Raw genomic sequence first — 57,367 nt, 5'->3', positions numbered from 1 at the left:
AGCATATCCGCCGCCCACGAGACCCCAAGACCCACTACTAATATGCCTCCGGCGGCCAATCCCCGGATCCCGCTCCGACTCCACCGCCGCTTCGTCCCCGTCACCCCTGCATTGCTCTCCACGTTGCGTCTCCCTTGAAGTTCACTCATGGCGTTCGTCCTTCGACGGTGCAGGGACCCGGACTGGTTGGCACAATCCCTCGCGCCCATTCGGGTCCAACAACACACAAGGCCATCCCGCCGGACACTCAGCCGTCTGGGTACAAGTTCGCGTGCAGAAATAGCCTTCACCCAGTCCAGCGCCGGGCGCGTGCACGCACCGGCTGCTTTCACAGGCAGTGTCTCCACCCTCGACGCAGGACTCTCCTACTGTCAGCTTTGGAGCCCCCCTATCGACAGCCTTTGGACGCCACTCCGTCACGACCTTGACTCCGGGTGTAGCCTGTGGCTCAGGCGCGGAAGGAGGCTCACCTTGTGGCGTACAGGCCAGGCCCCACCCCAAAAGACACACCACTATCCACTGGACTCTCATTGCGCGTACGTCTCCCCAGAGCACACACGCAGCAAGCGCGAGTGCCGATTGGCTCAGCTCAATAGAAAGGAACCACCTACGACGAGGTGATCCCCCTTCACGGTCGTTGAAACACGACACCCTGCGGGCAAACTCCAGACAGGAGGAGTCAGGGCCTCGGGGTGGACTCGGTTGAAGGGGAGCGACTGCGACGACGGGCCATCATCATTACCAAATCCTCAAGACTTTGCAACCCCCGCGCGACGCGCGATTGACACCCTGAATTGATTAACGAGAAATACAGGAACACCAACGCCCATGCTCCCCGTGCGGGTCGGTACAGCCCCTCCCTGATACACCGATCTCCGGAGGCGCATTGTCACGCACGTACTCCCCCTCCTCGGAAGCACAGAGCCCCTTCAGGCCACCCAACAAGCACGAAGCCCGGTGACAAGACAGACATGAACCTGACGGAGGATCTCGACTCAGTACTCAGCCATCGCAGAGAGAGGATTCTGGAGCCATCGAGCCATTTGGCTCGCGCGATGCTCGCGTCCATCCAGCAGCGACTTCAGGGCTGCATCTGTACAATGGCATCTGAAGGAACCATCCACGAAGGCTTGGCTCTTGTAGTTGAGGCCAGATGCGCCGACCATCCCAATACATCAACTCCGAGAAGCGCAGGGGGACGCGCATTGGCATCGCACAAAGCGAAGCTGCTGGACGAACAGCAGTGCAAGCATCAGGGCAATAAACACAAGGATAACTCCGCGGAAGTGGCTTCCCTCTCAGAGAACATGATCAGGAACGACCTCACGCGCTCGATCTTGTAGAGGCGGGGGGCCCGTCTGGCCCCCCGCGCGAGGCGCACGGCCATTCCGGACCAAGGCCACCGCGAATCCCCAGCCCGCGATGACTCGCAGCCCCCGGATTCCCAGGGGCTGCAAGCCCTGACATCCCGCCCTGCCCTACCGGCGCACTGGAGGAACGCCGTTCTCGCCGTACAGGTAGGCCTGCAGCGGCTTCACCGCGAGGTCCGAGCGCTTCAGCGACTCCAGCGCCCCCACCGCCATGCGCGCCGCCTGCACCGTCGTGTAGTACGGCACCGAGTGCATCAACGACTCACGGCGGATGGAGAAGCTGTCCGAGATCTCCTGCTTGCCAAAGGTGGTGTTGATGACCAGCACGATCTCCCCGTCGACAATCTTGTCGACGATGTTCGGCCGGCCCTCCTTCACCTTCTGCACCCGCTGCGACTCGATGCCCTTCGTCTGCAGGTAGTCGTGCGTCCCCGCCGTCGCCGTCAGGCTGAAGCCCAGCGACCGCAGCCGCCGCGCCAGGTCCACCACCGCCGGCTTGTCCTCGTCCTTCACGGAGATGAACACCCGCCCCGCCTTGGGCAGCTTCACCCCGGCCGCCAGCTGGCTCTTCGCGAACGCGGACGCGTAGTCCTCCGCGATGCCCATCACCTCGCCCGTCGACTTCATCTCCGGGCCCAGGATCACGTCCACCCCGGCGAAGCGCGCGAACGGGAAGACGCTCTCCTTCACCGCCACGTGCTTGAACTCCGGCTCCTCCGTGCGGCCCAGCTCCTTCAGCGTCTTGCCCACCATGCAGAGCGCCGCGATCTTCGCCATCGGCATGCCCGTCGCCTTGGAGATGAACGGCACCGTGCGGCTCGCGCGCGGGTTCACTTCCAGGATGTAGATGTTCTTCCCCTGGATGGCGAACTGCACGTTCATCAGCCCCACCACGCCCAGCTCGCGCGCCATGGAGATGGCCTGGTCCTTCATCCGCTCCACCAGGTCCGGCGAGAGCGAGTGCGGCGGCAGCGTCGCCGCCGCGTCACCCGAGTGCACCCCCGCCTCCTGGATGTGCTCCAGCACGCCGCCAATCAGCACCTGCCCCGTGCGGTCCGCGACCAGGTCCAGGTCCACCTCGATGGCGTCCTTCAGGAAGCGGTCGATGAGCACCGGGTGCTCCGGCGACGCGCTCACCGCCTCGCGCATGTACCGCTCCAGGCTCGCCGCGTCGTAGACCGTCTCCATCGCCCGGCCGCCCAACACGTACGAGGGCCGCACCATCACCGGGTAGCCAATCCGCTCGGCCACCTTGAAGGCCTCCGCGTGGCTGCGCGCCACCCCGTTCTCCGGCTGCCGCAGGCCCAGCTTCTCGATCAGCTTCGAGAACTTCTCGCGGTCCTCCGCCCGGTCGATGGCCTCCGGCGACGTGCCCAGGATGGGCAGGCCCGCGAGCTCCAACGGCACGCTCAGGCGCAGCGGCGTCTGGCCGCCGAACTGCACGATGGCGCCCACCGGCTTCTCGCGCTGGGAGACCTCCAGCACGTCTTCAATCGTCAGCGGCTCGAAGTAGAGGCGGTCGGACGTGTCGTAGTCCGTGGACACCGTCTCCGGGTTGCAGTTGACCATCACCGTCTCGTACCCGGCCTCGCGCAGCGCGAAGGCCGCGTGCACGCACGCGTAGTCGAACTCGATGCCCTGGCCGATGCGGATGGGGCCGCTGCCCAGGATGAGCACCTTCTGCCGGTCCGTGGGGGGCGCCTCGTCCTCTTCCTCGTACGTGGAGTACAGGTAGGGCGTGTACGCCTCGAACTCCGCGGCGCAGGTGTCCACCCGCTTGAACACGGGCCGGATGCCGCGCGCGTGCCGGTGCGCGCGCACCTCCGCCTCCGGGTAGCCCATCAGGTTGCCCAGATACTTGTCGGAGAAGCCGTGCGCCTTCGCCTGCCGGAGGACGTCATCCGGCAGGTGATCCAACCGGCCGATGTCCGCCAGCGACTGCGCCTCGTGCACCAGCGCCTCGATGTGCCGCAGGAACCACGGGTCGATGGCGGACAGCTGGTGGACCTGCTCCACCGTCATCCCCTCGCGGAACGCCTGCGCCACGAACCACGGGCGCTCCGGACGGGGAACGCGCAGGCCCTCGCGCAGCACCTTCTCCCGCTCTTCCTTCTCCTGCGGCAGCTCCGGCGACTCCAGGCCCACCCGCCCCAGCTCCATGGAGCGCAGCGCCTTCATGTACGCCTCGGGGAAGGTGCGGCCAATCGCCATCACCTCGCCCACCGAACGCATGCTCGTCGTCAGCGTGCGGTCTGCCTTCGGGAACTTCTCGAAGTTGAAGCGCGGCACCTTCACCACCACGTAGTCCAGCGTCGGCTCGAAGGAGGCCGGCGTGTCGCGGGTGATGTCGTTGCGCAGCTCGTCCAGCGTGTAGCCCAGCGCCAGCTTCGCGGCGACCTTCGCGATGGGGTAGCCCGTCGCCTTGGACGCCAGCGCGCTGGAGCGAGACACGCGCGGGTTCATTTCGATGACGACCATCCGCCCGTCGCGCGGGTGGATGCCGAACTGGATGTTCGAGCCGCCCGTGTCGACGCCAATCTCGCGGATGATGGCCAGCGACGCCTGGCGCATGCGCTGATACTCGCGGTCCGTCAGGGTCTGCGCGGGCGCCACGGTGATGGAGTCACCGGTGTGCACGCCCATCGGATCCAGGTTCTCGATGGAGCAGATGATGATGACGTTGTCCGCGGAGTCGCGGACCACCTCCAGTTCGTACTCCTTCCACCCGAGGACGCTCTCCTCCACGAGGATGGTGGAGGTGGGGCTCGCCTTCAGGCCGGAGCGGCAGATGGCCTCGAACTCCTCGCGGTTGTACGCGATGCCACCGCCCGTTCCACCCAGCGTGAAGGAGGGACGGATGATGGCCGGGAAGCCGATCTCCTCCACCAGCGCCATCGCGTCCGTGAGCGTCGTCGCGTAGCCGCTCTTGGGCAGCGCGACGCCAATCTTCTGCATGGCCGCCTTGAAGAGCTGACGGTCCTCCGCCTTGTTGATGGCCTCCAGCGACGCGCCGATGAGCCGCACCCCGTACTTCTCCAGGATGCCCCGCTCGGCGAGCGCCTTCGCCAGGTTGAGCGCCGTCTGCCCGCCCATCGTCGGCAGCAGGGAGTCAGGGCGCTCGGCGGCGAGGATCTTCTCCGCCGCCTCCACGGTGATGGGTTCAATGTAGGTACGGTGGGCGAACTCAGGGTCCGTCATCACCGTGGCGGGGTTGCTGTTGAGCAGCACCACCTCCACGCCCTCGTCCCGAAGCGCCTTGATCGCCTGGGTGCCTGAGTAGTCGAACTCGACGGCCTGCCCGATGACAATCGGGCCCGAGCCAATCACGAGAACCTTCCGGATATCGGTACGCTTGGGCATCGGGCGCCCCCCATACCAACGTCCGCCGCCACATGCACGCGGTGCGTTGTGGCATCCGAGTATCCTGTCCGGCGCCCGCTCGGTCGGGGACCCGCTCCGGGTCCTCTGCTACGCTCTCGCGCTTCCTTCCGGAGGTTCCATGCGTCGCTGGCCCCTGGCCCTGCTCGTCCTCTTCTCCGCGCCCGCCCTCGCCCAGGACACCGCTCCGGCCACTCCGCCCGCCCCTGAAGCGCCTGCCCCAACCCCCGCGGCCGCACCTCCTCCGGCGGCCATCCAGGCCCCCGCGGAGAAACCCGCCGGCGAGCCCGCGCCAGCGCCCGCCGCGCCGCCTCCTCCCCAGCGCAAGGCGCCAACAGCCGCCGCCACGCCTCCAGCCGCCGCCACGCCTCCAGCCGCCGCCCCCACGCCGCCGCCAGCCACCGCGGTCACGCCCCCGGCGCCCGCTCCCGCCACGACCCGGGCCCCGGCCCTGCCCCCCACGCCGTCCAGCGCGGGCGCCCAGCTGGCCCCGGGCCGCGAGGGCTCACGGCCCACGGAGGAGGATCTGTCCCCCGAGGGAATGGCGCGGGCGATCATCCAGCAGGAGGCGCGCTTCCTCTTCCAGAGCCTGCTGACGGGCGACGTGCGCAACGCCTCGGCGGAGCTGGCGTACCCGTTCCAGCTCGAGGACAAGCGCTACAACACGCCCGAGGAGCTGGTGCAGGTCTGGGTCAAGCAGCTGCGCGCGCGGCGCACGGACCTCATCACGCTCTACGACATCGAAGTGCTGCCCATCGCGGAGATGGAGAAGAAGTACGGCAAGCCGCCCGCGCGCCTGGGGTTGGACCCGCGCGCGCTCAAGGACACCTGGGCCGCCGTGGGCAACCTGTCCGGCCACGCGGCCATCTTCCTCTTCCGCGGCAGCCAGGACCTGAGCTGGCGCGCCTTCGCCTACACCGACTGATGCCGGACGAGACGGGCGGATGGGCATCCCCGCCCATCCCCCCTACGCGCACCGCGGATCAGCTCAGCGCCGCGACGAACTCACGCAGCCGCTTGAGGCCCTTCTGGAGCACCTCCCGCGAGGTGACGAAGCTCATGCGGATGTAGCCCGGGGCCCCGAACGGATCACCCGGCACCGCCGCCACGAGGAAGTCGTTGAGCAGGACCTCGGAGAGCTGGAGCGCGCTGGTGAGCGGCGTGCCCTTGTACGAGCGGCCCAGGAGCGCGCGCACGTCCGCCATCGCGTAGAAGGCCCCCTCCGGCATTCGGCAGCGGATGCCGTCGATGGCGTTGAGCCCCGCGACGAACAGGTCCCTGCGCTCGCGGTACTCGTTCACCATCGCGGTGATGGTATCGGGCGGGCCGTTGAGCGCCGCCAGCGCCGCCTTCTGGGTGATGGAGGACGCGTTGGAGGTGGACTGGTCCTGCACCAGCTGCATGCCGGAGATGAGCGCCTTGGGCCCCGCCGCGTAGCCCAACCGCCAGCCCGTCATCGCGTAGGACTTGGACAGGCCGTTGGACACGACGAGCCGGGGCACCAGGTCCGGCGCCACGTTGCCGATGTTGAGGAACGCCTCCCCCGTGTAGAGGAGCTTCTCGTACATGTCGTCGGTGATGAGGAGGCAGTCGTGGCCGCGCACCGCGTCCGCGATGCCCTCCAGCGTGGCGCGCGAGTACACCGCGCCCGTGGGGTTGGCCGGGCTGTTGAGCACGATGGCGCGCGTGCGGGGGGTGAGCGCGCGGCGGATGGCCGCGGGGTCCGGCGCGTAGCCGTCCTCCTCGCGCGTGGGGACGATGACCGGCGTGCCGCCCGCCAGGTGCACCATGTCCGGGTAGCTCACCCAGTACGGCGCGAAGACGAGGACCTCGTCGCCTTCATCCAGCAGCGCCTGGAAGCAGTTGTAGAGCGACTGCTTGCCACCCGCCGTCACCACCACCTGATCCGGCGCGTACTTCAGCCCGTTGTCCTTCTCCAGCTTGCGGCAGATGGCCTCACGCAGCTCCGGCATGCCCGCGGTGGCCGTGTACTTGGTGAAGCCCGAGCGGAGCGCTTCGATGGCCGCCTGCTTCACGAACTCCGGCGTGTCGAAGTCCGGCTCGCCGGCGGCGAGCACCACCACGTCCTCCCCCTTCGCGGCGAGCGCCTTGGCGCGCGCGTTGAGGGCCAGGGTGGCGGAAGGCTTGATGGCTTGCAGCCGGCGGGCGAGTTTCATGCCTTGATGCGTAGCGCGGAAGTCCCGGAGCGGACAAGCCCTTCGGCCGCGCTGCGTTGCCCGCCTGCCTTAGGGCTTGGGACCGAACTTCTTCTTCAGGCCCGCGTAGACGTTCGGGGGGACGAGCCCCTCCACGTTCCCTCCGAAGGTCGCGACCTCCCGGACCAGCTGCGAGGAGATGTAGAAGTAGTCCTCCCCCGTCATCATGAAGACCGTGTCGATGTCCGGCGCCAGCTTGCGGTTCATGTTCGCCAGCTGGAACTCGTATTCGAAGTCCGACACCGCGCGCAGCCCCCGGATGACGACGCTCACGTTGCGCTGGTGCACGTAGTCCACGAGCAGGCCGTGGAAGGAATCCACCTCCACCCGGGGATCCTTCACCGCGTCGCGGATGAGCTCGATGCGCTCCTCCTGGCTGAAGAGGGGCGTCTTCTTCGGGTTCACCGCGATGGCGACGATGAGCCGGTCGAACATCTTCAGGCTGCGCTGGATGAGGCTCAGGTGCCCGTTGGTGAGCGGATCAAACGAACCAGGATAGATGGCAACCGGCATGGGTGTCGGGGAGTCTCGGCCGGCCCACGGGGCGGGTCAAGGGCACGTCACGGCGCCCGGTAGAAGCTCACCAGGGTATCGCCGAACCGGCGCTGGTCCTCCCGGCCGAGCCCCGCATGGGCGTCCGGGGCCGCTTCCCGCTTGTCGTGCTCCACCACCACCGTGCCCCCCGGCGCCACGACGCCCGCGGCCACCACCGCCTCCAGCACCGTCTCCACCACGCGCGCCGCGTAGGGCGGATCCGCGAAGACGAGCTCGAAGCGCTCCCCCTGCTTGCCCAGCGCCTCCACCGCGCGGGCCACGGGCTGCGCCAGGATGGACACCTGGGCCGCGAAGCCCAGCGCGTCGGTGTTCTTGCGGCACAGGGCCAGCGCCTCGCGGTCCTGATCCACCAGCACCAGCCTGCCCGCGCCTCGCGACAGGGCCTCCAGCCCCAGCGCGCCGGTGCCCGCGTACAGGTCCAGCACCGCCTGGCCGTCCAGGAACTGGCCCAGCATGTTGAAGATGGTTTCACGGACCCGGTCCGCCGTGGGGCGGATGTGTCCGGACGACGGCTTGGGCCCTGTCAGGGCCCGGCCCTTCGCGCTGCCTGCAACGATGCGCATGGGCGCCCTTCTAGCCCAGGTCCCCGCCCGCCTTCGCGAGGAACGCCATCGCCACCCCAGCCGACCGGTGCGCCCCCAGCGCCGACAGCACCTCCGTGGCCTCCGTGAAGGACAGCGCCTCCAGCGTCTCGCGCGAGGCGGGCGTCAGGGGCGGCAGGCCCTCCTCCAGCACCGACAGGAGCTCCCCGGCCGGCATGCCCGCCGCCTGGGCCCGCGCCACCACCTGCTCGCGAACCTCCGGCGCGAAGGCGCGCAGGGCCAGGGGCCCGAACGGGCCTCCCCGGTCCACCTTGCGCACGCCCACGGCCACGTAGCTGGAGACCCCGCGCGAGGGCCCCGCCGACACGTCTCCCACCGCCACCGCCACGCCCTTCTCCGCGGCCACCTCCACCACCCGCCGCAGCAGCGCCACGTCCACCTCGCCCTCCCCCAGCTGGGCCTCCGACACGCGCAGGAAGCGCGGCGGCACCCGCCACTGGGCGAGCCCCTCCAGCAGCGTGCCGCACGCGTCCAGGAGCCCGCCCGCGGACACCTGGGGCGGGGAGACCTCCAGTGAGAGCTCGCGCTCCTTCAGCGGGCCCACCAGCGCGTTCACCGCCTCCACCGCCTCGTAGGAGGTGAGGCGCGACAGGTCCAGGGACACCAGCGCGAAGCCCGCGTCCACCACCCGGAAGAGCCCGTCCTGGAGCGCGTCCAGCACATCCGCGTCCGTGGAGTTCACCCGCACGGGGCCGGCCTGGAGGAACAGGGGCCGGGTGTGCTCCGCCTCCCGGGCGGCGGCGTGCACCGCCTGCACGAAGCGCTCGGGAGCGCCCCGGTCCGCCAGCGGGTGCGGACACGCCAGCCCCAGCACCGCGTCCTCCGCCCGCGCCGCGCCCAGCAGGCCGGGCAGCGCGCCCTTGGCCAGCACGGGCAGGCACGCGAGCGCCGTGGGCGTGGACTCCAGCGCCCGCAGCAACTCGCGCGGATCCAGGAAGGGCACCCGGGAGCCCGGGCCCACCCGGGCCACCACGTTGCCCGGCCGCAGCGACAACACCTTGTCCAGCACGCTCATAGGAGCCGCCGAGGATCCCCGCCCCGCGCGCCTTTCGCAAGCAGCGTCAGTGCACCTCGCCCAGGTGGGCGTAGGACTCGCTCTCGATCTGGATGGTGGTGTGGTCGATGCCGAAGCGGTCGAAGAGGTCGTGCTTCACGGCCGACAGGATGTCGTCGTTGTTGCAGACCATGGGGTCCGCCACCACCAGGTGCGCCGACAGCGCGTACATCCCGCTGGAGATGGTCCACACGTGCAGGTCATGCACCGCCTGGACCCCCGGCACCTTCCCCATGAGCGTGCGCACCTGCTCCAGGTCCACGTGCGCGGGCACCGCCTCCAGCAGCACGTCCACCGCGTCCTTCACCAGGCGGATCGCGCCCACGACGATGATGACGGAGATGAGCACGGAGATGATGGGGTCCACCACGTACCAGCCCGTCCACCACATCACGCCCGCGCCCACCAGCACGCCCACCGACGACAGGGTGTCCCCCAGCACGTGCAGGAACGCGCCGCGCACGTTCATGGAGTGCGTCTGGTGCAGGAAGGCCAGCGCCGCCAGGTTCGCGACCAGGCCGACGCCCGCCACCAGCGCCATGGGCCCCAGCTCCACCGGCGCCGGCGTGCGCACGCGCTGCCAGGCCTCCATCAGGATGAAGGCGGTGATGAGCAGCAGCAGCACCCCGTTGAGCAGCGCGCTCAGGATCTCCATCCGGTAGTAGCCGTACGTCTTCTTCAGGTCCGCGGGCCGCCCGGCGAACCACAGCGCCAGCAGGCTCAGGATCATCGCGGACACGTCCGTCAGCATGTGCCCGGCGTCGGAGAGCAGCGCCAGCGAGTTGGTGAGGAAGCCTCCCACCGCCTCCGCCACCATGATGGTGGCCGTCAGCCCCAGCGCGAACAGCAGCCGCCGCCGGTCCTTGCGCCGCTCCTCCGCCAGCCCCCCCTTCCGGGGCCCGTGCGAATGGCCGTGCCCATGCGAGTGCCCATGGTGGGAATGGTCATGACCGTCCGAGGCGTCGTGCCCTGCCCTGCTGTGTGTATGTGGGGGTGCGCTCACAGGGAACCAGGGTATGCGAACAGCGCCGTCATTCGGACAAGAGCCGCTGGATTGATTTCAGACAACCCCGTAGATCCATTGTCCTGTTCCAGAACAGGGCGAGGACCGCGGGGATGGACTTCGAGAAGCATCAGAATCTGCACACCATTGTCATGTTGAGGGATGTCATCCGCAAGTGGTGGCAGGTGGAGCTGTCGTTCGCGGATCGCAACGGGCTGGTGCACGACTGGCAGCGCGGGGACTTCATCCCGCCGCCCAACGACTTCTGCCGCCACTCGCTGGGGGCTCGGGAGGGGATGGGGCGGTGTGCCCAGTCGGTGCGGGTGCTGCACGAGAAGTTCAAGGCGGCCAAGAACCTGCGCCGCTCGCTCTTCCACGACTGCCACCTGCGCCTGTCCATCGTGGGAGCGCCGCTCTACATCCGCAACGACTACGAGGGCTTCCTCTTCGTGGAGGGCTTCGCCCGGCAGCCGCTCACGCCCGGGGACGGACAGGTGCTGCTGTCGAAGATGCGCGACATCGCGCCGGGGGCGCTGCCGGACCTGGAGGGCGCGGCGGAGCGCGTGCCGGTGCTGGACGGCTCGGAGCTGAGCAAGCTGTCGGACCTCCTGGAGTTCGCGGTGACGGAGATCGCCAACCAGGAGGTGGAGCTCACGCGCAAGGAGGAGACCATCCAGTCCATGGCCTCCGAGCTGTCCAACCGCTACCGCTTCGAGAAGATCATCGGGCGCTCCGGGGCGATGAACGAGGTGTTCCGCCTGATGGAGAAGGTGGCCCACTCCGACTCCACCGTCCTCATCAACGGCGAGTCCGGCACGGGCAAGGAGCTGGTGGCGCGCGCCATCCACCACAACGGCCCGCGCAAGGACAAGCCGTTCGTCGTGCAGAACTGCTCCGCCTTCAACGACAACCTGCTGGAGAGCGCCCTCTTCGGCCACACCCGGGGCTCCTTCACCGGCGCGCTCAAGGACAAGAAGGGCCTCTTCGAGGTCGCGGACCAGGGCACCTTCTTCCTCGACGAGGTGGGCGACATGTCCCCGGCCCTCCAGGTCAAGCTGCTGCGCGTGCTCCAGGAGGGCACCTTCCTGCCCGTGGGCGGCACCCAGTCCCGCGAGGTCGACGTGCGCGTCATCGCCGCCACCCACAAGGACCTGGGCGAACTGGTGAAGCGCGGCGAGTTCCGGGAGGACCTCTTCTACCGCATCAACGTCATCCGCCTGCAGCTGCCCCCGCTGCGCGAGCGCAAGGACGACCTGCCCGTCCTCATCGACCACTTCCTGCGCAAGCACCACCGCGAGGGCCAGCGCGCGCGGGGCCTCGCCCCGGAGGCCCTGGGCATCCTGGGCGCGTACGCGTGGCCCGGGAACATCCGCGAGCTGGAGAACGAGATCGAGCGGCTGCTGGTGCTGGGGGGCGAGCTGGAGGTCATCCCCGCGGAGCTGCTCTCCAGCCGCATCCGCGACACCGTCGTCCCCGGCGGCGGGCCCTTCATCGCCCCGCGCGCGCACGGCAAGCTGCACGAGGCGGTGGAGTCGCTGGAGAAGGAGATGATCCACCAGGGGCTGGTGCGCACCCGCTACAACAAGAGCCGGCTGTCGCGCGAGCTGGGCATCAGCCGCTCCAACCTCATCCTGAAGATCGCCCGCTACGGGCTGGACAAGGGCCTCCCCGAGGGCCTGGACCCGGACGAGGTGGAGGCATGAGCGCCCACGGGCGGACGACCTCCTTCCGCCAGGACACGCTGCGGGTGCCCGACGGGGCGGACCTCTACTTCCAGGTCCGGGGAGACCACTCGCCCGCCATGGTGCTGTGCGACGGCCTGGGCTGCGACGGGTTCGCGTGGAAGTACCTGCTGCCCTATCTGGCCCGGCGCCACCGGGTGCTGCGCTGGCACTACCGGGGCCATGGCAAGAGCTCGGTCCCCACGGACCGCACCCGCATCGGCATGGCCTACACCTGCGACGACCTGGCGCGGGTGATGGACGCCGCGGGGATGGAGAAGGCCGTCCTCTTCGGCCACTCCATGGGCGTGCAGGTGGCCCTGGAGTTCCACCGCCGCTACGCCCGCCGCGTGGAGGGGCTGGTGCTGGTGTGTGGCAGCTACGGCATGCCGCTGGACACCTTCCACGACTCCACCCTGCTCAAGCGCCTGTTCCCCACCCTGCGCGCCGCGGTGGAGCGCTTCCCCCGTCACACCTCCCGCATCGTGCACGGGGCCCTCACCACCGAGTGGGTCATCCAGCTGGCCATCCGCCTGGAGATGAACCCGGAGCTCATCGCGCGCAACGACCTGGCGCCCTACTTCTCCCACCTGGCCCGGATGGACCCCGTCGTATTCGTGCGTACCCTGGATTCACTGGCGAACCACACGGCGGAGGACCATTTGGAGCACGTGGACGTGCCCACCCTGGTCGTGGCGGGCGAGAAGGACCGCTTCACCCCCGGCTGGCTGTCCCGGAAGATGGCCGAGCGCATCCCGGCCTCCGAGCTCCTGATGATTTCCGAGGGCACCCACACCGCCCCATTGGAGGTTCCAGGCCTGGTGGAACTGCGCGTGGAGCGCTTCCTGAGGGAGCGGCTGGGTGTCACGAACGCGGAACAAGGCCCGCAGGTGGGATAAGCGCCGAGCGGGCGAGCGGCTTGATTGTCTGCCTGCTGGACACCCGCGTTCATTGCAGGCGGGAAGCCCCCGGCATATAAGCCCCCGCCTTCCGGGTTCCGGTGGGATTGAGACTCCCCGTTCTGGGCGTGTCTCCTCGCACCTTCTTTCTGTCAGTTGGTCCGCATGATCTCTCGCGAAAACATCCGCAACGTCGCCATTGTCGCTCACGTCGACCACGGCAAGACCACCCTCGTCGACCACCTGCTCCGGCAGGCCGGTACCTTCCGCTCCAACGAGCACGTGGCTGAACGGGTCATGGACTCGAACGACCTCGAGCGCGAGAAGGGCATCACCATCCTCGCGAAGAACACCGCGGTCTCCTACAAGGGGATGCAGATCAACATCATCGACACCCCGGGCCACGCCGACTTCGGTGGCGAGGTGGAGCGCGGCCTGCGCCTGGTCGATGGCGTCATCCTGCTGGTGGACGCGGCCGAAGGCCCCCTGCCCCAGACGCGCTTCGTGCTCAGCAAGGCGCTGGCCATGGGCCTGAAGACGGTGCTGGTCATCAACAAGATCGACCGCCAGGACGCCCGGGCCAAGGACGTGCTGGACCTGGTGTACTCGCTCTACATCGACCTGGGAGCGGACGAGCAGCAGCTGGAGATGCCCGTCCTCTACACCATCGCGCGCCAGGGTCAGGCCTCCACGTCGCTGGAGGTGCCGGGCAAGACGCTGGAGCCGCTGTACGACGCCATCATCAAGCACATCCCGCCCCCGCCCGCGCCGCCGGTGGACCAGACGACGCTCCAACTGCTGGTGGCCAACCTGGACTACGACGACTACGTCGGCCGTCTGGCGGTGGGCCGCGTGCAGGCGGGCCGCATCACGCCGAACATGCCGGTGTCCATCGTCCGCGAGGGCGGGAAGATCCAGCAGGGCAAGGTCGTGAAGCTGTACGGCTTCTCCGGCCTGAAGCGCGCGGAGATCGCGGACGCGGGCCCGGGTGAGATCGTCTCCATCGCGGGCATCGAGGAGATCTCCATCGGCGACACCATCGCGGACTTCGAGAAGCCCGTGGCGCTGCCGCGCATCACCGTGGATGAGCCCACGATGATGATGATCTTCAAGGTCAACGACGGGCCGCTCGCGGGCAAGGAGGGCAAGTTCGTCACCTCCCGCAACCTGCGTGAGCGCCTGTACCGCGAGGCGTACCGCAACGTGGCCGTGCGCGTGGAGGACACCGCGACCCCGGACGCGTTCCGCGTGGTGGGCCGTGGCGAACTGGCGCTGGCGGTCATCATCGAGAACATGCGCCGCGAGGGCTACGAGCTCACGGCCTCCAACCCGGAGCCCATCACCAAGACGGTGGACGGCCAGGTCCACGAGCCCATGGAGCTGCTCTTCTGCGACGTGCCGGAGAACAGCGTGGGCGTGGTGACGGAGCGCCTGGGGCCCCGCAAGGGCCGCATGACGGACATGGCGCCGCTGGGCTCGGGCCGCACCCGCCTCCAGTTCCGCATCCCCGCGCGCGGCCTCATCGGGTTCCGCTCGGAGTTCCTCACCATCACGCGCGGTGAGGGCATCATGAGCAGCCAGTTCGACGGCTTCGAGCCGTGGTTCGGCTACATCCCCAAGCGCGCCAACGGCGCCATGGTCTCCGACCGCCTGGGCGACACCGTGCCCTACGCGCTGTTCAGCATCCAGGAGCGCGGCCAGCTCTTCGTGGGCGCGGGCACCACCGTGTACGAGGGGATGATCATCGGCGAGAACGCGCACCCGTCCGAGCTCAACGTCAACTGCTGCCGCGAGAAGAAGCTCACCAACATCCGCGCCGCCGGCCGCGACGAGAACGTCATCCTCGTCCCGCCGCGCGAGATGGGGCTGGAGAAGGCCCTGGAGTGGATCGCCGACGACGAGCTCGTCGAGGTGACGCCCAAGTCCGTGCGCATGCGCAAGAAGGCGCTGGCCGTCGGCGAGCGCTACCGCGCCGAGCGCGACCGCAAGCGCGAAGAGCGCAGCGAGGCGGAGTGAGGGCTTCACGGCTCCGCTGAGAAGGTTCGAGGAGGCCGTTCCCTGACCCGGGGACGGCCTCTTCTTCGTTCAGGGCAGGTCCTGCTTGAACGAGGCCCAGGACACCACCACGTCCTCGCCGCGCGCGTCGCGGCCATGCAGGACGTCCAGCACCTGCTGGATGTCGGGCGTCACCTCCTCCGGGTGCACCGCCACCGTGCCTCGGAAGCCGCCGCGCTCCAGCGACTCCTCGACGACGAGCGCGCGCTCCCAGGGCATCCGGGTGGACAACCGCTGGCGGTCCACCCGCACGAGGATGCGCTCGACCTCGGTCCACGTGACGGCCTCCGCGCCCCGCGGGATGACGACGGAGACCTCGCTGCGCCAGCCGCCGCCCCCCTTCTCCGGCCGCCACCGGGACACCCTCAGCTCCACGCGCGGAGGCAGCTCCGGGAGCGCCGCCGGACGGACGCTCACGAAGGCCGTGGCGGCCCAGGCCACCTCCACGTCCGGGTCCGCGTCCGGCGCCGTCCGCTCCCGCACGCGCACCGTGAAGCCGCGCGGATCCATGCCCTCGGAGGGCGCCAGCGCATAGCTGTGTTCAAGCCGGGGCCCGGACGTCTCCTCCAGGGCGCCGTCCCCCAAATCCCAGATGTACCCGGTGAGGGAGGGCGCTCCTCGCGGCGTCTGGACCTCGAAGGTGAAGGTCGCCGGACCATCCTGCCGCGCGCGGATGCGCGGCGACTCCCGCCCGGCGTCGGGCTCGCAGGCCCGCACGTCCAGGAGCACCGTGCGCTCCGCCAGCACCCCGACGCGGCGGCCTCCAAGGTCGCGGCAGAGCTGGAAGCGCACCGGGTAGAGCCCCGGCGTCGACGGCGCGGGCCAGTCCAGCCCCGGCCCTGGCTGGAGCGCGGCGCGGCCCTCCTGCGTGGGCCAGACCCAGCGCGTCACCATGCCCGGCTCCCGGCGCCCCCCCACCCTGGCGAGGACGCCAACGGTGTCCCCCGCGCAGACCCAGGGACGCTCCGTGTCGAGTTGCTCGATGAAGGCCGACGAGGCCACGGGCTCCCAGACCTCCCCCAGGACCCGGGCGAGCCGGGCGTCCTCCGCCGTGCCTCCATCGGCGAGCACGGGCACGGTGAAGGACAGGCGCGGGGTTTCGGAGCCGGGCGGTGCGGGAGGCGCGTCCGGGGCCTCCACCTCGAACGGGAGGGTCGGTGACGGTCCGGCGACGGTGCCGTCGGGCGCATCCAGGCCCGCGAGCAGGAGGCTCCCCGCGACCACGCCACCGGCCGCGAGCACCATGCGCGTGCGGGGGCGCAGGCCCGGCTCCTTCAGGGGCGGAGTGGAACGCATGGCGCGCTAGAAGCCGAAGCGGACGAGCCGCCCGCGATACGGCGTGGAGTTGGGCCGGTACCACTGGTTGTCCCAGCCCTTGAACTCCACGTCATCCAACAGCCGCTCCGTCTGGCCGTTGAAGGTGACGGCGTTGATCAACGGCGCGCCCGTGGAGCCCACGTTGCGAGCAACGAGCCGGTTGCCCGGATCCAGCGCCTCCTGCTTCCCCTGGGAACAGTCGTCCACGTAGCAGCCGCCCCGGTCGCACGACGACAGGGTGTTGTACGTGCCGTGCTTGTCCCGGGCCATGTAGATGCGCGGCGCGCCCCGGAACACGGAGGCGTATTCCAGCTGCGCGTAGCCGTACCAGGCGGAGGAGTCACAGAACGTCTCCAGGTGCGCGGACAGGAACGCGGCATCCAGGAGCCACCTCCCGTCGGAGAAGTGCACCTCCAGCACCTGGAACTCGCTGTCGCCGTCATGCGCGTCCACCAGACCGCCGAGCACCCCTTGGTCCTCGTAGAGGGCATCCATGTAGAAGATGCGCAGCGTGCGCAGGGCGAAGGACTGGGACTTCACCGCGAAGTACGGCCGGCGGCCCGCGCCCCGCTCGTTCCGGGCAATCCACAGCGACGGCATGAAGGCGGCCGCCACCTGGAGCTCGCAGTCGTCGTTCAGCCCGTCGCCGTCCGCGTCCGCCCCGGTGCCCCAACACGTGTCCCCATACGGAAGCGTGATGCCTTGCGCGAGCGAGGGGGTGGACAGCAGGGACACCACCAGCGCCAGCACCAGCGCACCCGCGCGGGGACGGACAACAGGAGTCATGAACACACCTGGCAAGGTCGTCGAGGGACCGATCCAGGGTGCGCACACGCGAGAGGGGACTGAATCCGGCCCGGAGTCGTGCCTCGTGTCCGCCGTCAGTCGATGCGCGAATCGAGCACGTCCGCGCCGTGCTTCGCGGCGCGGTGCCCCTGCTCCCACCGCCGGTGCGGCCCGCATGCGCCGAGCGGAATGGACCCGCTAGCATCCGACCGCCGGACGTGATGACACCGGTCCGGGCAAGGAGGTGGAACCCCGTGGAGTCGAACGCTGGCAGCCCCCGGGGCCTGCTGTATCCCCGTCCGGATCCGAGGCACTTCGAGCACATGCGCGTCCTCGCCTCGGAGGACCTGCGCCCCTGGGTCGAGCATTTCTGGGCCGTGCGCTGGGACCTGCGGGAACAGCCCCCGTTCCTCCAGCAGAACCTCCCTCATCCGGCCGTGCACTGGGCCTTCCAGGACGGCACGTCGCGCATCGGCGGCCCGCACTCCGGGCGCTTCAGCATCCTCCTGCAGGGGCTGGGCGGCGTGTTCGGCATCAAGTTCCGGCCCGGGGGCTTCTTCCCCTTCCTGAAGACCCCCGTGTCCGTCCTCACCGGTCGCACCGTGGCGCCGGCCCAGCTGCTGGGTCCGGAGGCGCGTGAACTGGAGGTGGCCATCCTCGCCACGAACGTCACCCTCGACGCGGACCGCGAACGCATCGCCCTGGCGGAGGCCTTCCTGCGTGCGCGCAGGCCCGCGGAGGATCCGAACATGGAGCGGGTGTGGGGGCTGGTCACGCGCATCCAGCAGGACCGCACGGTGACGAAGGTGGAGGACCTGCTCCTCTCCGGAGGCCCGGGCCTGCGCACGCTGCAGCGGCTGTTCAACCGCTACGTGGGCGTGAGCCCCAAGTGGGTCATCCAGCGCTACCGGCTGCACGAGGCCGCCGAGCGGCTGCGCGAAACGCCTCCGCCAGACCTGGCGGGACTGGCGCTGGAGCTGGGCTACTTCGATCAAGCGCACTTCATCCGCGACTTCCGCCGGGTCGTGGGCTGCCCGCCCGCCGAGTACGCCCGGCGCGCGCCTGGCCCCGTCCCACCGGCGCCGCGCACCCCGTGAGGTGGCGGTCCCGGGCGGGCGCTCAGAACGTGTACTTCACGCGCGGGAACAGCGCGAACGTCGCGATGTTCGGCCCGATGATGTAGCGCGCGAGGAAGTCCGCCCCCACCGAGAAGTGGTCGAGGGACGTCGCGTACTCCACGCCCACGCCCACGCCCGCGTTGAAGGCGTTGATGGAGCGGCCCGGGTCGCCCTTGTCGGGATCCACCGGCGTCGGATCCAACCGCGTGTAGCCCGCGGCCAGCTTGGGCGTCAGGTAGAAGCGGTTGGCCAGCCTCACGTGGTAGGCGGCCGTCAGGTCGCCGAAGGCCACCGTGAAGTTGTCCGACAGCGCGCACACGTTGGAGTCCGGAAGGAACCCCGCGAAGCAGTTCTGCGCGGAGGCGCCCAGCGCGAAGTGGGCCCCCAGCGACAGCCGCTCCGTCAGGTCGTAGCCGATGCCCAGCTGCAGGTAGGTCTGCGCGTTGGAGTAGTTGTTCGCGCCGCCCAGCGTGAAGAACACACCGACGTCGGTCTCGGTGAAGAACCCCTGGCGCGGCTGGAACTCCACGCCCTCCGGCGGAGTGGCCCCCAGGGCCGGCGTCGCCAGCGCGAGCGCGGCCAACAGCAGCGACTTCCTCACGACTCCTCCCGTCACGGTTGCCCTCCTGCTCCCTCGCACGCCGAGGAGCAACGGACGGACAGTAGTGATGCCGCGCACGAAACGGCAGCGGGGAAAAATGAAAATGGCGTGGACCGTTGCGTCCACGCCACTTGGGTCTTCCACTCGACGGCTTCCGGCCCGCGCTACTCGGCCGCGTCCGCGCCCGAGGGCGAGAACAGCCAGGGGTACGTCACGTTCACCACGCCGCCGCCCTTGGGCTCCGGGAACTTCCAGCGGCGGATGCGGGAGATCATGCACTGCTCCGCGGGGCTGCTGCCCAGCGTGGACTCCGACACGCTGGCGTCCGCCACCGCGCCCGCCGGGTCGATGGTGAAGGCCACCGCCACCTTGCCGGCCAGCGCCGGGTTCTTGTTCAGCTCCGACTCGTAGCAGTACTTGATCTCGTTCTGGTGCCGCCGGATGACCTTCGCGATGACGTCCTTGTCCAGGCCGCCAATCACCGTCGTCTTGCCGGGGATGACCTTGGTCACGGACTTGCCGCGACCGCCCAGGTCGATGCCACCCGAGCCGCCCGTGCCCCGGCCGTTGCCCTGGGTGCCCAGGCCGCCGATGCCCAGCGCCGTGCCACCACCGCCGTTGCCGGTGCCACGCGAGCCCAGGCCGCCCACGCCGTGCGCGTCACCCATGGCCGCGCCGCCCTTGAGGCCGCCCAGCGAGTCGTTGATGCCGGTGCCAATGCCGCCCGGACCGAACACGTCCGACGCGCCGCCCCTCATGCCCTTGAGCGCGCCCAGCAGGCCGACCTTGCCCACCATCTGGCGGTCCTTCTCCTTCTTCGACTTGTCCACCACCGGCGTGCCCGGCTTGGAGGGCGCGGCCTCCTCCTGCTTCGCCTCCTGCTTGCCGAACTTGCCCTCCTCGTCCTTGGCCTTGGCCCCCTCCTCCACGCCGGAGAGCTGGAGCTTCTTCGCCTCCACCTTCTTCTCCGGGGCGATGAGGAACTTGGCCACGCGCTGCTGGGATTCGAAGACGTCGTCCGCGGACTTCGTCTCCGTGTGCGGCGTCAGCAGCATCGCGGTGACGAAGGCCGCCGCCGCCAGGATGCAGATGGAGGCGATCTTGAAGAAGCCGAAGTCGCGATCCGAAAGCGACGTCGCCAGGATGGCCGGAGACGGCTTCACGTAGCGCATCACGAACGCGACGGTGCCCAGCGACACCTCCGCGCGGTCATGCAGGCCCAGGGTGAAGCGCTGCTCCTGCTCCGCGGAGGCCGCGTCCAGCTGGCCCGCGGCGCGCAGCGCGTCCTTCGTGCGCACGTCCCCGTTGTTGGTGACGAACACGCCCGAGCCCGCCGGAGCGCGCAGCTCCAGCTTGTCGCCCTTGCTCACCGCGAGCACGTGGCGCGCGCCCACCTGCGGCACGAACACATGGAAGGCGTTCTTCTTGCCTTCGCCGATGGTGACCGGGACGCCGTCCTTGAAGTGCTGGACCTCCAGCATCTGGTCGCCCCAGAGCAGCGACACCTGGAGCACCTTCGCGTCCGGCGTGGGCTGCGCGTCCCTCGGCAAGGGCTCCTGCAAGTGCGGAGGAGGCTGCGGCCTGCGCGCCGCGGCCACCGCCGGGGGTGTCTGCCTGCGCGCCGCCGCCGGAGGCGCCGGAGGGCCGAACACCGGGGTGGGCGCCACGTTCGTGGCCACCTGGGTGCCCATCGCGCCCGAAGCAGCGGAGCGCGGCGTCCCCACCGTGCCCACCACGTTGGACGCGGGGGCCGCGCTCATTTGAGCCCGGGGAGGCGCAGGCGCGTCCCGCCGCACCGGAGGCGCCGCCTGTGGGGCCTGGGACGGTGGCATCACCGGACGCTGCTGGAACATGCCGGGCTGCGCCACCGCCGCGGCTGGAGCCACCGTCCGGGGCGCGTCACCGAAGAGGACCTCCACTCGCGACGTGCCCACCGTGAGCACGTCCCCCGGCTTGAGGGCCGTGGGGATGACGAGCTTCTGTCCGGAGACCTGCGTGCCAGCCTCGCTGCCCAGGTCGATGGCCATCACCGAGCCATCGTGGTCCACCTTCAGCATCACGTGGAGGTTGGACACCCGCGGATCCTGAATCTTCACCGCCGCCTGGGCGCCCGACCCCACGATGACACTCTCCGCCTCCGAAACCGTCTCCTGGATGGAGCCGTCCGGGGTGGTGATCCGAAGCGTCAAACCGTTTTTTCTCGCCGCCGCCATGAAGTTCTTCCTTCTTCCCTTCCCGTCCCGAAAACGTTCAACGCCGCCTGAGCCGTCTAGAGATTGTCCGCCGACTTCTGCAGTTCCGGGTCGAAGTTCTCCCGGACCTTGATGAGGCTTTGGAAATCCGTCTTCTTGCGGTTGAGCACGTAGGAGCCTTCCGGCTTGGTGAGCTCGCCCTCCACCGCCACGTCCGTGAAATCAATCACTGTCTTCTTGCGATACACGGTGCGGTCCTCCTCCTGGATGACCTTCACCGAGTCCTTGCCCTGGTCCTGAGCGAGCGCCGGGCCGGCGCCCAGCCCCCCCACCATCACCACCGCTGCCAGCAGTCGCTTCATGTGCAGTCTCCCGTTGGCCCGCTTCGCGATTTCCAATGCAGGGCTCGCACCAACTCCAAGCCCCTGGATTCTATGGGAGCCGCCCGGCCGCTTGCACGCGGGGGGCTGGAGGAGAGAAGAAAGTTCTCGTCCTCCCAGCCAGGGCGACTGTTGTTTCTTCAGGGCGTTGGAGCAGCCGGGGGCGCCGCCTGTTCGCTGTTCGACGGATGGGGAGCGGCCGCCTCGGCGCCGTCCGCTGGCGCCTGCTCGGGCGCGCTGGTGTCCTGGGGCAGCTGGTTCATCACGGACGAGCCCGCGCCCCCGGTGGCGGCGGCGTCCTTCTTGGGCTCGCCCTCCGCGCCCGCCGTGGCCGCGGGGGCCGCGGGCGGGTTCTTCAGCATGTTCTGCAGGCCCTGCACCTTGGCGGTGATGAGCTGCTTGTCCTGCGCCGACGTGGCGGACAGCTCCTTGCAGCGGTCGAGGAACGCGATGGCCTTCTCGAAGCCCGAGCGGTCCGCCGAGTACGCCCAGCCCGCGCCGCACACCGCCTCCGGCCGGTCCGCGGAGCGCGCGAGCACCTTCTCGAACGCCTCGCCCGCGGCCACGCCCTTCTTCGGATCCACCCCCTTCTGGCCGTCCAGCGCGTAGGCCAGATACAGCTGGCCCTCCAGTCCGTCGGGCTCCAGGGCCAGGGCCTTGGTGAAGGCCCGCTCGGCGCCCGCGTAGTCGCGGTAGCTCAGCGCCAGCGCGCCCAGGTTGAGGTGCCCGGGGGCGAACGCGTCATCCAGCGACACGGCCTTCTGGAACTGGGCGAGCGCGCGCGGGCGGTCCTCCATCTTCAGGTAGATCATCCCCAGCGTGTTGGAGATGGCCGGGTCGTCCTGCGCGACCTTGCGGGCGTTGACGATGAGCAGCTCCGCCAGGCGGTACTGACCCCGGTCGTACGCCACCAGCGCCAGCGTCTTGTACGCCTCCGGGTTGTCCTTGCTGCGCGCGAGCACGCGCCGGCCGGTGGCCTCCGCCTCGTCCAGCTTCCCCGAGAGCCGGTACGTCGCGGCCAGCGCGTTGAGCACGGGCTCGTCGTGTTCGTGGCCGGGCGCCTGGAGCGCCTTGGAGTAGAGCGCGATGGCTTCGTCCAGCTGCCCCTCGTGCCGGTGCATCAGGCCCAGGTTCATCACCGACGGAGTGTGGGCGGGGTCCAGGAAGAGGACCTTCTCGTACGCCGCGCGGGCGTCCGCCGGGCGGCCCTGCTTCTCCGCGATGACGCCCAGGTTGAACTGCGCGTTGAGCGCCTTGGGCTCCTTCGACACGACCCCCTCGAAGCCCTTGCGAGCGGTGTCCAGGTCGCCGGCCTCGTAGGCCTTCAGCGCCTCCGCGAACAGCGCGTTGGCGTCCCCCTTGTCCGCCAGCGGAGGCACGGGCGCGGTGGGCACCACGGCGGCGGGCTTCTCCACCGCGTTCATCGCGACAGGAACGGGCTTGGGGCCCGTGGCGCACGCGGTGGTGAAGGCGAAGGCGAAGGCCCCCGCCAGGAACATGCCTCTGGTGCGAAACCCGTTCATCCCCGTCGTCCCCGTCCCCTCGAACTGGCTGCGAATGTCGCCGCGGTGGTTCGTCTTCACGGCCGCACCCCCTCGAGCAGCGCGGTGGGTTCGGACGTCGAGCCCTCCGCCCCTTCCCGCGCCGCGGCCGGCGCCTGGCCCTCCGGCGTGGCCGGCGTCTGGGGCTTCGGCTCCGCGGAGGCGCTGATGGGGCCATTGAGGTCCTTCAGCACGCCAGCGGCGACGCGCGAATCACTGCTGCCCCGGTACGTCACCGGCTTCACCTGGGCGTAGACGCCCGGGCGGAAGCGGTTGAGCTGGTCCTGCGCGGCCAGCGTCCACTCGCTGTAGATGCCCAGCTCGTAGGCCTTCTGGAGGCCCTTCTCCAGCGCCTCGCTGGACTTGTCCTCCAGCGGCAGCGCCAGCGTCTCCAGCTCGCCGCGATACATGCTGAGCTGATCATCATCCAGGCCGGAGGGATCCGGCGAGTCCATGATGTTGCGAGCGAAGTCCGCGTACGCCAGGCCGATGCGGGTGAGCGCCGCGATGCCCCACTCGCCGGACCCCGTCGCGAGCACCGCCGCGTATTCCTTCTCCACGCGCTGCATCTCCCGCTGCTTGGCCGTCAGGTCGCGGCGGATGGTGGAGACGCGCGTGAACTTGATGTCCGAGAAGCGCTTCCACGTGGGCTCCAGCGCCAGGAAGCGCGCGTGGCCGTACGCGTTGAGCACCGCGGGGTCCTTGCGGACGCCCTCCGCCAGCTTGGTCCAGCCGCGCAACAGCTCGTCCTGCGCCTTCTCCTGGCCGCGCACGTCCCGCAGCTTCTGGTACGCCAGCAGCTCGTGGTACCGGGCCAGGTACGGCTGACCCGCGGCGGTGCGTGAATCCCGGCCGTAGTCCTCCACGAAGCGGCTGAAGGCGCGGGCCGCGTCGCCCCACTTCTTCTCCTTCTCCCACACGAGGCCCATGGAGAAGGCCACCTGCGGCACGTCCTTGCGGTCCTTGAAGCGCGCCAGGTAGGTGTTCCACGCGGTGACGGCCTTCTGGGACTCGCCCAGGCCGTCGTACCAGACGCCCGCGTTGAAGAGGGCGTCCGCCACCCACGCGCCCGCCGAGTCCACCTGCGCCTTGCGCTCGGCGGCCCGCTGCTCGCGCTTGGAGTCCGCGTCCTCCGCGGCCCCCGGCGTGTCCTTCTTCGCCACCGCGCCCGCCTTGGGCTTCTTCTCCGAGGCGCGCTTCGACGAGGCCTCGCGGGCCTTCATCGCATCGTCGTAGGCGGCCACGAAGGACTCGGACATGGCCGCGGCCTTCTTGAACTCGGCGACCTTCTCGTAGAGGCCGGACAGCGTGTAGCGCGTCTGCAGCTCGAAGTTGCTGTTCGGGTATTCCTTGAGGACGCGCTCGCCGGCGGTGATGCCCTTGTCCACCTCTCCCGCCTCCTGCGCGATGACCATCGCGTAGGTGAGCGCGCGGTCCGCGTTCTCCGACTTGGGGAACTCCGTCACGAAGGAGAGGAACGCCTCGGCGGCCTTCGCCGGGTTCTTCTCCTGCTTGTAGACGACCTCATCCACGTACTTGTACTGGCTGCCCTCCACCACGCGGGCCACGCGCTGGGCGAAGTCGGAGCCGGGCTTGGACAGCTTCTTGTTGCCCAGGAACTTGCGCGACAGCGTGTTGAGCTCCTGCCACTCCTCGCGGCTCTCCAGCACGTACATCGTCAGGTCCGCGGCGTCGCGCGAGCGGCGCTCCTCCGGGAACTTCTCGATGATCTCCCCGAAGCGGTGGGCCGCGTCCACGAAGTGCGCGCGGTCGTAGAGGATGACGGCCGCCTGATAGCGCAGGTCGATCTCATCCTGGTTGCCCTGGTAGAGGGAGTTGTACGTGTCGCACGCGGCGACCAGCCGGTCCTCGAACTTCGTGAGCGGCTGCTCCTCCTGCTCCTTGGCGTCGCGCTTGACGAGCTTCTGCTTGGCGACGTCGCCCTTGTCCTTCTTCTCGTCGACCTTCTGGCCGTCCTTCAGGTCGCTCTTGGAGAGCTGGCCGCGCTCGATCTTGACGAGCTTGTCGTAGGCGAGCACCGCGTTGTACGCGGCGGACTTGCGGTAGGCCTCGTTGGAGACCTCGCGCGCGGAGTCGCGGTCCGGGATCTTGAAGGCCACGACGGCGTCGTACTCGGCCGCGGCGGCCTGCCACTCCTCCAGGGCCCAGAGGATCTCCGCGTAGAAGAAGCGGATGTTAAAGGCGGAGTCCGCGACGAACTCCGGGTTGTCGCTGGACGCGAACGCGTCCACGTACTGCTTGTAGATGTCGCGCGCGAGCCGGTAGGTCTCCACCTGACGCGTCTTCTGCGCCTCCTGGTGGTACTCCGTGACCATCACGCGCATCGCCTCTTCGGTGACGCTGAAGGCGTTGCGCAAGACGCCCGCGTTGCCCGCGTTGGTGGTCCACCACTCGCCGCCCGGGCGGTAGAGGTCCACCATCCGCTTCATCTCCTTGCGGACCTGCTGGCGCTGACGCAGGCCTTCATAGGCGCGCACCACCGCCTGCTGGTACTCCGGCGCGTTCGTGCCCATGGGCGCGTCGTCGATGAGGGTGCGGTACACCAGGATGGCGCTGTCGAAGTGGCCCGCGTCCACCAGGCCCGCGGCCGTCTTCGCGAGCAGCCGGCCCTGGCGCTTCGGCGGGGCCTTCTGCTTGAAGTAGGCGAGCGCCTCCTTGGGCTGATCCAACTGGACGTAGAAGACCGTCAGGTCGTTGAGCGCCTCGGTGCGCAGGTCGCCCAGCTCCTCGCCGCGCTGGCCCGCGTAGTCCACCACCTCGTGCAGCTTCTTGAGGCCCGCGTCCAGGTCGCCCGCGTTGAAGTCACACCAGGACAGCTTGTAGGTCGCGTAGGCGTAGATCTTCGGCACGCCCGAGTCGCGCGCCTTCTCGTAGTTGACCTTCGCGGGGGCCAGCTTGTTGTTCTCGAAGTAGTGGTTGCCCAGCTGGATGTACGCGTCCGGGACGAACTGCGACTTGGGGAAGTCGCGGATCAGCTCCTCGTAGCGCGCCACCGCGTCCTCGCGGCGGTTGAGCTCGTAGAGGTTGTAGCCCAGCGAGAAGAGCACCTCGTCGCGGGCCGGGTACTGCGGGTAGTCGCGGAGGATGTCCTCGTAGATGCGCATCGTCTCCGCGCGGTAGCGCTCGGACTCGCGGTGGTCCTGCTCCGGCGCGGAGGCCTTGTCGCCGCGCGCCACCGCCGCGTCATAGGCCTTCTCCGCCGCGAGGAACTTCTCCATCTCCAACTGGTAGAGGTACTTGGACTTCTCCCAGTAGAGCTCCGACAGGCGGTACTGCATCTCCGCCCGCTGCGTGGAGGTCTCCTGGAGCTTGGGGATGAGGCGCTTGAAGCCTTCGATGGCCTCGTCGCGCTTCTTGTCCGCGAGCGCTTCGCGCTTGGAGTCCGCGATGCGCGGCACATCCGCGAACTTGGCCGTGGCGGGCTTCACCCGCGCCGGGCCCTTGCGCATGTCCTGGGGCGCGACGCCGGGTGGCAGCTCCGCCTTCTTGGCGTCCGCCTTGTCCTTCTGGGTGGCGGCCTCGCCCTTCTTGCTCCCGGCCTTCGCCGTCGAAGAGGACTTCTTCGTCGCCGCCTTGCGCGGCGGAGCTGTCGGCTCCGCCGCCTCCCCCACCCCACCGGCCGCGAGCGCGACGCCCACCGCCAGTGCACCGAACCGAAGAACCACCTTCATGCGAGCTCCTGGAGAACCGCGCCTCGCCAACCCTGGGCAAACTTCTGCCCAACCGGGGAGGGACGACGGAAAGTAGACGCGGGTACCCAGATTGAGAAGTGGCCCGGAACATGCCTTGTGCCCCGGCGTACGCCATCACGCGGGGGCACCTTCCAGGACTCAACACCCTGAAAAAAGGCCCCATCCTCCGCGACCTGCGTCACGGGGAAGGGGCCTCGGGGGTACTGCCTGGGGAGGCCGGGTGCACCCGGCTCCCACCTCGTCGCTACTTCTCCTGACGGGCGGGGCAGCCGCGCTTGAGCGTGTACTGGTAGTAGCCGATCTCGTCGATCCAGAACTCGCCCTGGAAGCGCCAGTAGTTCCACGACGCGCCCGGCATCTTCGGACGGTAGAGCGACTGCCGCGAGAGCAGCGCCTTCTGGTCCACGCCCGCGGAGAAGAGGTCCTTCTCATCGAGCGCCGTCTGGACGCGGATGATCTCCGCCTGGTCGGAGAACGTGCGGAGGTTGTCCGCGGCCTCCTGGATGCGGTTCTTCGCGAGCGTGCCGCCCACCTGCAGCAGGGTGCCGCGCACGTCCTCCAGCGACGCCACGGTCTGCGCGGCGAACGGGGTGCCACGCCACGGCCCTTCGCTGATGGCGCGCTTCTCCTCGTCCACGCGGGTGAGGGTCCGCATCACCTCCCGGATGCGCTCGTTGTTGCGGATCCACAGGTACACCGCGCGCGGCAGGCGGCGGTTCTCCGACGCCACCAGGTTGAAGGCCTGCACGGGCGGCAGGTCGTCTCCGGTGAAGGGCTCCAGCTGCTTGGCCATGGGGCCGTAGCGCTCGTCGAACGCGGCGAGCGTCGTCTTCACCTCGTCGTAGAGGCACGAGTAGTAATAGACGGTGGACTTGAGGATCCACGACTCCGGCTGGAAGGCGCCCTCGAACTGGGGCGCGTGCAGCGCCTGGAGGCTGCCCAGCGCGCCGCCGAAGTCCTCGTTCTGGAAGCGGGCGAAGCCGTTCTCGAACAACGCCTGATCCCAGAAGCGCGCGTAGCGGGGCACGCCTTCGTACGCCTTCACCGCGTCCGCGTACTCGCCCCGACGGTAGTGCACGCGCCCCAGGCCCAGGAGCGCCAGCTCGCGCGTCTCCCGCAGGTCCACCTGCGGCTCCTTCGTGGAGAGCACGGCCTGGAACGCGGCGAGGGCCTCCTGGTCCAGCGCCTCCCCTTCCCCGGGACGGCCCGGGAAGCGCGGATCCGCGAGCACGATGCCCAGCAGGTAGCGGGCCTTGGCGTAGACGCGGCTGTCGGGAGGCACGGCCTCCAGCAGCGCGCGCGCCTCCTCGAAGCGCATGCGTCGCTGGCTGGCGGTGCCCACCAGGTAGTTGATGCGCGCGAGCACCTCCTTGGGCAGCGTGACCCACTGGTCTCGCACCTCGTCGGAGTAGGCCTGGTTGAGGATGCTGGGGATGAGGTTCTGCTCATCCAGCCGCTGCTGCATGTCCACCAGCCCCTCGATGGCCTTGAGGTACGAGGGGTGCTTGGGGCCGGCGTTGACGATGGCCGCGTAGGAGATGAAGGCCGCGACGGGCAGGTCCTTCTTCGCGAAGGTCTGCGCCAGGTAGTACTCGGCCTTGCCCTTCAGGTCCGTGTCCGCCCCCTCGGCGAGCTGCGCGAAGAGGGGGGCGGCGGTGTCGAACTGGCCCGCGTTGAACGCGGACAGCGCGCGGTTGTAGGCGCCCACGTCCTGCTGGGCGAAGGCGGCGGCGGGCAGGCAGAGGGGCCCGAGGACGACAAGGAGTCGAAGCAGTCGGGACATGGTTAGAAGAGCACCGAGAAGCCAGCGTAGAAGCTGACGTTGTTGAGGACGTCCGACGAAGGCTCGGCGACGAGGTCCCTCCCGAGGATGATGTCCTCGCGGTAGTTCTTCTTCGTCTTCGGGTCCACGCCATCGAACTTCGCCACCTTGCAGCTGCCGCTCAGCGCCAGGCCGTCGAAGGGCTGGTTGGCGGCGCGCGCGGCCTCCAGCGCCTCGAAGTCCGACAGGTTGCACCCGTCCACCTTGTCCACGCGCGCGGTGTAGATGAGGTCGCGCACCTCCAGGCGGATGGCGTAGGACTTGCCGAACTGCACGCGGAAGCCGCCGCCCACCTCTCCCAGGAACTTGTTGCCGGTGTCGCCGAAGCGCGCGGGCACCTGGTACGTCGTGCCGTCCACCTCGTTGGCGACCGCCGGGCGGATGAGGTGGCGCGTCTTGCCAATGCCCGCGCCACCGCTCAGCACCACGCTGAACTGCGCCAGCGAGTTGTTGAAGAAGGCGAACTTGCCGTAGAGCGGCGTGACCTCCACGCCCGCGTGCGCGCCCCACTGGAGCAGCAGCGAGGACGCGGCCTGGGCCTGCTCGCGCACCTTGTCGATGAGCTCCAGGTTGAAGTTGCTCTCGTCGGAGTACCAGTTGTACTGGCCCCCCACCTGGAGGGCGAAGTTCTCCTGCAGGTGGTAGACGTAGTGGAGCGCGGTGCCCACGTGGTTGGTGAACTTGCCGTTCACCTGCACCACGGCGGGGTACAGCGCCAGCTCGTGCTTGCCCTCGTCCGCGAAGCGCTTCTTCTGGACGATGTGGACGTTGACGTTCGGGTTGTAGAGCGGCGCGCCATTCACCAGCCGCTGCTGCTGCGCGTCCGTGGTGCGCGGGGCCTCATCGGCGTCCAGCACCGGCGCATCCGCGGGCGCGGTGCCGGACGTGGGGCCGCTGGCGGCCGGAGCCTGGGGCCGGGGAGAGGGCGTGCCGTCCGCGTCATCCTCGTCGGTGACGGGGGCGGCGCGCGCCGGAGCCTGGGTGGATTCCGGTGCCGACTGGGGCACCGCGGGCGCCTCGCGCTGGGTGCGCGCGCGCTCCGGAGGTTCCGCGGGTGACGGAGAGGCCGGCGCGGTCGCATCCGGGCCCGGAGCCGCCGGCGGCTGCGCTGGGGCCGCGCCTTGCGCGAACGCAAGGGCAGGCACCGCGGCGACGAGGAGCGCGATGGAACGGAAGGGTCGCATAGGGAGGGTCAGAAGGAGTAGGTGTAGCCAAGGTCGAACTGCACCAGGTGCGTGAGGCCCGGGCTGCTCGCGGGTTCACCGGTGGGCCTTCCGGCCTCCCAGTCGTCACGCAGGAGGTTCACGCGGTAGCTGTCCTTGAAGATCCAGTCGCGCAGCTCCAGCCGGATGCCGTGGTGCTCCTGGATGAAGAAGCGGAAGCCCAGCGCGGCGGACACCACCGGCGCCACGCGCGACTCCTTCACCCAGAAGTTCTCCGTCGCGCTGCCCCGGTCATCCACGGACGTGCGGTTGTCACAGACGCCCGCGGCCCGATCCACCACATGGGTGCACTGGATGACGGACTGGCGCTTCAGGTTGCCAAAGCCACCGCCCGCCCAGAGGTACGTCTGGAAGTGCACCGGGATGTCCGCGACGAGGCTGATCTTCCCGTAGATGGGAGCCCACCGCACGCCAGCGACGCCGTGCAGGTTCATCTGCCAGAGGTCCTCCAGCTCATCCGTGACGCGCTTGTCCTCGCGGTCCAGGAAGGACTCGGAGATGGAGCGCGCCAGGCCCGTGTGGCGGCTGGCCGCGTAGCCCGCGCGGACCTCCAGCGCGAACGTGTCGAACAGGTTGTAGGCCAGCCCCAGGTCGAAGAAGTAGTGCGCCGTCAGGTGCGTCTGCACCGGCAGGCCCACGGACAGGGACAGCTCCGGGTGGCCCGCGGGCGTGTAGAGCCGGTTGCGGACGACCGCCGAATCCAGGACGCCGTCTTCCTGGGCGGCGGCGCCGAGCGCCGTCAGCGAGAGGCTCAGCGCGGCGAAGACGCGAAGCGTGCGTGCTTTCATATCTCCTGCCCGGCCCGGGGGTGGGCCGTTGGGTGATCCGGTCGCGTCCCGTCAACCGCGACGGCGAGGCACCGGCGTAGGAGAGCCATGTGAGCACGGCGCCCCTTCGCCGCAAGCGGATCCCAGCGACAGTCGGTAAAGTTTTCGCCCTTTGCCGCCAGGGCGACCAGCACTCAACGTTTCCACGGGGATGCGGGGCCTCCCGCGGGGCCCGCGCACGCGCGACGCACTGGAAACGACGAACGCCCCGCCCGGAACCCGAGGGTGCCGGAAGCGGGGCGTCAGCGGGGCGCGGTGAAGCGCCCCGGCGTCAGCTGCGGAAGGACTAGCGCGCGGCCTTGTGCTGCGCGCGCATGGCCACCTTGATGCTGGGGCGCACGATGACGATGCCGTCGTTGTGGCCGGCCACCGCGCCCTTCACGAGCACCAGGCCCTTCTCCACGTCCACGTCCACCACGGTCAGGTTCTGCGTGGTGACGCGGTCGACGCCGTAGTGACCCGGCATCTTCTTGTTCGGGTACGTACGGCCCGGCGTCTTACGCTGACCGATGGCGCCCGGGTGACGCTGGTACTCGTGCGTACCGTGCGTCTTGGTCTGCGAACCCTTGAAGCTCCAGCGGCGCATGACGCCGGAGAAGCCGCGACCCTTGGTCACGCCGGTGACGTCCACCAGTTCGCCCTTGGAGAACAGGTCCGCCTTGATGGCGTCGCCCACGTTGAAACCGGCGGCCTCCTCGGCCGTGACCCGGAACTCACGCAGGTGGCGGCGCGGCGTGGCGCTGGCCTTCTTGAAGAAGCCGAGCTGCGGCTTGTTCAGGACCTTCTCGCGAACCTCGCCGAAGCCCACGGTCACCGCGGAGTACTGATCCTTCTCCGGGGTGCGCTTGCCGACCACCAGACAGGTGTTGACGTCGATGACCGTCACCGGAACGAGGTTGCCCTCGTCGTTGAACACCTGGGTCATGCCGATCTTCTTGCCAATCAGACCCTTCACGTCGTCCTCACAGCGAGCGCCCGTGGCGCCGAAAGCCCAATGAAATCAATGAACTGGCCTACACGCGTCCCCGCGGCCGCCAGGAAGCGGCGCAAGATAGCAAACACGCCCCTCACGTCAAGCACCAAGGGTGAGCGGCCTCTTTACTGCGCGACGTCCAGCCGCTTGTAGAAAGGCTCCAGCTGCCTCTCCGCGATGCGCTGGGCATACACCTCTTCGCCGAGGAGGAACAGGGCTTGATCCAGATAATCTTCCGCGCCCTTGATCTCCTCCTCCTTGGCCGCGATGGACTGATCCAGCTCCGCCATGCGGGTGTCGTGCCCGCTCTTCTGCTCCTCGGCGGCGTCCTCCAGTTCGATCAGGCGCTTGTGCGCCAGGATGCCGGCGGCGCCGGGCTGGCCGGGGGTGGGCGTGAGGGCGGTGGCCAGCTGGGCCTCCCAGTCCTCCACCTCGCGGGCCAGGCGCATCTGGGCGATGCGGTTCTTCTTGAGGTTCTGCTTGGCGGCGTCCAGCTTCGCGGGGTCCTGGGTGGTCATCTCCAGGTCCGCGAGCTTCACCTCCAGCTTCTTCAGGCCCACGATGGCGTAGCGCAGGTCGGCGCGGCGGGTGGCCAGCGTCTTGCGCAGGCCCTTCACCTTGCCCTCCACCGCCGTCACGGCCCGCTGGAAGCGGCCGGTGATCTCCTTCTGGGCCGCGCAGTCGTCCTCGTGTTGCGCCAGGAAGTCCTGGTACGCCACGTCCTCGTCGTTCATCTCCGCTTCCAGCGCCGCCAGTTCGTCCCGGCGCGCCTCCAGCACCTCTTCGGCGCGGTAGACGCGTTCCATGGAGCGGGGGCAGTTCGGCTTGCCCGGGAGGACGTCCCGGGCCAGGTCGCCGAGCTGGAAGATGAGATCGTTGTAGCTCTCCTTCGCCATGGGCGGATTCATACGCCCAAGACGCCGGGACTGTCACCGGCCGAGCGCGTCCCGCGCGCCCGGCCCCGTTTTCAGGAGTCCGCGGGGGCCGCCACCACCTGGGATTCCCGCCGCACCGCCGCCAGGGCCCCCTCCGCCAGGGCGAGCAGCTCCCGGGCGCGGTCCTGCTCCTCGGTCCGGTTGAGCTCGCACACCCACGCGGACGACAGGTCCGCGTGCTGGCGCGCCATCTCCGCGGTCGTCTCATAGCGAGCGGCCGACGCACGGGCGAAGGCCCCCTCGCGGCGCAGCTCCAGCACCGTGTCCGGATCCAGGTCGATCTCCTCCGGAGGCACCGGCAGCGGGCCCCGCCCCAGCGCCGCCAGGCGGGCCAGCAGCCGCGACGCATGGGCTCGGCAGAACGCGGCCAGCACCATCAGCCGTGCCCGAACCCGTGCGTCGGTCATGCGCTCCGCCAACCCCGTCATGCGCCGGGCCGACACCACTTCCGCCTCCCACGCGGCGGCCAGTGCGGCGGCCAGCCGTGTATGCCTCGCACCCATCAGCGTCCCTCCCCCACCCTCGTCAGACGCAAGCTAGGAACGCAGGAGGGGTAATTCAACCGACCGCGCGAGCAACCATCCAATAAAGCCCGACTCCCGCGAGGCACATGGATGACAGGCCCACCACCCTCGAGTGCAGCCGGGGCCTCCGCTGGAGGATGCGCAGCACCGGCACCAGCAGGGCCACCACCGCGGCCTGCCCCATCTCCACGCCCAGGTTGAAGCCGGCCAGGGCGGGCACCACCGCGTCGCCCAGCCCGTAGCCGCCGAGCACGCTCGCGAAGCCCAGCCCATGGACCAGGCCGAACAGGAAGGTGGTCCCCGCGCGGTGCGCGTGCCGGCGCAAGAGCAGGTTCTCCAGCGCCACATAGAGGATGGACGCGGCGATCGCGGCCTCGGCCCACCGCGTGCCGCGCGCGGACAGCGTGAAGACGCCCAGCGCCGTGAGCCCCAGCGTCAGCGAGTGCGCCAGCGTGAACGACGTCACCAGCACCAGGATGCGCCGGAACGAGCCGCCCACCAGCAGCACCGCCAGGAGGAACAGCAGGTGATCCACACCTCCCAGGATGTGGCGGACGCCCTCGCCCACCCAACCGGCGAAGCCCTCCGCCGCCCCGCCCGCGCCCTCCATGTCCAGCGTGGGATGCTCCCGATCCGCGAAGTCCGCGCCCGCGAACCCGCCTTCGGCTCCACCGCCCGCGCGGATCAGCCGGTAGCCCGGAGGCAGCGCGTCCAGCACGCCGAACGTCTGACGGAGGCGTCCCGGCGGGCAGGTGAACTCCGCGGCGAGCACCGCCGTGCCGTTGGCGTCATCCCATGCCACCTCCGAGGACTGGAGCACGCAGGGCGCCCCGTCCGCGGACAGCGGGAGCCGGCTCCAGATCCGTGCCTCCACCTCCGGGCGCGGGGCCTGGAGCACGGCGGACGGCGCGCGGTCCACGTCCGGGCGGGCGGGCGGAAGGCCGGGCAGCAGCAGGCGCAGCGTGTCCGGCGTCAGGGTGAGCGTCTCCCGAACGCGCTCCGGGGACGCGGCCTCGCGGGCGACCCGCGCGGAGAGGAGATCGTCGGCATGGGCGGACGCGGCGCCCGGCCCCAGCAGGACCAGGGCCATGAACACCACCCGGACGGCGGGGGCCAGCTTCATCGCGCGCGGGAGCCTGCCCTCCGCGCGCCCCCCCGTCCACCTCCGGGTGCGGGCTACTCGTTCACGAACTCCAGGCGCACCTGACGCCGGCCCGAAAGCCCGCCGTGGTGCGCGCCGCAGCGCGGACAGATGAGGGGCGCGTCCCAGTCCCACGACGCCTGCACCTCCTCACCGCAGCAGACCAGGGGGAGCGTGCGCAGCACCTCCTCGTCCGGAGGCAGCGGCCGGGGCAGCGGCTCCGGCGCCACCGACACGAAGGTGGGCCGCGGGTTCTGCGACAGCGTGCGCTGCACGTACGCCAGCTGCTCGTACCGCACGTGGTTCGCCCACGCGCGCGCCATCTGCTCCACGTGCGCGGATTGATCCGGCGTGAGCCACGCGTCCGGGAGCGCGCGGTGGCCGCAGTACAGGCAGTGCCACGCGGGCAGCTCCTCCGCGGTGTACGCCTCGTGCAGGTTCTCGAAGGGGAAGTAGCCTGCCAGCAGCCGCTGCAGCATCCCCGCGTCGTGGCGGCTGGGCCGCGTCTTGAAGGCGCGCTGGCAGCGGGGACACTCGCGCCGCACGAAGCCCGCCTTGTCTCGCGGCAACTCCAGCCACGCCATGTCCAGCTCCGGCGGGTTCACGCCAGCCCCCGCCTGCGCCCCAGCGACGCGACGCCCAGCACGAACGCGATGAGCGAGAACACCAGCAGCAGGTGCACCCAGTGCCCCTCCGTCGAGCCGGTGATCAGCCCCATCCCCCACAACACCAGCAAGATGATGCCCATGGTCCAGTACACGCCACGCCTCCCGCCACACAGGGCCCATGAATCAGACCGGGCGCAAGCTAGGAACGAGGAGGCCCCTCGGCAACAGGTGGCGCTTTCTGCAGGGTCAGGTTGGGCAACAAACTTCCCAGCCCGGGCATTTTTTCCGGACACCGGGAGACGCGCCGCGCCCCGTTTCAGACCCTCTCTTAAGGATCCGTGAGGCAGCGGGCGGACGCAACGTACGCTGGCACGTTGCCTGCTTAGCCTCTGGGTGTGGGCGAGTCAGCGGGCGCGGGCGGCGGGGCGCCAGGGGAGGGCGAGATGCGGGGTTGGACGGTGGCGATGGCGGCGGCGGCGGTGTTGGTGGGGACGGGTGCCGGGGCCTTTCCGGTGCAGGTGCTGGCGGGTGCGCGGGGCGAGGCGCCGGACGTGACGGCCCTGAGGGAGGAGCTGGCGCGCAAGGACGCGCAGCTCAAGGCGGCGCTGGCCCGACTGCAGGTGTACGAAGACGAGGCCGACTACCTCCGCGCGGAGCAGCTGGGTGTGGCCGAGGCCGTGCGCGCCTCCGGGCTCCCCGAGCGGCAGCAGCGGCGGCTGGCGGTCTCCATCGTCCGTGAAGCGGAGCGCAACAACCTGGATCCGCTGCTGGTGGTGGCGCTGATCCGCTGCGAATCCTCGTTCAACAACTACGCGGTGTCCGGCGTGGGCGCCATGGGCCTCATGCAGGTGATGCCCGACACGGGCAAGTACCTGGCGGACAAGGCGGGCTACCAGCTGGGCCGCCACACCAACCTGTTCGACTTCGAGACCAACGTGAACCTGGGCACCGCCTACCTGGCGGACCTGATCGGCCGCTTCGGCTCCGTCGAGGGCGCGCTCGTCGCCTACAACGCGGGCCCCGGGCTGGCCAAGCGCATCCTGGCCAAGAAGGCGAACCGGGTGAAGTTCATGGCCGGCTACCCCGCCAAGGTCGTGAAGGAGTTCCGCAAGCTGAAGGCCCAGCAGGAGCACGCGGTGAGCCTGCGTGCCGAGCAGCCGACGAACGACCGCAAGGGTTGACCGCTGCGTGACACGCGCTTCGCCCGCTCGACAACACTCGAGCGGAAGTTGCGCGCCTGCCACTGACCCCTTGGCCCGTGAAGGTGCACTGTTCGCCTCCGGCTGTGCACCCCCATGACGCCGTGGGAATCCCGAACTCCCCCAGGGGTCCGGGCCGTGCCTCAGCCGCCAATGACCATCACAGGCGGCACACACGTGCACACCTCAGCGGGAGCGCAGAACATGACGGGGCTTCAGATTCATCGGGAGGAGGCGGCGGGTCGTGTCACCCTGCGCCTGGAGGGGACGTTGGACGGGAGGACGGCGCAGGAGCTGCGCGTGTCGCTCCAGGCCCTGGCCCAGAGCGAGGTGGTCCTGGACTTCGCGCACCTGCGCGAGTTCAAGGACAGCGCGGTGGGCGTCCTGACCCACGGCCTGAAGCAGAACGCGGTGCAGCTGCGCGGGCTGGCCACCCACCACGAGCGGATGTTCCGCTACTTCGGCGTGGTGTCATCACCTTCGCCCCACCGGGCGTACTACACGCCCGAGGACATCCTGTCGGCCTGAGTCCGCGCAGGTGAAGTCCCCAGGCCGCGCACATCCCCGGCAGTGCCCGCGCCCCCAAGGCAGGCGGGCATCCGGAGTGGACCGCGGGTGGACTGGAGGGGTGCCGCCGTGCGGTCGCCTGGGCTAGAGTCCGCGCCCAGGATGACCCAGCCCGCCCGCGTCCTCGGTCCTGTTCCCACCCCTGTTTCCGCACGCGCGGTGATGGAGCGGCTCGCCGCCCAGCTTGGCCGCGCCGTGCAGGGAAAGACCGACGAGGTGCGGCGCGTCGTCACCTGCGTGGTCGCGGGAGGGCACCTGCTCCTGGAGGACATGCCAGGTGTGGGGAAGACGACACTGGCGGAGGCGCTGGCCCGCGCGTGCGCCCTGTCCTTCTCCCGCATCCAGTTCACCGCGGACCTGCTGCCCGCGGACATCCTGGGCGCGCAGGTGTTCCACGCACAGACGGCCACCTTCTCCTTCCGTCCCGGCCCCCTGTTCCGTCAGCTGGTGCTGGCGGACGAGCTCAACCGGGCGCCCCCGCGCACCCAGTCCGCGCTCCTGGAGGGCATGGCCCAGGGCCAGGTGTCGATGGACGGGCAGACGCACCCCCTGCCCTCCCCCTTCACCGTGGTGGCCACCCAGAACCCGGTGGACTTCTCCGGCACCTACCCCCTGCCGGACTCGCAGCTGGATCGCTTCCTCGTGCGGCTGTCCCTGGGCCACCCGGCGGCGGACGTGGAGGCGCGCCTGCTCACCACGCGCGGCGCCGCGTCCCCGCTGCCGTCGGTGGAGGCGGTGACGGGGCCGGAAGAGCTGGCGTCGCTGCGCGCCTTCGCCCAGGAGGTGCAACTGGACGGGGCGGTCGCGGACTACGTGGTGCGGCTGGCGCGGGCCACCCGCGAGCACGGCGACCTGGAGCGCGGAGCCTCCACGCGAGCGGTGCTGGCGCTGGGGGCCGCCGCGCGCGCCCAGGCCCTGTGGGAGGGGCGGGACTTCGTCACCCCCGGCGACGTCCGCGCGATGCTGGTGCCCTGCTGGGCGCACCGGGTGCTCCTCCGGAGCGCGGTCCAGGGCGTGTCCGCGAGGGACGAGGCGGCGCACCTGGTGGAGGAGCTGGCGCGCAAGGTGGCGGCGCCCCGGTGAAGGACTCCGCCCGCCCCCCCTTCCGGGCCCGGCTGCGCGCCTTCTTCCGTCCCCCGCGCACGCTGTCGGTGACGAAGACGGGCCGCACGTACCTGGTGGTGACGTTCGGCGTGGGGCTGGGCGCGCTCAACACCGGCAACAACCTGCTGTACCTGCTGCTGGGCCTGCTGCTCAGCATGGTGGTGGTGTCCGGCGTGCTGTCGGAGCGCTGCCTGCGCGACCTCACGGTGCGCCGGGTGGGCGCGGACGCGGCCTTCGCCCGGGAGCCCTTCGCCTACCGCTGGGCGGTGTCGCGCAAGGCGGGCCACGGCTTCGCGCTGACGTTCTCCGAGGACCTGTCCCCGCTCACCGGCACCGGCCGGCTGGGGCACCTGCCCCCGGGGCAGGAGTGCGTCGTGAGGGCGGACCTGGCCGCGCCGCACCGGGGCCCGGTGCGCCTGTCCGGGGTGCGCGTCACCACGACGTGGCCCCTGGGCCTGTTCGCCAAGACGCGGGTGTTCTTCCTGGAGGGCACGCTGCTCGTCTACCCACGCCGGGGCTACGCCTGCAAGGAGCCGGGGCCCGCCGAGTCCGGCCCCCGGGGCGAGGCGGGCAGCCCGCGCCACCTGGACGGCACCGGCGACGTCGCGGGGCTGCGCGAGCTCACTCCGAACGAGGACGCGCGGCGCATCCATTGGCTGAAGAGCGCCTCGGCGGGTCGCCTGCTGAAGGTGGAGCGCGAGCGCGAGGAGCGCCGCATCTGGAAGCTCTCGCTGGAGACGGGCCTCACGGGCGACGCGCTGGAGCGCCGCTGCGAGGAGGTCGCCTACCAGGCCCACCAGCTCCTGGAAGCGGGGAATGAAGTGGGGCTCCAGCTTCCGGAGCGCACCCTGCGTCCGGCGGCGGGGGGCGGGCAGGAGCGGCGCATCCTCCAGGCGCTCGCGTGGGTGGGCTTCGAGGACACGGACTCCCGGGAGGCGGCGTGAGGCGTCCCTTGCGGCTGCGGCTCGTCCTGCGCGACCTGGCGGCGGGTGCGGCCTTCGGCGCGATGGCCGTGTCCGGGCAGCTCCCCGTGTGGGCGCTGGGGGTGTTCCTCGGCGCGCTGGTGCTGGCGCTGTGCGACGTGCGGCTGGTCGCGCGCCATGCGCGCCTGTCCGCGCTGGGGCTGCTGGTCGCGGCAGTCCTGCTGGGCATGCAGCTGATGTCCGGCGCGATGAACGCGGTGGTGGCCGCGTGCTCCTTCGCGGGCCTCATCGCCGCGCAGCGGATGCTGTCCACGCCGGACGCCGCCGCCGAGGGCCAGACGCACCTGACGGGCCTGTTGATGGTGGCCGGCGGCGCGGCGCTGTCGGGCGACATGACGTACGCGCTGTGCCTCATCGCCTTCGGGGTCCTGGCCAGCCTGTCGCTGGCGCTGGGCGTGGTGGAGGCGGCGGTGCCGGACGGCGAACCCGTGCCCGTGCGCGCGGTGCTGCGGCCCCTGTCGGGCGGCGTGACCTTCGCGGTCGCCGGCGCGGTGGCCTTCTTCGTCCTCTTCCCCCGCCTCAACTGGGCCATGGTGGGGCCGCGGTCGGCACCGGGCCTGGGCGCGGTCAGCACCGCGGGCTTCTCCAACACCGTGCGGCTGGGCGGCGCGGGCACCATCAAGAGCAACCCGCGCGTGGTGCTGCGTGCCCAGCTCGCCCCCGACCCGAGCCGGGACGCGCTGGACGCCTATTGGGTGGGCCGCACCTACGACACCTTCGACGGGCTGGAGTGGACGAACGTCGCCGGCGCCCAGCAGACCGAGCGGCAGATCACCCTGCGCCCCGCCAGCGACACGCTGGTGCACCAGCGCATCGAGCTGCTGCCCGCCTACGGCAGCCGCACGCTCATCGCGCTGGAGACGCCTTCGCGGCTGGGCAACGCCCTGGCCCACACGCCCACGGGGACGCGGAGCAGCCCTGTGCAGTTGCACGGCGGCGGCGAGGTGCGCTTCACCATCACCGCCCCCTCGTACACCTACGAAGCCTACAGCCTGCCCCCGGACGGGAAGGCGGACCTGTCCACGGCCCTGCTCCAGCCGGAGAAGGATCAGCTCCTGGCGCTGCCCGAGCACCTGGATCCGCGCGTGGGCCAGCTCGCGACGCGGGTGCTCGCGGGAGAGAAGGAGCCGCTGGCCGCGGCGCGCAAGCTCGCCAGCTTCCTGCAGCGCGACTACGCGTACACGCTGGAGCAGGGAGGCATGCCGGAGGATCCGCTGGGCGACTTCCTCTTCGTGCGCAAGGCGGGGCATTGCGAACACTTCGCCACCGCGCTGACGGTGCTGCTGCGCACGCAGGGCATCCCGGCGCGGCTGGCCACCGGCTTCTACGGTGGAACGCGCGTGGACGGCGGCTACCTGGTGCGCGCGGGGGACGCGCACACGTGGACGCATGTGCTCGTCCCGGGGCGCGGCTTCATCACGGTGGACGCCACGCCCCCGTCGAACCGGACCAGCCAGGGGCCCGTGCTCCTGGAGCGGCTGCTCGCCCTCTATGAGGCCGTGGAGGCGCGCTGGCGCAACTCCGTCGTCGACTACTCGTTCCGCGATCAGTTCGAACTGGCGAGCGCCCTGGTGCGCCCGCCCCGCCGCCCCGCTGGGTCCGCCGAGAATCCGGGCTCGAGCCGCCTGCCTCCGCCCCGCGCGTGGGTGACGGCCGCCGTCGTGGCCTTCGTCGTCTGGCGCGCCAGCCGCTTCGCCTCTCGCTGGACGAGCCGCGCTCCTGCCCTGGAGGCCACGCGCTTGCTGGACCGCGTGGAGGCGCTGCTCCAGCGCGCCCACGTCCCGCGCTTCGAACACGAGGCGCTGGAGGACCTGACCACGCGCCTGGCCCGCGATGGACACCCGCTGGCCCTGGCCCTGACGCCCCTCACCCGCCGCTACCTGGAAGCGCGCTTCGGCCGCCGGGCCCTGCGCGAGGGAGAGGCCGAGCACCTGCTCGCCACGCTCCGCCGCGCGCTGGAGGCGGAAGCCGCACGCCGCGCCGTGAAACCAGACGGCCAATCAAGCCCTACCGCCCGCGCTTCCTGAGCGGAACGGAAGTGCCCTCTGGCAGGAAGCGGCCTTCCTCCGCTGGTCGCCCGCCCTCCCCAGGAACACCCGGGCGGGGTAGCGAAATGTCTCCCCACCCTGGCGTGCGACGCCATTAAGCCTTTCAACGGCCCCCCATTCACGGGCGCCATGGCGAGGCGTGCTCGAGGGCTGGGAGACGTGCACTTTCTACCCACCCAGAGCCGCGAATTTCCTCTGGTGTCCGGGTAACGGTTACAGGCGGCTCCTCGGAGCCATCCACCTGCGTTTTCCAACCCCTTGGAGACACACGCGAATACATCCAACCCCTGGTTGGCATCCCGGTTGCTCAGGGCTGACACGTCAAGTTGTGGGACCTGAACCCAGGGCACCTCTCACGCGCCTCCGCGCCGTCAGGAGGCCCGATTTGGAGAATCCATCCATGCAGGCTTCGACCGAGCAATCATCCAACTCCGGCTCCCTCGCGATGTACCTCTCGGAGATCAACCAGTACTCGCTGCTGAAGGTGGAGGAGGAGCAGGAGCTGGCGCGGCGGTTCATCAAGGGGGACCTGGCGGCGGGCCACCGCCTGGTGACGAGCAACCTGCGCTTCGTGGTGAAGGTCTCCTACGAGTACCGCTCCTATGGCATCAAGATGTCCGACCTCATCCAGGAGGGGAATATCGGCCTGATGAAGGCGGTGCAGAAGTTCGACCCGGACAAGGGCATCCGCCTCATCTCCTACGCGGTGTGGTGGATCCGCGCGTACATCCAGAACTACATCCTCAAGAGCTGGTCGCTGGTGAAGCTTGGAACCACCCAGGCGCAGCGCAAGCTGTTCTTCAGTCTGGCGCGCACGCGCCGCGAGCTGGAGAAGCTGGGCAGCGGCGAGGCCGTGGTGAACGTGGATGAGATTGCCCGCAAGCTCCATGTGAAGCCAGGCGAGGTCCGGGAGATGGAGCAGCGCATGGGCGGGCGCGACCTCTCCCTGGACGCCCCCATGGGCGAGGACGGGGGCAACAGCCACGTGGACTTCGTGGTGAGCGCCGCGGCGCCGCAGGACGACGAGTTCGCGGACAAGGAGGAGGCGGGCCTCATCAACAACCGCGTGCGCACGGCCCTCATGCGGTTGGATCCACGGGAGCGCTTCATCATCGAGCAGCGCGTGATGAACGAGCGCCCCATGACGCTCAAGGAGCTGGGCGAGCACTTTGGCTTCTCCCGCGAGCGCGCCCGACAGCTGGAGATCCGCGCCAAGGACAAGCTCAAGTCGGAGCTGGCCGCCCTGATGGCGGAGGTGGATCCGGAGACGCTCGCCGCCCAGGGTTGACGCGCGCCGCCGTCGAACACAGCCACGCGGTCCCTGTGACTCCACGCCCCGCCGCCCTTCACAGGGCGCGCGGGGCGTCGCCCTTTTCTGGAGGGCGGGCGACCGTTTCAAAGTCCCGGCTGTTTTCGCGCGGCGGCGGAGACCCTGCTAGAAGGGACGCCGGATTCCCTGTCAGGAGTGTGGCTGCTTGTCCCACGGTTCCCCGCCGGTCGTCGATGATCGCGTCCCCCTCGCGGAAGCGCATGGCGCCCCGCACAAACCCTATGTGTCCCCGCAGCAGTCGCCCGCGGAGCTGACGATCCGCGGCCTGGTGCTCGGGTCGGTGCTGGGCATCGTGTTCGCGGCGTCGTCCGTGTACCTGGCCATCAAGGTCGGCCTCACGGTGTCCGCGTCCATCCCGGTGGCGGTGCTCTCCATCGCCATCTTCCGGGCCCTGGGGCGCTCCAGCATCCTGGAGAACACCATCGTCCAGACGACGGGCTCCGCGGGTGAGTCGCTGGCATTCGGCGTGGCGGCGGCGCTGCCGGCGCTGCTCATCCTGGGCTACGACATCAGCCTCACGCACGCGTTCCTCACCGCGGCCCTGGGCGGCGTGCTGGGCGTGTTGATGATGATTCCCCTGCGCCAGGGCCTCATCGTCCAGGAGCACGGCAAGCTCACCTACCCGGAGGGCACCGCGAGCGCGGACGTGCTGATTGTCGGTGAGCAGGGCGGCACCAACGCGCGCACGGTCATCCTGGGTTTCATCATTGGCGGCGTCTACAAGTTCGCCTACTCCGGGATGAAGCTCTTCAAGGAGGCCATCGGCACGCCCATCAAGGGGCTCAAGGCCGCGACGCTCTCCACGGAGGTGTCCCCGGAGCTGTTGGGCGTGGGCTACATCATCGGGCCGCGCGTCGCGTCCATCACCTTCGCGGGCGGCGTGCTCAGCTACCTCATCCTCATCCCGATGGTGTCCTTCTTCGGCAGCGGCATGGAGACGCCGCTGCTCGTGCACAACGGGATGCTCATCCGGGACATGTCGCCGGATCAGATCCGCAACGCGTACGTGCTCTACATCGGCGCGGGCGCGGTGGCGACGGGCGGCCTCATCAGCCTCATCCGCTCCCTGCCCACCATCGTGGGCGCCTTCAAGCGCAGCGTGGAGACGCTGCGCGCGTCGCGCACGCAGGGGCAGCTGCCCACGGTGCTGCGCACGGACCAGGACCTGCCCATCACGGTGGTGCTGGTGGGCAGCGCGCTGCTCATCCTGGCCATCTGGCTGGCGCCCCCGCTGCACGTGAACTTCATCTCCGCCATCCTCATCGTCATCTTCGGCTTCTTCTTCGTGACGGTGAGCGCGCGCATCACCGGTGAGATTGGCAGCTCCTCCAACCCCATCTCCGGCATGGTGGTGGCGACGCTGCTGGTGACCTGCCTCGTGTACCTGCTGTTCGGCTGGACGTCGTCGCCGGACCGCTTCATGGCGCTCACCACGGCGGCCATCGTGGGCATCGCGGCGTCCAACGGCGGCACCACCGCGCAGGACCTGAAGACGGCGTTCCTCGTGGGCGGCACGCCCAAGCGCCAGCAGATCGCCCTCTTCGTGGGCGTGCTGACCAGCGCGATGTTCATCGGCCTGGTGCTGGTGCTGCTCAACCAGGGCGCCACCGCGGTCATCCCGGAGGCCCACCCGGGCGTGCAGGTGACGGAGCTGACGGACACCACGCGCACCCAGCACACCTACCGCTGGGCGGTGAGCCAGGACGCGCTCTCCCAGCGCGGCATGACGCCCGCGCAGCTCAAGCGCTCGCTGTGGGCGGAGCGCCTGGACATGGTGCCTGCGGACGGCGCGCTGGAGCTGCGCAGCTGGCGCCCGGTGCCCGCCCAGGAGCTCGCGGGCCTCACGCTGTCGCCGGCCAACGGCCCGTCGCTGAAGCTGTCCGACGCGGGCGCCGTCACCGCCGGGCCGGACCGCGTCTACCGGGAAGGCTTCGTGCGCGGCGCGGACACGCCCGTGCCCGCCGGGCGCTACCTGGTGGATGATCAGGGCGGCATCCAGTACGTGGTGGACCCGGGCATCGGCGGCCGCATCAGCGAGTACGAGGGCCAGACGCTCACCCGCTACTCGGCGCCCAAGGCGCAGCTGTTCGCGCTCATCATCGACGGCATCCTCACGCAGCGGCTGCCCTGGGACCTGGTGCTCCTGGGCGTCTTCATCGCGCTGATGCTGGAGCTGTGCGGCGTGTCCTCGCTGCCCTTCGCGGTGGGCGTGTACCTGCCCATCAGCAGCAGCGCCCCCATCTTCGTGGGCGGCATGGTGCGCCACTTCGTGGACAAGCTGCGCGGCGGCAGCGCGGCGGAGTCGGAGTTCTCCCCCGGCACGCTGATGTCGTCCGGCTACATCGCGGGCGGCTCCATCGCGGGCGTGCTCATCGCGTTCCTGGAGATCGCCAGCGACGGCGCCTGGACGCGCGCCATCAACCTGCCCGCCCTCTTCGGGCACGAGGGCGCGTTCGGCGCGTTCCTCAACGCCGTGGGCGAGAGCGAGCTGGCGCACCCGACGTGGTCCAACGTCTGGGGCCTGGCGTTCTTCACCGTCCTCACCGCGGTCCTCTTCCGCTCCGCCCTCAAGGGCAAGAGCGGCGCCGAGGCCCCGCCGCCGTCGCACTGACGCCCCCCCGTCACGGCCACCCTCCCCCGCTCGCCTCACCGCGCGGGGAGGGGGGCGCTACAGCGCGGGCATCGACGGCGGCACGCTCGGGTCGCCGCCGCTCGCGTCCGGCTCCTTCGCGCAGACGTACTCGGCGCGCAGCGGCGCCACGACGCCGAACGTGAAGACGTAGACGAACGGGCTCCACCACGGCCAGTACACGTCCACCCGCGACAGGCCATGCCGGCACTCCGCCGCGGCCACGTTGGACGTCGTCAGGCCCGCCACGAAGCTCGCGCCCAGCTGCCCTTCCGGGGCCCCGTCGCGCGGCGCCGGGCTGCGCACGCTCATGCGGAAGCACCCTGTCAGGGACGCCAGGACGAGGGCGGACGCGGCCAATCGCTTCATCGGCGGGGACTCCAGGGTCGAAGGGGCTCCTTGCCTAACACACCGGGGATTCCCCGCCAGCCTGTCCCGTGTTGATCAGGTGTCACTTCAACCCCCTGGATTCTGGGCGGTTCTCGGATTGGGACCCGGCCCGGGACGGGAGTACAATCGAAGGCCCCTCAACCGGGGCCTTCCGCCCCATCCGGATTCTTCCAGGTTTCATGGCACAGCCCCAGAAAGTCACGGACGCCAACGCGGAGGCGGAGCAGTCACCGGAGGTCCGCGAGAAGGTGGAGCTGGCGCGCACGTTCGCGTTCCACCTGCTCAAGGGCATCAAGCAGATCGGCATGTACCGCCACAACGAGGCGCGCTTCCCGGAGTTCCTCTCGAAGGCGCTGGAGTCCATCTCCGCGTACACGGAGAAGTTCGGACCGCTCTCGCTGAAGGTGGAGCAGCAGAACTTCATGCTCTACAACGAGCCGCTCTTCTCGGAAGAGTCGCCGCTCCCCTACAAGTTCTTCCGCGACGGCATCCGCCAGCTCATCTTCCGGCCGGGCCTGCCGCTGGAGGAGCTGGTCACGCTCACGCTCATCGCGCTGTCGGAGCCGGAGCGCGGCGCGGACGACGTGCTCGCGCAGCTGTGGCGCGCGGGCATGCAGCAGGTGGAGTACGTGGTGGTGGAGGGCTTCTCCATGGAGGGCGCCTCCGAGGACGAGGTCCAGGTGGAGGTGGACAAGGTGGTGGGCTACCTCTACTCCCGCCTCCAGACGAACTCGGATGACTTCCTGCGCTTCGCGCGCGTGTCCGCGGAGGACCTGGACGCGAAGCTGGACGGCGTGGAGCAGATCCGCGGCCTCGTCGTGGGCGGCCGGCACGCCACGGATGACCTGAAGGCCCGGCTGCAGCGGGAGATCACGGAGGAGGAGAACGCGCGCCTGTTCCCCAAGCTGGTGGGCGCGGTGTTCCAGGTGGTGGAAGGCGGCGTGGACGACGTGGCGCTGCTGGAGGAGATCTTCCTGCAGCTGCTGGACATGCTCCTGCTGCAGGACGACTTCGGCACGGTGAACCAGATCGTCCTCAAGCTGCGCGCGCTCTCCCAGCGCGAGGGCGGCGAGGAGCTGGGGCGCATGCTCCAGTCCTTCCTCCACAAGATGGGCGAGGAGCAGCGCCTCACGCGGCTGGGCGAGTCGCTCAAGACGACGCGCGCGAAGAACCCCCAGGACGTGACGCGCTACCTGCAGGCGCTGGGCGTGGACTCGGTGCTGCCGCTGCTCAACGTGCTGGAGTCCATCGAGCTGCCGGAGAACCGTTCGATCCTGGGCGACGTGCTGGGCACCTTCGCGCGCGAGCTGCCGGAGCCGTTCGTGGCGCGCCTGCTGTCGGACCGGCCCCAGACGGTGCGCGACATGGTCTACATCCTGGAGAAGAGCAACCACCCGGAGCGGGTGAAGATGTTCTCCCAGGTCATGAAGAGCCCCAACCTGGTGGTGAAGCTGGAGGTGATGCAGATCATCGGGCGCGGCCGCACGGCCGAGGCCCGGCGCATCATCCAGGAAGCGCTCACCGACGGCGTCTCCCAGGTGCGCATGCTGGCCGCGAAGCTGCTGCCGGAGTTCGACCGCGACCGCGCGTTCACGGACCTGGTGAAGCTGGTGCGCGACTCCGGCTGGGACAAGAAGACGTCGGATGAGAAGTCCGCCATCTACGCGGCCATCGGGGCGACGAACCTCCCCGCCGCGCTGTCCATGATGCAGCAGCTGCTGACGGTGAAGCCGTCGCTGCTCAACAAGCGGCGGGTGATGGAGGACAAGCTGCTGGCCGTCACCGGCCTGGGGGGCGCGGGCTCCATCCAGTCCTACAAGTTGCTGCAGGCCGTGGTGGAGGACAAGACGCAGCCCGTGGAGATCCTCACCGCGGCCCGCAAGGCGATGTACCAGACGCGCAAGGCCCTGTTCGGGGACTCGGCGCTTCCGGAAGAGGCGAGCTGACACCATGGCCGACAACCTGAAGATCAATCAGACCCAGGACGAGAACCTGGGGGAGTACGGGCGCGAGCACAACGAGAAGCTCCAGGGCCTGTCGCGCTCCATGCTCGCGGGCCTCTACATGCTCGTGCGCTCGGTGAAGATGTATGACCCGGAGAACGCGGTCTTCGAGAAGCCGCTGCACCAGCTCCAGGACATCATCAACCAGATCATCGGCAAGGAAGGCCGGCTGGAGCTGACGGGCGTCAAGGACTCGTACTACCTGAACGGCATGCTGGTGAAGGTGGACCTCAACTCCATCGAGAACCAGCGCTACCTGCTGTCGGAGATGCGCGCCAAGGACGTGGGCGGCATCACGCTGACCAAGCCCGTCACGGTGCAGGAGCTGAAGAACTTCGTCTGGATCTTCAGCAAGGAGCAGTCCACCGCGGCGGAAGAGGACGGGCTGCAGGGGCGCAAGCTCCTCAACATGCGCGTGGCCAAGTTCTCCAAGCTCAAGGAGAAGATGAACAAGGACATGGACACGCCGGGCGACCAGAAGGTCGACCGCAAGAAGTACGCGATGACCGTGTACGCGCGTGCCGTGTTCTTCCTTCAGAAGTACCTGGAGTCCGTGCGCGCGGGGAAGCCCATTGGCTCCTCGCGGGCGCTGCGGCTGGTGCAGGACTTCGTGGACATCTCCTTCGATCAGCGCACCCACTTCCTGGGGATGACGACGCAGAAGCGCGAGGAGGACTACCTCGTCTACCACCAGGTCAACGTGGCGCTGATGTGCATCGTGTTCGGCGCCGAGCTGGGCCTCACGAAGCCGCAGCTGCGCGACCTGGGCTACATCGCGCTCTTCCACGACGCGGGCATGACGACGCTGCCGGAGGAGCTGTCCACCAAGCGCGGGGCGCTCACCGCGGATGAGAAGACGACGGTGGCCCGCGCGCCGCTCATCAGCGTGCGCAACATCCTGCTGGAGAAGGGCTTCAGCCGCTCCACGCTGCTGCGCGTGGTGACGACGTTCGAGCACAAGACGGACTACGGCACCGCGGTGCGCGACGCGCGCGGCAACATCCAGATGATCATCCCCAAGACGAACCTGGGGGTGTACGCGAAGGTCATCGCCATCTGCGACGCCTACGACGCGCTCACCTCGCGCCGGCCGTACCGGGACGCGTACGGCCCGGAGGTGGCGCTGATGCTGATGTGGACGGAGATGCGCCAGAAGTTCGACCCGGAGCTGCTGTCCGTCTTCATGCGGGTGATGGCCATCCAGCCCATCAAGGTCCTCTCCCGCCGCCAGCAGCAGCTCAGCGTTTCCGGACTCTAGCCTTCGGGGCCGGCTTCTTCGGGGCGGGCGGCCCCGCCGGAAGGCCGGCCTCGCGCAGCAGGCCCAGGGCCTTGGTGAAGTCCTCCGGCAGGGGCGCCTCCAGCGTCAGCGCCTTGTGCGTGCGCGGGTGCTCGAAGGCCAGGCGCCACGCGTGCAGCGCCTGACGGCCCAGCGCCTCCTGCGCCTTCTCCACCGCGCCCTTCGCCTTGCGGCCGCCGCCATAGAGCGCGTCGCACAGCAGCGGGTGTCCGGCCTCCGCCAGGTGGACGCGGATCTGATGCGTGCGGCCAGTGAGCAGGTCCACCTCCACCAGCGCCGCGCCCTCGAAGGCCTCGCGCACGCGGAACACGGTGATGGCGGGCTTGCCCTCCTTCACCTTGCCGGTGAAGCGCTGGCGGTGGATGGGGTGACGGCCATAGAGCGTCTCGATGCGCCCCTCCGCGGGCGGCACGCCGTGCACCAGCGCGAGGTACGTCTTCTGCACTTCGCGCGTCTTGAAGGCCTTCTGGAGGGCCACCAGGGCCTTCTCGTGCTTGGCGACGACGAGGCAGCCGGTGGTGTCCTTGTCCAGCCGGTGGACGATGCCGGGGCGCAGCTCGCCGCCCACGCCCGCCAGGTCCTTCACGCGGTGCAGGAGGGCGTTGACCAGCGTCCCGGAGGCGTGGCCCGCGCCCGGGTGCACCACCATGCCGGCGGCCTTGTCCACGACGACGAGGTCGCGGTCCTCGTGCAGCACGGACACGGGCAGCGCCTCGGCCTGGGGAATGGCGGCGACGGGCGCGGGGATGTGGACGGTGAGGAGCTCGCCCCCACGCAGGCGCTGGGCGACCTTGCCCGGCTTGCCGTCGGACAGCACATGGCCGTCCGCGATGAGGCCCTGGAGCCGGGAGCGCGTGAGGTCCGGGAACGCGCGCGCGAGGTATTGGTCCAGGCGCTCGCCCCTGGCTTCGGGGAGGGCGCGGTGCTCGCGCGTGTCGGGTGAGGCCACGGCGGAAGGAGCTACCAGATCTTCGACTTCACGTGCGCCTTGGAGCGCAACACGATGTCGTTGATGGCGCGCTCGAAGAAGTTCGCCTGGGTGCTGATTTCAGCGCTCACGCGGCTCTTGTAGAGCGCGCGCCCCTCTTCCAGTTCCTCCTTGAGGACCTCGAAAAGGTTGTCCTGCTCGATGCCCTTGATGATCTTCTGCTCGTTGTAGAGCGAAATATCGGAGGCGATCGCGCGGGCGAGTCGCATCGCCTTGACCTTTTCCTCTTCCGTCATCGTGCCACTACTTAGGCACCCACCCCGTGCGAGTCAACTTTTCCGGTTGCATGGGAGGGTGCCCGGCCGCCTCGGCGTCAGCGGCCCGACCTGGCGGGTTTCTCTGAGAACAGCGCCAGATAGCTCTTGGACACGCGCAGGGGGTCCAGGCCCAGCTCGCGGGCGAGGTTCATGAGGATGCCGCGCAGGTACACGGTGGTGGGCAGCGCGGTGTAGCGGTCCGCCTCCACGTTCTCCAGGTGACGCACGGAGATGCGGGTGCGGTCGGCGAGCTGCTGGATGGACAGGCCCCGGGCCTCGCGGACGCGGCGGAGCAGTTCGCCGTTGAACTCGGCGTCCGCGGGGATGTCCACGCCCCGAGGCCGCGCCTCGCGCACCTTGGCGGCCACCTGCGCCAGCGCGGACTCCGCCGTCGCGATGGCCGAATCCTGCGCCAGCACCTGGGCGTCCCCGAGCTTCCGGACGGTGGGGCTCTTCGATGCGCCAGGTCCCGTGGCGGGCCGAGAGTCGATGGGGCGTGACGTCAGCGGTCGCACGGCGGCGCGCGAAGCCCCGGTGGCCGGGGTCCGGGCCAACGCGCTGGGCGTCGCGTCCGGGGTCGGAGCGGGGTTCGGAGACGACTCACCCTGGGTCGTCGTCGCGACCGAGGCGCTGTCCACGGCCGCCGTCCGGGCGGCCTCATCCGGGACCGCCGGGGCGAGGGGGCTCGCGGCGCCGGCCTCCGGAGACACCGAGCTGGCTTCCGAGGAAGCCGCTTCGGCGCGGTCCGGAGCACCGGCCTCCGGGGTCGGCTCGCGGTCCGAAACGGCGGTGGCGACCTTCGGAGCATCCACTCCCGGAGCCACCGCGCCGTCCGACGTGGAGGCCACGGACGCTGGAGCAGCGGCCTCGACGGACGCCCCCGCGTGCTCCCCTGACGCGAGGGCGGTGAGGTCCGCACCCGCCGACGGTGCGGGCGCCGCGTCCTGCTCGGCCCGGGAGGGCGCCGAGGCCGTGGCGCTGGATTGCTCCACGGCCGAGGCTCCGGCGGTGTTCGCGGAGGGGCCCTGGGAGTCTGGCGCGGACGCGGCGGAGGTCCCGCCCCCCGAAGCAGCCTCGCCCGACTTCGGCGCGGGGTCCGGTGGCGCCACGGTCGCGGCTTCGGCCGGCGCGGCGGCAGGCCTCGACGCGGACGCCGCTTCGCTCGCGGGCTCGGCGGCCACCGACTCCTTCGCCTCCACGGTGGGGCCTGGTGACGCCCCCAGGCCTTCGGTGACGGCCCCCCTGCCCTGTCCGCGCAGCGGCCCCGCGGGGACGTAGACGAACGACAGGCTCCGGGTGAACGAGGCCCGGAAGGCCTCCACCACCGCCACGCCTCCCACCATCACCGGTTCGGGGGCCGCGCCCGGCGCGTCCATCCCCGAGGACTCCTGCCGCTTCGACTCCTCACCGCGCATCCGATCCTCGCTCTTTCCGGGCGTACCGCTCGCGCGCGGCGCCTCCACCGCATCCTCGTTCACGGACGACGCGGCCTTCAGCCGCGACTCCGCCTCCAGCCTCTCAGCATCCACGGCCCCCGCGGCCTTGGCGAGCGCCGCGGCGGCGGTCGCCAGGGCCTCCGCGACCCGCGTGGCCGAATCCACCTTGTCCGGGGCCCCCACCGCGGCGGCGGCCTTCGCGAGCTGATCCGTGGACAGCCCGATGGAGCGGTCATATTCGACGCGCAGGTCCGCGTCGGTGAGCATCTCCATCGCTTCGGTCATCTGCGCACGCAGCGCCTCCACCTGATCCGGATCCCCCAGCGCGTACACCGCGATGGAGTCGGGCGAATACAGCTCCATCAGGCGCTGGTGGGCCGCGCGGATCTCCGCGTCTGAGGCCGTGGGCGGCACCTCCAGGATTTCGTAGTAGGTCTGCTGCGCGAAGGGCTTCATGGAATGGCGGACTCGGGGGAAAGGCCGTCGAGAGAGAGCAGCCGCGCGGCGATGCGCTGGAGGCCCTGGGACACGGGCGAGTCGGGCCGCTCGATGAGCACCGGCTTGCGCTTGCGCACCGCGCGCCACGCCTCGTCGTCGTAGCGCAGGGCGCCCAGATCATCCATGTCGATGCCAAAGAACTTCTTCCACGCGGACACCATCGCGGCGCCCACGTTCGCGTCCGCGTCGGTGCGCGCCTGGTTCACGACCAGCCGCACCCGGAACGCCGCCAGCTCCCGCTCCAGCCGCTCCGCGTCCGACGGGGCCTTGCGCCGCACCTGCTCGACCACGTCGTGCAGCGTCCGGAGCGCCCCCTCGCGCGTGGACAGCGCGCCCTCGACGAGGTCCTGGATGCCGTAGCGCGCCTCCGTCTGCTGGAGCTTCCGGAAGAAGGCCGCCTTGACGAAGCGGTACGCGTTCTCCACGGACGTGGGCTCCGGCAGCACCACCAGCAGGCCGTGGTCCGCGATCAGGAAGAAGTCGAGCGTGTTGAAGCTGGTGCCCGCGCCCAGGTCCAGGATGAGGTAGTCCGCCGTCTGCGACAGCAGCGTGCGCAGCAGCTTCTGCTTCTGGGCGTACTTGAGGTTCGCCGCGTCCAGCGAGTCCTGCGCGCCGGCGATCAACGACAGGCCCGGCACGCCCGTGGCGACCATCACGTCCTCGAGGTCCGCCTTCCCGCGCCGAAGGAAGTCCGACAGCGTGGCCTCCGGAGGCCCCACGCCCAGGCAGGTGTGCAGGTTGGCCCCGCCCAGGTCCGCGTCCACGAGCAGCACCTTGTGGCCGGCTTGCGCGAGCGCGACGCCCAGGTTCGCGGACACCATCGACTTGCCGATGCCGCCCTTGCCGCCGCCCACCGCGATGATCCGCCGCGAGCGCGCCCGCCGCGTCAGGCCCGCGGGCCCCGCGGGCGACACGCCCGTCGCCGGGGCCCCCACGGCACGCGGCGACGCACTGGTGAGCAAGGCAGGGACCGCTGGCGACGAAGGGGCGGGCTTCACGAAGGCTCGCATCAAAGCCCGTCCTACCGCCCGAGTCGACACCCCGCCATTTCACGGCCGTCCCACGGCCGCCGGCCCCCCTTCGCCAGGAGGCTCGGGGGGCAGGCGGCCGGGGGCACGGCCGGTGACACTCACTCGTCGAGCAGCTCGACGTTCCAGTACGACAGGTCCGCGAGGTGCAGGAACGGCAGCCACTCACGGTATGTGACCTTGCGGACGGCCCCGCGGAACAGCGGCGTCCAGCGCGGGCGCACGGGCTTCTTGAGCAGCCGCATCCCGGCCTGCTCCGGCGTGCGGCCACCCTTCTTCAGATTGCAGGGCACGCAGGAGCACACGACGTTCTCCCACGTCGTCTTGCCGCCCTGGGTGCGCGGGTTGACGTGATCCAGGTTGAGGTCGCTGCGGGGCAGCTGCTTCGCGCAGTACTGGCAGGTGTCGTTGTCGCGCGCGTAGATGTTGAGGCGCGAGAAGCGCACCTTGGCGCGCGGCAGGTGATCATACGCACCCAGCACGAGCACTCGGGGGACGCGGATGGTGCGGTCGATGGTGGTGATGCTGTCCTGGGTGGCGCTGAGCGCGGCCCAGTCCTCGAACTCATACAAGCGGTACTGCTCGTCGATGGCCTTGGCGACGCCCTGATACAGCAGGGAAAAAGCCCGTTTAACCGACGTCACGTGAACCGGTTGGTAGTACCGGTTTAAAACGAGCACGGCGCTGTTGATCATGGCTGGCTTCCCGAATGGGCGGCCGCCACAGCCTGCGCGACCTGCCCCAGGTCCTCCTCTGAGAGACATCGGACGTCGAGAACGATCTCGTCATCCGCAATCCTGCCAATAACCGGCACCTCGCCTTCGCGCAGGCGTTCCAGGAATAGTTTCGGCGCTCCTACGGTGAGGCTGCAAGCGTAGGAAGGCAACCGGGACAGCGGCATGGCTCCGCCTCCCACCTGTCCATCCACCGACAGCACCCGGCCCTCGACGCCGCGTGCCGCGAGCAGGGCCGCCAGCCGCTGTGCGCGGGCCTGCAAGACCGCTGGTTGCTGGGTGAGCAGGCCTTGGGTGGGGACCGCGCCCGGGCGGCCGTCCCGATAGAGCGCGAGTGTCGCCTCCAGGGCCGCGACCGTCATCTTGTCGACACGCAAGGCACGTGTGAGCGGGTGGGACTTGATGCGCTGGAGCAGGTCCGCCCGGCCGACGATGACACCGGCCTGGGGCCCCCCCAGGAGCTTGTCTCCGGAGAAGGCGACGACCTCCGCCCCGGCGCTGATGGCCTGGGCGACGGTGGGTTCGGGTGTGAGGCCAGGACCGGACAGGGGCACCAGCGCGCCGGAGCCCAGGTCCTGGAACACGGGCACGCCCCGGGTGCGGCCCAGGTCCGTCAGCTCCGCGAGCGAGGCCTCTTCCGTGAAGCCGACGAGCGCGAAGTTGGAGCGGTGGACCTTCACGATGAGGCCCGTGTCCGGGCCCAGCGCGTTGGCGTAGTCCGCGCGGCGGGTGCGGTTCGTGGTGCCCACCTCCACGAGCTTCGCGCCGGACTGGCGCATGACGTCCGGGATGCGAAAGCCGCCGCCAATTTCGACGAGCTCTCCGCGAGAGACGACGCACTCGCGGCCCGAGGCAAGCGCCGCGAGGACGAGCAACACGGCCCCCGCGCAGTTGTTGACGACGATGGCATCCTCCGCGCCCGTGAGCGCGCGCAGCAGGCCGACGAGCGGGGCATAGCGGCTGCCGCGTTCGCCTTCGTCCAGGTCGTATTCCAGGTTGGAGTAGCCCCGCGCCACGGCGACGACGGCCTCCACGGCCTCGGGCGCGAGCGGCGCGCGGCCCAGGTTCGTGTGGAGCACGACGCCGGTCGCGTTGAGCACCGGCCGCAGGTTCGGCGTGGCCAGGGACGTGAGGGCGGCTTCCACGTCCGCGTCCTCGAAGGGGCGCGAGTCACCGGCGAGGAGCCGGGAGCGCACGCGTTCGACGGCGAGCCGCAGGGCCGCGACCGCGCGGGCATGGGGGAGGTTCGCGAGTCGGGGCTCCAGCGACGGCCGCCGCAGCAGTTGCTCGATGGAGGGAAGGCCGCGAAGCAGCGCGTTCTTTCCTTCCGAAGGGTTCGACGCAGCGCCCATGTCCCGGCAGCCTACCTGATTTCCACCCGCGACGGGCTGCGACCGGGCCCTCGATGTCACGAATTGATGGCGACATCGAGGCGGCGGCGACAGCAGCGGGCGCCCTCAATCCCAGACAAACAATCCGTCACCAACCACCGTACGGCACCGTGATGGCCTCCATGAAGTGCCCGGACGGGTCCTGGAAATACACGCCGCGCCCGCCGTCATGGGTGTTGATCTCATTCACGCGCTGACCGCGCGGGTCGGCCCAGTGCTGGAGCTTCCGGTCGCGGATCTTCGCGATCAGCGAATCGAACACCTCCTCCGAGACGAGGAAGGCATAGTGCTGCGAGCGAATCTCCTCCTCGCTGTTGGCGAAGTCGAGCGATGCCCCGTCCGACAGCTTGACCACCTGGAAGTGTCCGAAGGGCTGGGGCTCGGGGAGCCCCAGCAGCTCCGCCAGGAAATGCGCGGACGCCACCTTGTCCTTCGCGGCGATGATGGTGTGGTTGAACCGGACAGACATGGAGGGGCTCCTTGCCGAGACCCCTCCCTATACTTCGCGGGTGTGATTGAGCACCAGGGGCCACAACCCCGCCAGTTCACTGCGCAGCACGGTCGCGCTCCCCTGGCGCTCCTCGGGCCGCTTGCGCATCAGCTTCAACACAATCCGCTCGAACGCCTCCGGCAGCTCCGGACGCACCTTCCGCAGGGGAACAGGCGTCTCCTGCACGTGCATGAGCATCAGCGGCACGGGCTGGGCATGGCGGAACGGAAGCCGCCCCGTGAGCAGCTCGTACGCCACCACGCCCAGCGCATACAGGTCCGTGGCCGGTGACACGGCCGCGCCCGTGACCTGCTCGGGCGCCATGTACTCCGGAGTCCCCAGCGTCGCTCCCTGCGCCGTGTTGCCCATCACGTGCGCGCTCTTGGCGAGCCCGAAGTCCATCAGCTTCAACACGCCCGTGCGCGTGATGAACAGGTTGCCCGGCTTCACGTCCCGGTGCAGCACCCCGCGCGCGTGCGCGTGCTCCAGCGCCACCGAGGCGTGCATCAACCACCGCAAGGCATTGGCGAGCGTGGGGCGCCCCTCCAGCATCACCTGCCGCAGGTCGCTGCCCTCCAGCAGCTCCACCGTCAGGTAGTGCCGGTCGCCATCCATGCCCACGTCGAAGACATGCAGGATGTTGATGTGCTCCAACGCCTTGGCGTGCTCCACCTCCTGGCGGAAGCGCGTGACCAGGGCCTCGTCCGCGTGCGGCACCGCCAGCACCTTGAGCGCCAGGCGCTGCTGGTTCTTCAGGTCCAGCGCCTGGTACACCGCCGACGTCCCCCCCACGCCCAGCCACTTCTCCACCCGGTAGCGGCCCGCCACCACCTGCCCGGGGACGAGCCCCCGGTTCACCGGCGCGGGCTGCGGCGTCACCGCGCCCTGGATCAGCGTGCCCCCTGGAGACACGGGCGTCCGCACCTGGGGCAAGGTCGGCTCCAGGCCGTCCCCGGCCGGGGCCTGCTCCCGCAGCGCGTCCGGGCCCAGGTACGCCACGGCTCCTGCGTCATCGTCCTTGGAATGCACCCCGCCCTCCCCTCACGACTCCAACAGCGAGACGGGGGCCGGTGCGCCCGCGCCCTCGATGTCCAGGTGGGGCGTGGGCAGGTTGTACTCGGCGGCGGCGATGGTGGCCTCCACCATGATGGGGCCGGAGATCTCCGTGGGCTCGCCCTGGCAGAGCAATTCCACCACGTGCTCCAGCGTCCACTTGCCCATCCGGCTCACCTCCAGCCGCTTGCCGTTGAACTTCGCCGTGTCCGACAGCTGGTCGCTCGCGGTGAGCTTCGCCTCCACCGAGTCCCCCAGGTAGCCGCGCGCCAGCGTCAGCACCCGGTCCACCACCGAGTTCCACGCCTGCAGGTGCGTGCGGTCCTGCGCCTCGTCGATGATGTCCAGGCCCACCTGCAGCCGCTCCATGCGCTCCAGGAACTGCTGCACGAGCTTGCCCCGGATGACGCGGCCGTGCTGGGGGGCGATCATCTCCACCGCGGGCGTCAGCTTCCGGATGGCCGCCACCGCGCGCACCAACGCCGAGTTCACCGGCATGTAGATTTGGTGGAACGCCCGGATGCCCGTCCAGTCGGACTCGTCCGCCCACAGGCCCTGGGCCTTGCTGTCCGTGAGGCCGCCGAAGAGGTCGCCCGTGAAGAGCACCCGCGTCTGCGGGTCGTAGAGCATCACCGCCCCCCGGAAGTGGCAGAAGGGCGACGGCACCGGCAACAACCGGTGCCCGGTGGGCACGCTCAGCCCCTGGGAGAACTTCTCCGTCGGGATGAAGCGGTTGCGCGGCAGGTTGAAGTGGACGATGAGCCGCCAGGTGTCCTCGGAGCACAGGATGCTCGCGCGCGGAGAGTAGCGCGCGGAGATGATGTTCGCCGACGAGCCCACGTCCGGATCCTGGTGGTTGATGAAGAGCGCGGACAGCCGGTCCATCCCGCCAATCAGCGACACCACCTTGGTGTGGATGGTGGAGAAGTCGCTGCTCGACCCGGGGTCGATGAGGAGATTGAACTCCGCGGCCTTCTTCGTGCGCGCGTCCGTGCCGCGAAAGCGCCGCAGGTAGGGATTGGCGAAGAAGATGCCGCCGGGCTCGCGCTTCCCGACCCAGAAGGTCTCGGGGGCGATCTCCACGGCGGTGCGGTTGAGGTCTATCTGCGGGGCGGGGGCGTCGGTGTGGCTCATGGCGTGTTGTCCTTCACGCAAACGAGGGGGTGGAACGGCCCACCGACAGTATCAGCCCCCTCGCTCCTCCCGAGCCCCTTCCAGTGGTGACGGACCGGGGGGCATGAGCCCCGCTTCTCGCTGCCCACCCGCCGGTCAACGGAGAATGACCGGATTCAGGCGTCGGCGAGGCTTGCGCTAGGCCGTGTCTGATGGATGTGGGAGCGCCGGTTGTTGTCTCCGCAAGGAGGCAAGGCGAGATGATGCGCTACGAG

48 protein-coding genes (1 of these 48 cut by a window edge) are annotated in these 57,367 nt (G+C 69.9%); 15 read left to right on the top strand and 33 right to left on the bottom strand.

Annotated features, from left to right (window positions below; all coding sequences use genetic code 11):
- Positions 1-5, bottom strand: partial view of an RHS repeat-associated core domain-containing protein gene (locus tag FOF48_RS34800; protein WP_255443009.1) — the beginning only. The gene continues 5,899 nt to the left of window position 1, outside the view; 5 of the gene's 5,904 nt are visible here — the first part of the coding sequence; it begins with the start codon at positions 3-5; its stop codon lies off the left edge, out of view.
- A 966-nt stretch (positions 6-971) separates the two neighbouring features.
- Here FOF48_RS34800 and FOF48_RS34795 point away from each other — a divergent pair.
- Positions 972-1,343, top strand: a complete 372-nt coding sequence (locus tag FOF48_RS34795; RefSeq protein WP_186002198.1) for a hypothetical protein — start codon at positions 972-974, stop codon at positions 1,341-1,343.
- 135 nt (positions 1,344-1,478) lie between these two features.
- Here the strand turns inward: FOF48_RS34795 and carB are convergent, their stop codons facing one another.
- On the bottom strand, positions 1,479-4,730 hold the full coding sequence (carB, locus tag FOF48_RS34790) for a carbamoyl-phosphate synthase large subunit (protein WP_143909071.1): 3,252 nt from the start codon (positions 4,728-4,730) through the stop codon (positions 1,479-1,481).
- Between the two features lie 139 nt (positions 4,731-4,869).
- Between carB and FOF48_RS34785 the strand changes: the two genes are divergently transcribed.
- Positions 4,870-5,673: a hypothetical protein gene (locus FOF48_RS34785; RefSeq protein WP_143909069.1), complete on the top strand. Its 804-nt coding sequence runs from the start codon at positions 4,870-4,872 to the stop codon at positions 5,671-5,673.
- A gap of 58 nt (positions 5,674-5,731) precedes the next feature.
- Here FOF48_RS34785 and FOF48_RS34780 read toward each other — a convergent pair whose 3' ends face one another.
- The 5 genes from FOF48_RS34780 to FOF48_RS34760 all read right to left on the bottom strand — a co-directional run bounded on the left by FOF48_RS34780 (position 5,732) and on the right by FOF48_RS34760 (position 10,178).
- Positions 5,732-6,925 (bottom strand): pyridoxal phosphate-dependent aminotransferase, encoded by a 1,194-nt coding sequence (locus FOF48_RS34780; protein ID WP_143909067.1) that lies wholly within the window; start codon positions 6,923-6,925, stop codon positions 5,732-5,734.
- 69 nt (positions 6,926-6,994) lie between these two features.
- The gene (gene coaD, locus FOF48_RS34775; RefSeq protein WP_143909065.1) at positions 6,995-7,477 is read right to left on the bottom strand and encodes a pantetheine-phosphate adenylyltransferase; all 483 of its coding nucleotides are present in this window, start codon (positions 7,475-7,477) and stop codon (positions 6,995-6,997) included.
- Between the two features lie 47 nt (positions 7,478-7,524).
- Positions 7,525-8,082, bottom strand: a complete 558-nt coding sequence (gene rsmD / locus FOF48_RS34770) for a 16S rRNA (guanine(966)-N(2))-methyltransferase RsmD (protein WP_143909063.1) — start codon at positions 8,080-8,082, stop codon at positions 7,525-7,527.
- A 10-nt stretch (positions 8,083-8,092) separates the two neighbouring features.
- A complete protein-coding gene (locus tag FOF48_RS34765) occupies positions 8,093-9,136 on the bottom strand; it encodes a hypothetical protein (protein WP_143909061.1) in 1,044 nt (347 codons plus the stop codon).
- Positions 9,137-9,182: 46 nt separating this feature from the next.
- Positions 9,183-10,178 (bottom strand): cation diffusion facilitator family transporter, encoded by a 996-nt coding sequence (locus FOF48_RS34760; protein ID WP_143909059.1) that lies wholly within the window; start codon positions 10,176-10,178, stop codon positions 9,183-9,185.
- A gap of 113 nt (positions 10,179-10,291) precedes the next feature.
- On the opposite strand from FOF48_RS34760, the gene FOF48_RS34755 reads away from it, so the two are divergent.
- From FOF48_RS34755 to typA, 3 genes are all read left to right on the top strand, one after another.
- Positions 10,292-11,881 carry a sigma 54-interacting transcriptional regulator gene (locus tag FOF48_RS34755; RefSeq protein ID WP_143909056.1) on the top strand — a complete coding sequence of 530 codons (1,590 nt, stop codon included), beginning with the start codon at positions 10,292-10,294 and terminating at the stop codon, positions 11,879-11,881.
- Entirely contained in the window at positions 11,878-12,798 is a 921-nt protein-coding gene (locus FOF48_RS34750; RefSeq protein ID WP_143909054.1) for an alpha/beta fold hydrolase, read from the top strand. The genes FOF48_RS34755 and FOF48_RS34750 overlap by 4 nt, the downstream gene beginning before the upstream one ends.
- A 165-nt stretch (positions 12,799-12,963) precedes the next feature.
- Positions 12,964-14,814: a translational GTPase TypA gene (typA, locus tag FOF48_RS34745; RefSeq protein ID WP_143909052.1), complete on the top strand. Its 1,851-nt coding sequence runs from the start codon at positions 12,964-12,966 to the stop codon at positions 14,812-14,814.
- Between the two features lie 69 nt (positions 14,815-14,883).
- Here typA and FOF48_RS34740 read toward each other — a convergent pair whose 3' ends face one another.
- Together FOF48_RS34740 and FOF48_RS34735 are read right to left on the bottom strand one after the other, a co-directional pair.
- The gene (locus tag FOF48_RS34740; RefSeq protein ID WP_143909050.1) at positions 14,884-16,149 is read right to left on the bottom strand and encodes a PKD domain-containing protein; all 1,266 of its coding nucleotides are present in this window, start codon (positions 16,147-16,149) and stop codon (positions 14,884-14,886) included.
- 6 nt (positions 16,150-16,155) lie between these two features.
- Positions 16,156-16,956 (bottom strand): hypothetical protein, encoded by an 801-nt coding sequence (locus tag FOF48_RS34735; RefSeq protein WP_143909048.1) that lies wholly within the window; start codon positions 16,954-16,956, stop codon positions 16,156-16,158.
- Between the two features lie 254 nt (positions 16,957-17,210).
- On the opposite strand from FOF48_RS34735, the gene FOF48_RS34730 reads away from it, so the two are divergent.
- Complete coding sequence (locus tag FOF48_RS34730) at positions 17,211-18,053, top strand: helix-turn-helix domain-containing protein (RefSeq protein ID WP_186002197.1); 843 nt, start codon at positions 17,211-17,213, stop codon at positions 18,051-18,053.
- Between the two features lie 22 nt (positions 18,054-18,075).
- Here FOF48_RS34730 and cglE read toward each other — a convergent pair whose 3' ends face one another.
- From cglE to FOF48_RS34660, 14 genes are all read right to left on the bottom strand, one after another.
- A complete protein-coding gene (gene cglE, locus FOF48_RS34725) occupies positions 18,076-18,675 on the bottom strand; it encodes an adventurous gliding motility protein CglE (RefSeq protein ID WP_143909082.1) in 600 nt (199 codons plus the stop codon).
- A 164-nt stretch (positions 18,676-18,839) separates the two neighbouring features.
- Positions 18,840-20,888 carry a TonB family protein gene (locus tag FOF48_RS34720; protein WP_143909044.1) on the bottom strand — a complete coding sequence of 683 codons (2,049 nt, stop codon included), beginning with the start codon at positions 20,886-20,888 and terminating at the stop codon, positions 18,840-18,842.
- A 56-nt stretch (positions 20,889-20,944) separates the two neighbouring features.
- Complete coding sequence (locus FOF48_RS34715) at positions 20,945-21,229, bottom strand: hypothetical protein (protein WP_143909042.1); 285 nt, start codon at positions 21,227-21,229, stop codon at positions 20,945-20,947.
- 158 nt (positions 21,230-21,387) lie between these two features.
- Positions 21,388-22,830: a tetratricopeptide repeat protein gene (locus FOF48_RS34710; protein WP_143909040.1), complete on the bottom strand. Its 1,443-nt coding sequence runs from the start codon at positions 22,828-22,830 to the stop codon at positions 21,388-21,390.
- A complete protein-coding gene (locus FOF48_RS34705) occupies positions 22,827-26,480 on the bottom strand; it encodes a tetratricopeptide repeat protein (protein ID WP_143909038.1) in 3,654 nt (1,217 codons plus the stop codon). The genes FOF48_RS34710 and FOF48_RS34705 overlap by 4 nt, the downstream gene beginning before the upstream one ends.
- A gap of 265 nt (positions 26,481-26,745) precedes the next feature.
- Positions 26,746-28,284 carry a tetratricopeptide repeat protein gene (locus FOF48_RS34700; RefSeq protein ID WP_143909036.1) on the bottom strand — a complete coding sequence of 513 codons (1,539 nt, stop codon included), beginning with the start codon at positions 28,282-28,284 and terminating at the stop codon, positions 26,746-26,748.
- 2 nt (positions 28,285-28,286) lie between these two features.
- Positions 28,287-29,507 carry an outer membrane beta-barrel domain-containing protein gene (locus tag FOF48_RS34695; RefSeq protein WP_143909034.1) on the bottom strand — a complete coding sequence of 407 codons (1,221 nt, stop codon included), beginning with the start codon at positions 29,505-29,507 and terminating at the stop codon, positions 28,287-28,289.
- 8 nt (positions 29,508-29,515) lie between these two features.
- A complete protein-coding gene (locus FOF48_RS34690; RefSeq protein ID WP_143909032.1) occupies positions 29,516-30,334 on the bottom strand; it encodes an outer membrane beta-barrel domain-containing protein in 819 nt (272 codons plus the stop codon).
- 325 nt (positions 30,335-30,659) lie between these two features.
- The gene (gene rplC, locus FOF48_RS34685) at positions 30,660-31,328 is read right to left on the bottom strand and encodes a 50S ribosomal protein L3 (RefSeq protein ID WP_143909030.1); all 669 of its coding nucleotides are present in this window, start codon (positions 31,326-31,328) and stop codon (positions 30,660-30,662) included.
- A 143-nt stretch (positions 31,329-31,471) separates the two neighbouring features.
- Positions 31,472-32,242 (bottom strand): hypothetical protein, encoded by a 771-nt coding sequence (locus tag FOF48_RS34680; protein WP_143909028.1) that lies wholly within the window; start codon positions 32,240-32,242, stop codon positions 31,472-31,474.
- Positions 32,243-32,313: 71 nt separating this feature from the next.
- Complete coding sequence (locus FOF48_RS34675; protein WP_143909026.1) at positions 32,314-32,784, bottom strand: hypothetical protein; 471 nt, start codon at positions 32,782-32,784, stop codon at positions 32,314-32,316.
- 55 nt (positions 32,785-32,839) lie between these two features.
- A complete protein-coding gene (locus tag FOF48_RS34670) occupies positions 32,840-33,928 on the bottom strand; it encodes a HupE/UreJ family protein (RefSeq protein WP_235685948.1) in 1,089 nt (362 codons plus the stop codon).
- A gap of 53 nt (positions 33,929-33,981) precedes the next feature.
- On the bottom strand, positions 33,982-34,551 hold the full coding sequence (locus tag FOF48_RS34665; protein WP_255443003.1) for a hypothetical protein: 570 nt from the start codon (positions 34,549-34,551) through the stop codon (positions 33,982-33,984).
- Positions 34,548-34,694 carry a lmo0937 family membrane protein gene (locus FOF48_RS34660; RefSeq protein WP_201756512.1) on the bottom strand — a complete coding sequence of 49 codons (147 nt, stop codon included), beginning with the start codon at positions 34,692-34,694 and terminating at the stop codon, positions 34,548-34,550. The genes FOF48_RS34665 and FOF48_RS34660 overlap by 4 nt, the downstream gene beginning before the upstream one ends.
- A gap of 303 nt (positions 34,695-34,997) precedes the next feature.
- Between FOF48_RS34660 and FOF48_RS34655 the strand changes: the two genes are divergently transcribed.
- From FOF48_RS34655 to FOF48_RS34625, 7 genes are all read left to right on the top strand, one after another.
- On the top strand, positions 34,998-35,735 hold the full coding sequence (locus FOF48_RS34655) for a lytic transglycosylase domain-containing protein (protein ID WP_143909022.1): 738 nt from the start codon (positions 34,998-35,000) through the stop codon (positions 35,733-35,735).
- A gap of 222 nt (positions 35,736-35,957) precedes the next feature.
- The gene (locus tag FOF48_RS34650) at positions 35,958-36,281 is read left to right on the top strand and encodes an STAS domain-containing protein (RefSeq protein WP_143909020.1); all 324 of its coding nucleotides are present in this window, start codon (positions 35,958-35,960) and stop codon (positions 36,279-36,281) included.
- 141 nt (positions 36,282-36,422) lie between these two features.
- Entirely contained in the window at positions 36,423-37,403 is a 981-nt protein-coding gene (locus tag FOF48_RS34645) for a MoxR family ATPase (RefSeq protein WP_143909018.1), read from the top strand.
- Positions 37,400-38,368 carry a DUF58 domain-containing protein gene (locus FOF48_RS34640; protein ID WP_143909015.1) on the top strand — a complete coding sequence of 323 codons (969 nt, stop codon included), beginning with the start codon at positions 37,400-37,402 and terminating at the stop codon, positions 38,366-38,368. Before FOF48_RS34645 ends, FOF48_RS34640 begins: the two co-directional genes overlap by 4 nt.
- Positions 38,365-40,434: a DUF3488 and DUF4129 domain-containing transglutaminase family protein gene (locus FOF48_RS34635; protein WP_143909013.1), complete on the top strand. Its 2,070-nt coding sequence runs from the start codon at positions 38,365-38,367 to the stop codon at positions 40,432-40,434. The genes FOF48_RS34640 and FOF48_RS34635 overlap by 4 nt, the downstream gene beginning before the upstream one ends.
- 421 nt (positions 40,435-40,855) lie before the next feature.
- Positions 40,856-41,743 (top strand): RNA polymerase factor sigma-32, encoded by an 888-nt coding sequence (locus tag FOF48_RS34630; protein ID WP_014396039.1) that lies wholly within the window; start codon positions 40,856-40,858, stop codon positions 41,741-41,743.
- A gap of 187 nt (positions 41,744-41,930) precedes the next feature.
- Positions 41,931-44,396 (top strand): OPT family oligopeptide transporter, encoded by a 2,466-nt coding sequence (locus FOF48_RS34625; RefSeq protein WP_143909011.1) that lies wholly within the window; start codon positions 41,931-41,933, stop codon positions 44,394-44,396.
- Between the two features lie 57 nt (positions 44,397-44,453).
- Here the strand turns inward: FOF48_RS34625 and FOF48_RS34620 are convergent, their stop codons facing one another.
- A complete protein-coding gene (locus FOF48_RS34620; RefSeq protein WP_143909009.1) occupies positions 44,454-44,783 on the bottom strand; it encodes a hypothetical protein in 330 nt (109 codons plus the stop codon).
- A 200-nt stretch (positions 44,784-44,983) separates the two neighbouring features.
- Here FOF48_RS34620 and FOF48_RS34615 point away from each other — a divergent pair, with 200 nt between their 5' ends.
- Positions 44,984-46,750 (top strand): HEAT repeat domain-containing protein, encoded by a 1,767-nt coding sequence (locus FOF48_RS34615; protein ID WP_143909006.1) that lies wholly within the window; start codon positions 44,984-44,986, stop codon positions 46,748-46,750.
- A 4-nt stretch (positions 46,751-46,754) separates the two neighbouring features.
- Positions 46,755-48,065 carry an HD-GYP domain-containing protein gene (locus FOF48_RS34610; protein ID WP_143909004.1) on the top strand — a complete coding sequence of 437 codons (1,311 nt, stop codon included), beginning with the start codon at positions 46,755-46,757 and terminating at the stop codon, positions 48,063-48,065.
- On the opposite strand, the gene FOF48_RS34605 is transcribed toward FOF48_RS34610, so the two are convergent.
- The 9 genes from FOF48_RS34605 to FOF48_RS34565 all read right to left on the bottom strand — a co-directional run bounded on the left by FOF48_RS34605 (position 48,046) and on the right by FOF48_RS34565 (position 57,113).
- Complete coding sequence (locus FOF48_RS34605) at positions 48,046-49,053, bottom strand: RluA family pseudouridine synthase (RefSeq protein WP_143909002.1); 1,008 nt, start codon at positions 49,051-49,053, stop codon at positions 48,046-48,048. The genes FOF48_RS34610 and FOF48_RS34605 overlap by 20 nt on opposite strands.
- 11 nt (positions 49,054-49,064) lie before the next feature.
- The gene (locus FOF48_RS34600; protein WP_120526362.1) at positions 49,065-49,328 is read right to left on the bottom strand and encodes a hypothetical protein; all 264 of its coding nucleotides are present in this window, start codon (positions 49,326-49,328) and stop codon (positions 49,065-49,067) included.
- A 77-nt stretch (positions 49,329-49,405) separates the two neighbouring features.
- Positions 49,406-51,241, bottom strand: coding sequence for a helix-turn-helix domain-containing protein (locus FOF48_RS34595; protein ID WP_143909000.1), 1,836 nt, complete (start codon positions 51,239-51,241; stop codon positions 49,406-49,408).
- Complete coding sequence (locus FOF48_RS34590; protein WP_235685949.1) at positions 51,238-52,293, bottom strand: P-loop NTPase; 1,056 nt, start codon at positions 52,291-52,293, stop codon at positions 51,238-51,240. Before FOF48_RS34590 ends, FOF48_RS34595 begins: the two co-directional genes overlap by 4 nt.
- A gap of 119 nt (positions 52,294-52,412) precedes the next feature.
- Complete coding sequence (locus FOF48_RS34585) at positions 52,413-53,006, bottom strand: HNH endonuclease (RefSeq protein ID WP_143908998.1); 594 nt, start codon at positions 53,004-53,006, stop codon at positions 52,413-52,415.
- Entirely contained in the window at positions 53,003-54,397 is a 1,395-nt protein-coding gene (gene selA / locus FOF48_RS34580; protein WP_143908996.1) for an L-seryl-tRNA(Sec) selenium transferase, read from the bottom strand. Before selA ends, FOF48_RS34585 begins: the two co-directional genes overlap by 4 nt.
- Positions 54,398-54,524: 127 nt before the next feature.
- Entirely contained in the window at positions 54,525-54,905 is a 381-nt protein-coding gene (locus FOF48_RS34575) for a VOC family protein (protein WP_143908994.1), read from the bottom strand.
- 27 nt (positions 54,906-54,932) lie between these two features.
- Positions 54,933-55,955, bottom strand: a complete 1,023-nt coding sequence (locus FOF48_RS34570; protein ID WP_143908992.1) for a serine/threonine-protein kinase — start codon at positions 55,953-55,955, stop codon at positions 54,933-54,935.
- 12 nt (positions 55,956-55,967) lie between these two features.
- Positions 55,968-57,113 carry a hypothetical protein gene (locus FOF48_RS34565; RefSeq protein ID WP_143908990.1) on the bottom strand — a complete coding sequence of 382 codons (1,146 nt, stop codon included), beginning with the start codon at positions 57,111-57,113 and terminating at the stop codon, positions 55,968-55,970.
- Positions 57,114-57,367 lie beyond the last annotated feature (254 nt).

Origin of the sequence: Corallococcus sp. Z5C101001, from assembly GCF_007352635.1 — a bacterium.
Classification (GTDB): domain Bacteria; phylum Myxococcota; class Myxococcia; order Myxococcales; family Myxococcaceae; genus Corallococcus; species Corallococcus silvisoli.
This window is presented reverse-complemented; position numbering and strand designations above follow the sequence as displayed.

Excerpts from the sequence above, each read along its gene's own strand:
- FOF48_RS34715 (WP_143909042.1), bottom strand. The coding sequence starts at position 21,229 with ATGAAGCGACTGCTGGCAGCGGTGGTGATGGTGGGGGGGCTGGGCGCC.
- FOF48_RS34630 (WP_014396039.1), top strand. The coding sequence starts at position 40,856 with ATGCAGGCTTCGACCGAGCAATCATCCAACTCCGGCTCCCTCGCGATG.
- FOF48_RS34795 (WP_186002198.1), top strand. The coding sequence starts at position 972 with ATGAACCTGACGGAGGATCTCGACTCAGTACTCAGCCATCGCAGAGAG.
- FOF48_RS34585 (WP_143908998.1), bottom strand. The coding sequence starts at position 53,006 with ATGATCAACAGCGCCGTGCTCGTTTTAAACCGGTACTACCAACCGGTT.
- coaD (WP_143909065.1), bottom strand. The coding sequence starts at position 7,477 with ATGCCGGTTGCCATCTATCCTGGTTCGTTTGATCCGCTCACCAACGGG.
- FOF48_RS34765 (WP_143909061.1), bottom strand. The coding sequence starts at position 9,136 with ATGAGCGTGCTGGACAAGGTGTTGTCGCTGCGGCCGGGCAACGTGGTG.
- FOF48_RS34670 (WP_235685948.1), bottom strand. The coding sequence starts at position 33,928 with ATGAAGCTGGCCCCCGCCGTCCGGGTGGTGTTCATGGCCCTGGTCCTG.
- FOF48_RS34735 (WP_143909048.1), bottom strand. The coding sequence starts at position 16,956 with ATGACTCCTGTTGTCCGTCCCCGCGCGGGTGCGCTGGTGCTGGCGCTG.
- FOF48_RS34590 (WP_235685949.1), bottom strand. The coding sequence starts at position 52,293 with ATGCGAGCCTTCGTGAAGCCCGCCCCTTCGTCGCCAGCGGTCCCTGCC.
- FOF48_RS34575 (WP_143908994.1), bottom strand. The coding sequence starts at position 54,905 with ATGTCTGTCCGGTTCAACCACACCATCATCGCCGCGAAGGACAAGGTG.
- FOF48_RS34565 (WP_143908990.1), bottom strand. The coding sequence starts at position 57,113 with ATGAGCCACACCGACGCCCCCGCCCCGCAGATAGACCTCAACCGCACC.
- selA (WP_143908996.1), bottom strand. The coding sequence starts at position 54,397 with ATGGGCGCTGCGTCGAACCCTTCGGAAGGAAAGAACGCGCTGCTTCGC.
- FOF48_RS34660 (WP_201756512.1), bottom strand. The coding sequence starts at position 34,694 with ATGGGCATCATCTTGCTGGTGTTGTGGGGGATGGGGCTGATCACCGGC.
- FOF48_RS34650 (WP_143909020.1), top strand. The coding sequence starts at position 35,958 with ATGACGGGGCTTCAGATTCATCGGGAGGAGGCGGCGGGTCGTGTCACC.
- FOF48_RS34750 (WP_143909054.1), top strand. The coding sequence starts at position 11,878 with ATGAGCGCCCACGGGCGGACGACCTCCTTCCGCCAGGACACGCTGCGG.
- FOF48_RS34695 (WP_143909034.1), bottom strand. The coding sequence starts at position 29,507 with ATGCGACCCTTCCGTTCCATCGCGCTCCTCGTCGCCGCGGTGCCTGCC.
- FOF48_RS34675 (WP_143909026.1), bottom strand. The coding sequence starts at position 32,784 with ATGGGTGCGAGGCATACACGGCTGGCCGCCGCACTGGCCGCCGCGTGG.
- FOF48_RS34680 (WP_143909028.1), bottom strand. The coding sequence starts at position 32,242 with ATGGCGAAGGAGAGCTACAACGATCTCATCTTCCAGCTCGGCGACCTG.
- rsmD (WP_143909063.1), bottom strand. The coding sequence starts at position 8,082 with ATGCGCATCGTTGCAGGCAGCGCGAAGGGCCGGGCCCTGACAGGGCCC.
- FOF48_RS34615 (WP_143909006.1), top strand. The coding sequence starts at position 44,984 with ATGGCACAGCCCCAGAAAGTCACGGACGCCAACGCGGAGGCGGAGCAG.
- FOF48_RS34655 (WP_143909022.1), top strand. The coding sequence starts at position 34,998 with ATGCGGGGTTGGACGGTGGCGATGGCGGCGGCGGCGGTGTTGGTGGGG.
- FOF48_RS34755 (WP_143909056.1), top strand. The coding sequence starts at position 10,292 with ATGGACTTCGAGAAGCATCAGAATCTGCACACCATTGTCATGTTGAGG.
- typA (WP_143909052.1), top strand. The coding sequence starts at position 12,964 with ATGATCTCTCGCGAAAACATCCGCAACGTCGCCATTGTCGCTCACGTC.
- FOF48_RS34720 (WP_143909044.1), bottom strand. The coding sequence starts at position 20,888 with ATGGCGGCGGCGAGAAAAAACGGTTTGACGCTTCGGATCACCACCCCG.
- FOF48_RS34600 (WP_120526362.1), bottom strand. The coding sequence starts at position 49,328 with ATGACGGAAGAGGAAAAGGTCAAGGCGATGCGACTCGCCCGCGCGATC.
- FOF48_RS34595 (WP_143909000.1), bottom strand. The coding sequence starts at position 51,241 with ATGAAGCCCTTCGCGCAGCAGACCTACTACGAAATCCTGGAGGTGCCG.
- FOF48_RS34780 (WP_143909067.1), bottom strand. The coding sequence starts at position 6,925 with ATGAAACTCGCCCGCCGGCTGCAAGCCATCAAGCCTTCCGCCACCCTG.
- FOF48_RS34690 (WP_143909032.1), bottom strand. The coding sequence starts at position 30,334 with ATGAAAGCACGCACGCTTCGCGTCTTCGCCGCGCTGAGCCTCTCGCTG.
- FOF48_RS34700 (WP_143909036.1), bottom strand. The coding sequence starts at position 28,284 with ATGTCCCGACTGCTTCGACTCCTTGTCGTCCTCGGGCCCCTCTGCCTG.
- FOF48_RS34785 (WP_143909069.1), top strand. The coding sequence starts at position 4,870 with ATGCGTCGCTGGCCCCTGGCCCTGCTCGTCCTCTTCTCCGCGCCCGCC.
- FOF48_RS34705 (WP_143909038.1), bottom strand. The coding sequence starts at position 26,480 with ATGAAGGTGGTTCTTCGGTTCGGTGCACTGGCGGTGGGCGTCGCGCTC.
- carB (WP_143909071.1), bottom strand. The coding sequence starts at position 4,730 with ATGCCCAAGCGTACCGATATCCGGAAGGTTCTCGTGATTGGCTCGGGC.
- FOF48_RS34610 (WP_143909004.1), top strand. The coding sequence starts at position 46,755 with ATGGCCGACAACCTGAAGATCAATCAGACCCAGGACGAGAACCTGGGG.
- FOF48_RS34645 (WP_143909018.1), top strand. The coding sequence starts at position 36,423 with ATGACCCAGCCCGCCCGCGTCCTCGGTCCTGTTCCCACCCCTGTTTCC.
- FOF48_RS34620 (WP_143909009.1), bottom strand. The coding sequence starts at position 44,783 with ATGAAGCGATTGGCCGCGTCCGCCCTCGTCCTGGCGTCCCTGACAGGG.
- FOF48_RS34740 (WP_143909050.1), bottom strand. The coding sequence starts at position 16,149 with ATGCGTTCCACTCCGCCCCTGAAGGAGCCGGGCCTGCGCCCCCGCACG.